This is a genomic window from Flavobacterium weaverense, from assembly GCF_003688495.1.
GTDB lineage: Bacteria > Bacteroidota > Bacteroidia > Flavobacteriales > Flavobacteriaceae > Flavobacterium > Flavobacterium weaverense.
Window position 1 is genome coordinate 634385 of record NZ_REFH01000009.1, and the last position, 57671, is coordinate 692055.

The 57671-nt window shown below is 32.7% G+C and carries 48 protein-coding genes (2 of these 48 running past the window's edge); 24 read left to right on the forward strand and 24 right to left on the reverse strand.

The window, feature by feature from the left end; translation table 11 throughout:
- The 3 genes from BC961_RS09480 to BC961_RS09490 form a co-directional block, all read left to right on the forward strand.
- Nucleotides 1-1204: the 3' portion of a dihydroorotase gene (locus BC961_RS09480; protein ID WP_121925598.1), read on the forward strand. Its footprint begins 50 nt before the window's first position; only the last 1204 of its 1254 coding nucleotides appear in the window; the start codon falls outside the window, past its left edge; the stop codon is at nt 1202-1204.
- A 3-nt stretch (nt 1205-1207) separates the two neighbouring features.
- A complete protein-coding gene (locus BC961_RS09485; protein ID WP_121925599.1) occupies nt 1208-1534 on the forward strand; it encodes a hypothetical protein in 327 nt (108 codons plus the stop codon).
- 70 nt (nt 1535-1604) lie between these two features.
- On the forward strand, nt 1605-2255 hold the full coding sequence (locus BC961_RS09490) for an alpha/beta hydrolase (protein ID WP_121925600.1): 651 nt from the start codon (nt 1605-1607) through the stop codon (nt 2253-2255).
- Between the two features lie 61 nt (nt 2256-2316).
- Here the strand turns inward: BC961_RS09490 and BC961_RS09495 are convergent, their stop codons facing one another.
- On the reverse strand, nt 2317-2823 hold the full coding sequence (locus tag BC961_RS09495; RefSeq protein WP_121925601.1) for a hypothetical protein: 507 nt from the start codon (nt 2821-2823) through the stop codon (nt 2317-2319).
- 13 nt (nt 2824-2836) lie between these two features.
- The gene (locus tag BC961_RS09500) at nt 2837-3601 is read right to left on the reverse strand and encodes an MBL fold metallo-hydrolase (RefSeq protein WP_121925602.1); all 765 of its coding nucleotides are present in this window, start codon (nt 3599-3601) and stop codon (nt 2837-2839) included.
- Between the two features lie 94 nt (nt 3602-3695).
- Between BC961_RS09500 and BC961_RS09505 the strand changes: the two genes are divergently transcribed.
- The 3 genes from BC961_RS09505 to BC961_RS09515 all read left to right on the forward strand — a co-directional run bounded on the left by BC961_RS09505 (nt 3696) and on the right by BC961_RS09515 (nt 6994).
- Nucleotides 3696-5156, forward strand: coding sequence for a TonB-dependent receptor (locus BC961_RS09505; RefSeq protein ID WP_121925603.1), 1461 nt, complete (start codon nt 3696-3698; stop codon nt 5154-5156).
- 869 nt (nt 5157-6025) lie between these two features.
- A complete protein-coding gene (locus BC961_RS09510; protein ID WP_121925604.1) occupies nt 6026-6634 on the forward strand; it encodes an OmpA family protein in 609 nt (202 codons plus the stop codon).
- Nucleotides 6635-6790: 156 nt separating this feature from the next.
- Complete coding sequence (locus BC961_RS09515) at nt 6791-6994, forward strand: hypothetical protein (RefSeq protein WP_121925605.1); 204 nt, start codon at nt 6791-6793, stop codon at nt 6992-6994.
- A gap of 277 nt (nt 6995-7271) precedes the next feature.
- Here BC961_RS09515 and bcp read toward each other — a convergent pair whose 3' ends face one another.
- Nucleotides 7272-7724: a thioredoxin-dependent thiol peroxidase gene (gene bcp, locus BC961_RS09520; protein ID WP_121925708.1), complete on the reverse strand. Its 453-nt coding sequence runs from the start codon at nt 7722-7724 to the stop codon at nt 7272-7274.
- 250 nt (nt 7725-7974) lie between these two features.
- Here bcp and BC961_RS09525 point away from each other — a divergent pair, with 250 nt between their 5' ends.
- Nucleotides 7975-8634, forward strand: coding sequence for an endonuclease III domain-containing protein (locus tag BC961_RS09525; RefSeq protein WP_121925606.1), 660 nt, complete (start codon nt 7975-7977; stop codon nt 8632-8634).
- A 92-nt stretch (nt 8635-8726) separates the two neighbouring features.
- Here the strand turns inward: BC961_RS09525 and BC961_RS14730 are convergent, their stop codons facing one another.
- On the reverse strand, nt 8727-8870 hold the full coding sequence (locus tag BC961_RS14730) for a hypothetical protein (protein WP_170151304.1): 144 nt from the start codon (nt 8868-8870) through the stop codon (nt 8727-8729).
- Between the two features lie 52 nt (nt 8871-8922).
- Nucleotides 8923-9507, reverse strand: a complete 585-nt coding sequence (locus tag BC961_RS09530; RefSeq protein WP_121925607.1) for an RNA polymerase sigma factor — start codon at nt 9505-9507, stop codon at nt 8923-8925.
- Nucleotides 9508-10088: 581 nt separating this feature from the next.
- Here BC961_RS09530 and uvrA point away from each other — a divergent pair.
- The gene (uvrA, locus tag BC961_RS09535) at nt 10089-12878 is read left to right on the forward strand and encodes an excinuclease ABC subunit UvrA (RefSeq protein WP_121925608.1); all 2790 of its coding nucleotides are present in this window, start codon (nt 10089-10091) and stop codon (nt 12876-12878) included.
- A 52-nt stretch (nt 12879-12930) separates the two neighbouring features.
- Here the strand turns inward: uvrA and BC961_RS09540 are convergent, their stop codons facing one another.
- The 6 genes from BC961_RS09540 to BC961_RS09565 all read right to left on the reverse strand — a co-directional run bounded on the left by BC961_RS09540 (nt 12931) and on the right by BC961_RS09565 (nt 19762).
- Entirely contained in the window at nt 12931-13722 is a 792-nt protein-coding gene (locus tag BC961_RS09540) for a DUF3575 domain-containing protein (RefSeq protein ID WP_121925609.1), read from the reverse strand.
- Nucleotides 13723-13762: 40 nt separating this feature from the next.
- Nucleotides 13763-14056 carry a hypothetical protein gene (locus BC961_RS09545; protein WP_121925709.1) on the reverse strand — a complete coding sequence of 98 codons (294 nt, stop codon included), beginning with the start codon at nt 14054-14056 and terminating at the stop codon, nt 13763-13765.
- Nucleotides 14057-14182: 126 nt separating this feature from the next.
- A complete protein-coding gene (locus tag BC961_RS09550) occupies nt 14183-15652 on the reverse strand; it encodes a lipopolysaccharide biosynthesis protein (RefSeq protein ID WP_121925610.1) in 1470 nt (489 codons plus the stop codon).
- Between the two features lie 27 nt (nt 15653-15679).
- The gene (locus BC961_RS09555) at nt 15680-17017 is read right to left on the reverse strand and encodes a glycosyltransferase (RefSeq protein WP_121925611.1); all 1338 of its coding nucleotides are present in this window, start codon (nt 17015-17017) and stop codon (nt 15680-15682) included.
- The gene (locus BC961_RS09560; protein WP_121925612.1) at nt 17018-19444 is read right to left on the reverse strand and encodes a YfhO family protein; all 2427 of its coding nucleotides are present in this window, start codon (nt 19442-19444) and stop codon (nt 17018-17020) included.
- A gap of 48 nt (nt 19445-19492) precedes the next feature.
- A complete protein-coding gene (locus tag BC961_RS09565; protein ID WP_121925613.1) occupies nt 19493-19762 on the reverse strand; it encodes a DUF4834 family protein in 270 nt (89 codons plus the stop codon).
- Nucleotides 19763-19884: 122 nt separating this feature from the next.
- On the opposite strand from BC961_RS09565, the gene BC961_RS09570 reads away from it, so the two are divergent.
- Nucleotides 19885-20820: a transporter gene (locus BC961_RS09570; protein ID WP_121925614.1), complete on the forward strand. Its 936-nt coding sequence runs from the start codon at nt 19885-19887 to the stop codon at nt 20818-20820.
- Between the two features lie 21 nt (nt 20821-20841).
- Nucleotides 20842-21960, forward strand: a complete 1119-nt coding sequence (locus BC961_RS09575; protein ID WP_121925615.1) for a GTP cyclohydrolase — start codon at nt 20842-20844, stop codon at nt 21958-21960.
- A 314-nt stretch (nt 21961-22274) separates the two neighbouring features.
- Here BC961_RS09575 and BC961_RS09580 read toward each other — a convergent pair whose 3' ends face one another.
- Nucleotides 22275-23537 (reverse strand): aminotransferase class I/II-fold pyridoxal phosphate-dependent enzyme, encoded by a 1263-nt coding sequence (locus tag BC961_RS09580; protein WP_121925616.1) that lies wholly within the window; start codon nt 23535-23537, stop codon nt 22275-22277.
- Between the two features lie 546 nt (nt 23538-24083).
- Here BC961_RS09580 and BC961_RS09585 point away from each other — a divergent pair.
- Nucleotides 24084-24872: an NYN domain-containing protein gene (locus tag BC961_RS09585; RefSeq protein WP_121925617.1), complete on the forward strand. Its 789-nt coding sequence runs from the start codon at nt 24084-24086 to the stop codon at nt 24870-24872.
- On the opposite strand, the gene BC961_RS09590 is transcribed toward BC961_RS09585, so the two are convergent.
- Nucleotides 24869-27250 (reverse strand): hybrid sensor histidine kinase/response regulator, encoded by a 2382-nt coding sequence (locus BC961_RS09590; protein WP_121925618.1) that lies wholly within the window; start codon nt 27248-27250, stop codon nt 24869-24871. The genes BC961_RS09585 and BC961_RS09590 overlap by 4 nt on opposite strands.
- Nucleotides 27251-27424: 174 nt before the next feature.
- Between BC961_RS09590 and BC961_RS09595 the strand changes: the two genes are divergently transcribed.
- The 4 genes from BC961_RS09595 (at nt 27425) to BC961_RS09610 (ending at nt 32585) form a co-directional block, all read left to right on the forward strand.
- Entirely contained in the window at nt 27425-28933 is a 1509-nt protein-coding gene (locus tag BC961_RS09595; RefSeq protein ID WP_121925619.1) for an FMN-binding glutamate synthase family protein, read from the forward strand.
- Nucleotides 28934-29035: 102 nt separating this feature from the next.
- The gene (locus BC961_RS09600) at nt 29036-29614 is read left to right on the forward strand and encodes a non-canonical purine NTP diphosphatase (protein WP_121925620.1); all 579 of its coding nucleotides are present in this window, start codon (nt 29036-29038) and stop codon (nt 29612-29614) included.
- A gap of 204 nt (nt 29615-29818) precedes the next feature.
- Nucleotides 29819-31729, forward strand: coding sequence for a DEAD/DEAH box helicase (locus tag BC961_RS09605; RefSeq protein WP_121925621.1), 1911 nt, complete (start codon nt 29819-29821; stop codon nt 31727-31729).
- Between the two features lie 88 nt (nt 31730-31817).
- Nucleotides 31818-32585, forward strand: coding sequence for a carboxypeptidase-like regulatory domain-containing protein (locus BC961_RS09610; protein ID WP_121925622.1), 768 nt, complete (start codon nt 31818-31820; stop codon nt 32583-32585).
- Nucleotides 32586-32922: 337 nt separating this feature from the next.
- Here BC961_RS09610 and guaB read toward each other — a convergent pair whose 3' ends face one another.
- Complete coding sequence (gene guaB, locus BC961_RS09620; RefSeq protein WP_121925624.1) at nt 32923-34395, reverse strand: IMP dehydrogenase; 1473 nt, start codon at nt 34393-34395, stop codon at nt 32923-32925.
- A gap of 159 nt (nt 34396-34554) precedes the next feature.
- Between guaB and BC961_RS09625 the strand changes: the two genes are divergently transcribed.
- Nucleotides 34555-37059 carry a cation-translocating P-type ATPase gene (locus BC961_RS09625; protein WP_121925625.1) on the forward strand — a complete coding sequence of 835 codons (2505 nt, stop codon included), beginning with the start codon at nt 34555-34557 and terminating at the stop codon, nt 37057-37059.
- A 3-nt stretch (nt 37060-37062) separates the two neighbouring features.
- Here BC961_RS09625 and BC961_RS09630 read toward each other — a convergent pair whose 3' ends face one another.
- The 3 genes from BC961_RS09630 to BC961_RS09640 all read right to left on the reverse strand — a co-directional run bounded on the left by BC961_RS09630 (nt 37063) and on the right by BC961_RS09640 (nt 39968).
- Nucleotides 37063-38457, reverse strand: coding sequence for a DUF5723 family protein (locus tag BC961_RS09630; protein WP_121925626.1), 1395 nt, complete (start codon nt 38455-38457; stop codon nt 37063-37065).
- Nucleotides 38454-39002, reverse strand: a complete 549-nt coding sequence (locus BC961_RS09635) for a hypothetical protein (RefSeq protein ID WP_121925627.1) — start codon at nt 39000-39002, stop codon at nt 38454-38456. Before BC961_RS09635 ends, BC961_RS09630 begins: the two co-directional genes overlap by 4 nt.
- A gap of 102 nt (nt 39003-39104) precedes the next feature.
- Nucleotides 39105-39968, reverse strand: coding sequence for a hydroxymethylglutaryl-CoA lyase (locus tag BC961_RS09640; protein WP_121925628.1), 864 nt, complete (start codon nt 39966-39968; stop codon nt 39105-39107).
- A gap of 180 nt (nt 39969-40148) precedes the next feature.
- On the opposite strand from BC961_RS09640, the gene BC961_RS09645 reads away from it, so the two are divergent.
- Both BC961_RS09645 and BC961_RS09650 read left to right on the forward strand, forming a co-directional pair.
- Nucleotides 40149-40760, forward strand: coding sequence for a SatD family protein (locus BC961_RS09645; protein ID WP_121925629.1), 612 nt, complete (start codon nt 40149-40151; stop codon nt 40758-40760).
- Complete coding sequence (locus BC961_RS09650) at nt 40757-41464, forward strand: DUF3307 domain-containing protein (protein ID WP_121925630.1); 708 nt, start codon at nt 40757-40759, stop codon at nt 41462-41464. Before BC961_RS09645 ends, BC961_RS09650 begins: the two co-directional genes overlap by 4 nt.
- Here the strand turns inward: BC961_RS09650 and BC961_RS09655 are convergent.
- Nucleotides 41447-42469 (reverse strand): quinone-dependent dihydroorotate dehydrogenase, encoded by a 1023-nt coding sequence (locus BC961_RS09655; protein ID WP_121925631.1) that lies wholly within the window; start codon nt 42467-42469, stop codon nt 41447-41449. The genes BC961_RS09650 and BC961_RS09655 overlap by 18 nt on opposite strands.
- A 138-nt stretch (nt 42470-42607) precedes the next feature.
- Here BC961_RS09655 and pepT point away from each other — a divergent pair, with 138 nt between their 5' ends.
- On the forward strand, nt 42608-43855 hold the full coding sequence (gene pepT, locus BC961_RS09660) for a peptidase T (protein ID WP_121925632.1): 1248 nt from the start codon (nt 42608-42610) through the stop codon (nt 43853-43855).
- A 61-nt stretch (nt 43856-43916) separates the two neighbouring features.
- Here pepT and yajC read toward each other — a convergent pair whose 3' ends face one another.
- From yajC to BC961_RS09675, 3 genes are all read right to left on the reverse strand, one after another.
- Nucleotides 43917-44189 (reverse strand): preprotein translocase subunit YajC, encoded by a 273-nt coding sequence (yajC, locus tag BC961_RS09665; RefSeq protein ID WP_121925633.1) that lies wholly within the window; start codon nt 44187-44189, stop codon nt 43917-43919.
- A 30-nt stretch (nt 44190-44219) separates the two neighbouring features.
- On the reverse strand, nt 44220-45131 hold the full coding sequence (gene nusB, locus BC961_RS09670) for a transcription antitermination factor NusB (protein ID WP_121925710.1): 912 nt from the start codon (nt 45129-45131) through the stop codon (nt 44220-44222).
- A 184-nt stretch (nt 45132-45315) separates the two neighbouring features.
- Nucleotides 45316-46422, reverse strand: a complete 1107-nt coding sequence (locus BC961_RS09675) for a Glu/Leu/Phe/Val family dehydrogenase (protein ID WP_121925634.1) — start codon at nt 46420-46422, stop codon at nt 45316-45318.
- 203 nt (nt 46423-46625) lie between these two features.
- Here BC961_RS09675 and BC961_RS09680 point away from each other — a divergent pair, with 203 nt between their 5' ends.
- Nucleotides 46626-48386 (forward strand): ABC transporter ATP-binding protein, encoded by a 1761-nt coding sequence (locus BC961_RS09680; RefSeq protein ID WP_121925635.1) that lies wholly within the window; start codon nt 46626-46628, stop codon nt 48384-48386.
- A 71-nt stretch (nt 48387-48457) separates the two neighbouring features.
- Nucleotides 48458-48838 carry a PUR family DNA/RNA-binding protein gene (locus BC961_RS09685; protein ID WP_121925636.1) on the forward strand — a complete coding sequence of 127 codons (381 nt, stop codon included), beginning with the start codon at nt 48458-48460 and terminating at the stop codon, nt 48836-48838.
- Between the two features lie 121 nt (nt 48839-48959).
- On the opposite strand, the gene BC961_RS09690 is transcribed toward BC961_RS09685, so the two are convergent.
- Complete coding sequence (locus tag BC961_RS09690; protein WP_121925637.1) at nt 48960-49316, reverse strand: tRNA-binding protein; 357 nt, start codon at nt 49314-49316, stop codon at nt 48960-48962.
- 391 nt (nt 49317-49707) lie between these two features.
- On the opposite strand from BC961_RS09690, the gene BC961_RS09695 reads away from it, so the two are divergent.
- Both BC961_RS09695 and BC961_RS09700 read left to right on the forward strand, forming a co-directional pair.
- Entirely contained in the window at nt 49708-51261 is a 1554-nt protein-coding gene (locus BC961_RS09695; RefSeq protein WP_121925638.1) for an FMN-binding glutamate synthase family protein, read from the forward strand.
- A gap of 6 nt (nt 51262-51267) precedes the next feature.
- A complete protein-coding gene (locus BC961_RS09700) occupies nt 51268-51648 on the forward strand; it encodes a GreA/GreB family elongation factor (RefSeq protein ID WP_121925639.1) in 381 nt (126 codons plus the stop codon).
- 249 nt (nt 51649-51897) lie between these two features.
- Here the strand turns inward: BC961_RS09700 and BC961_RS09705 are convergent, their stop codons facing one another.
- Together BC961_RS09705 and BC961_RS09710 are read right to left on the reverse strand one after the other, a co-directional pair.
- Nucleotides 51898-52830, reverse strand: coding sequence for a peptidylprolyl isomerase (locus BC961_RS09705; RefSeq protein WP_121925640.1), 933 nt, complete (start codon nt 52828-52830; stop codon nt 51898-51900).
- A gap of 331 nt (nt 52831-53161) precedes the next feature.
- A complete protein-coding gene (locus BC961_RS09710; protein WP_121925641.1) occupies nt 53162-55282 on the reverse strand; it encodes a M3 family metallopeptidase in 2121 nt (706 codons plus the stop codon).
- 319 nt (nt 55283-55601) lie between these two features.
- Between BC961_RS09710 and BC961_RS09715 the strand changes: the two genes are divergently transcribed.
- On the forward strand, nt 55602-57671 hold the 5' portion of the coding sequence (locus tag BC961_RS09715; protein WP_121925642.1) for a M14 family zinc carboxypeptidase. Its footprint extends 447 nt past the window's final position; 2070 of the gene's 2517 nt are visible here — the first part of the coding sequence; its start codon is at nt 55602-55604; the stop codon falls past the right edge of the window.

The following is a 57671-nucleotide window of genomic DNA, read 5'->3' on the forward strand; positions in this document are numbered from 1 at the left end:
TCACAACAAGACTGTAGATATTTTAATTGTTGATGGTTTGATAGAAAAAATAGGGACATCGCTTCCAAATTCTGAAGCTGTAGAAGAATTGAAATTTGATAATCTACATGTCTCACAAGGTTGGTTTGACAGTAGCGTATCGCTAGGCGAACCAGGTTTTGAAGATCGTGAAACTATTTCAAACGGACTTTCAACGGCAGCAAAAAGTGGTTTTACAGCAATAGCATTACAACCTAATTCCTACCCTATTATTGATAATCAGTCGCAAGTAAATTTTGTTTTAAACAAAGCTTCAGGATTTGCAACTCAACTTTATCCTATCGGTGCCTTGACTAAGGAGAGCGCAGGTAAAGATATGGCGGAATTATATGACATGAAAAAGGCAGGTGCAATTGCTTTTGGAGATTATAATAAAAGTTTAGACAATGCTAATCTTCTTAAAATCGCTTTACAATACGTTCAAGATTTTGATGGACTGACTATCGCTTTTTCGCAGGATGAAAATATTAAAGGAAATGGCGTAGCTAACGAAGGAATTGTTTCTACAAGATTAGGACTAAAAGGAAATCCAAATTTAGCAGAAGAACTACAAATTGCAAGAAATTTATTTTTACTCGAATATACGGGAGGAAAACTACATATTCCAACGGTCTCTACAAAAAAATCAGTGCAACTTATTAAAGACGCTAAATCCAATGGATTGAACATAAGTTGTAGTGTTGCGGTACATCATCTTGTCCTGACAGATGAAAAATTAGAGGGTTTTGATACACGATTTAAAGTTTCACCACCTCTGCGAACAGACTCGGATAGAAAAGCGTTGCTGAAAGGTATAAAAGATGGCACAATAGACATGATTACTTCAGATCATAATCCTATCGATATCGAGCATAAAAAAATGGAGTTTGACGGTGCTAAAAATGGGACAATTGGTCTTGAAAGCGCTTTTGGTGCATTAATGACTGTTTTACCACTAGAATTAGTGATTGATAAATTAACTTCCGGAAAAGCAAGGTTTGGAATCGAAATTCAAACGATTAATGAAGGGTCAAAAGCAAATATCACTTTATTTAATCCAAAATCAAAAAGTATTTTTACAAAAGCGAATATACTTTCAAAATCGAAAAATTCAGCTTTTCTGGGAACAGAAATACAAGGAAAAGTTCATGGTATTTTAAACCAAGGACAATTAATTTTAGCATAAAAAATGAACGAAACTATAGAAACAGGAAAAACGGCAGCTATTACTAGTTACATTTTAGGAATAGGTGTGTTTATTGCCATGTCAATGAATTCAGAAGACAAGAATGCATTTGCTTCATTTCATATCAGACAAGGTCTAGGAATCACTTTAACCTTCATATCATTAGGACTAGTTATCAGTAATTTTGATAGCATGATGATTTCTGCACCAATGTGGATTTTCGTACTTGTGCTATGGTCTTACGGAATTACAAGCGCAATAAAAGGGGAAACAAAACCAGTTCCATTATTAGGGAAATATTTTCAAAAGTGGCTTTCAAGCATATCTTAAATTTTAACTTCAAAGTCTCTTATCTTTCTCAACTCTAAAATATTGCTTGAGATTATAAAAAAATACAAAAATGAAATTATCTTTAGAATACAAAATTCGTGAACCAAAAGTAAAATTAGATAAAAATCCACTTCTATTACTTTTACACGGTTACGGCAGCAATGAAGCTGATTTATTCTCGTTTGCAGAAGAATTACCAGAAGAATATTATATTATTTCAGCGCGCGCGCCTTATGATATGCAATATGGAAGTTATGCTTGGTACGCAATAAACTTTGATGCAGATCAAAATAAATTTTCAGATAACGAACAAGCTAAAACTTCAAGAGATTTGATTGCTAAATTCATTGATGAATTAGTTCATAATTATCCTATTGATGCTAGTAATGTATCATTAATTGGCTTTAGCCAAGGATCAATATTAAGTTATGCAGTGGCATTATCCTATCCAGAAAAAGTACAGCAAGTTGTTGCGATGAGTGGATACTTAAATCTAGACATCGTTGCGGATGACTACCTAAAAAATACCTTATCAAATTTAAGAATATTTGCTTCGCACGGAACAGTAGATCAAGTAATTCCAGTAGAGTGGGCACGAAAAACGCCTGCTATTTTAGAAAACCTCGGCGTGGCTGTTACTTACAAGGAGTATCCAATAGGTCACGGAGTTGCACCGCAAAATTTTTACGATTTTAAAAATTGGTTAGTGAACCAAAAGTAGAAGAATCAATCGCAGTTTTCAGATCTCAATTTCTGATTACTGCGATTGAACTTTATAAAATCTAATTATGCTTTTGATATAGTAAAGACTGATTCACTTCAAAAGCTATCGTTTTGTCTTCATTGACAAAATATTTCAACAAAACTTCTCCCCAAATTTCTCCATCGCTATAATCAGCGATAATCCATCTGTGATTCAATATTTTCACTTTATTAATAATGAATTTATTCGCACCTATTTGGTCTTGACCCGTGTACGGATTGCCCTTTGGATTTGAGTTGTAATCTAAAAGCTTTTCAGTAACGACAGGAATTAGTTCTTGATATTTTACTGATTTAGAATCATTAGAAGAATCAAAATAATTTTGTGCGTTGTCATTATTTTCTAAAGAAAAATAATTAGCATCGGCTAATTTAGTGGTAACAAGATCGATACTATCTCTCAACTTAGTCGTAGTTCGCTTATATCGTTCTTCTTGAAATTTAACTTCTTTACTTAAAAACATATAAGTGAAAAGCGTTGTCAGTACGGCAAGAATAGTAAGATAAAGGAATAAAGATTTTTTCATTTTTTTAATGGAATTATATAATAATTTCTAAATTATCATATGCAAGGAATACGTTACTAGGAAGCTTTTTTTGAACCTCTTCATGAAATCCCATTATATGACTGATGTGTGTGAGATAAGCCTTCTCTGGCTGGACCAAAGTTATGAAATCTAGCGCTTCTTGCAAATTAAAATGCATGTCATGAGCTTCTTCTCGCAAAGCATTTATAACAAGAACTTTTAAATTTTTAAGTTTCAAAACCTCACTTTCTTCAATAGTTTTTACATCAGTCAAATAAGCAAAATCATCAATTCTATAACCAAAAACTTGTAGAGTACCATGCATAACATTTATTGGAATGGCCGTTTTATTTCCAATGAAAAATGGCAAATTGTTTTTGACTTCTATGGTGGCAATAGAAGGTGCTCCCGGATATTTATTAACTGTTGCAAAAACGTATTCAAAACGTCGTCGAAGATTATCAATTACGCGCTGGTGACCAAAGATAGGAATCTCACCTTGCTTAAAATTGAAAGGTCTGATATCGTCAATTCCTGCAGTGTGATCTGAATGTTCGTGTGTAAACAAAATTCCATCTACTTTGGGACAATTAGAGATCAACATTTGTTGTCTAAAATCTGGTCCACAGTCAATAATAAAGGAATGGTTTTCCCAAGAAATCCATATTGAGACTCTCAGCCTTTTATCTTTTAGGTCGCTACTTTTACATACTGGATGATTACTCCCTATAACGGGAATACCTTGTGACGTACCAGTTCCTAAAAAATATACCTTCAACGCTCTTGTTTTTATTTACAAAAATAGGGTTAATTCTCTTTCTTTAGAAGCCTATTTCATTAACTTTGCAACATATTAGCCATATTAAATAAAAATGGACACAGAAATAAAATTAAAAGGGGATCGAATCATCGAACAAATCCCTTCGGTAAACGATAAAGCACTCCGTATCAATCTGAATGAGAACATTTATGGAACTTTTGCAGAAATTGGAGCAGGACAAGAAACTGTAAGGCATTTTTTTAGAGCTGGAGGTTCTTCTAATACAATTGCAAAGGCAATGTCAGCTTATGACAAGGATTTTAGTGATGCTGTTTACGGAATAGAGGAAGATGGACGTTACGTGACCGAAAGCCGATTAAAAAAAATGCTGTCTCATGAAGTAAATTTAATTGAGCAACGTTTAAGCAGAGAAAAACATCCTAATAAAATGTTTTTTAGTTATGCAAATACTGTCGCTACGATAGATTTTGCTAAACAGTTTAAAGGTCACGGATGGGTTGGTATCAGTTACCAAATAGAGCCAGACGAGGATTACAATGAAATCATGCTTCACATACGTTTTAAGGAAACAGACGTTCGTTTGCAACAAGAAACTCTTGGTATTCTTGGTGTAAATTTAATATATGGAGCATTCTATAAATACAATGATCCTAAACGTTTATTGCGTTACTTATACGATCACTTAGATAAAGACCAACTAGAAATTGATACCATAAACTTCTCAGGACCAAGATTTGCTGATGTCGACAATCGTTTAATGAGTTTACAACTTGTTAAAAACGGAATGACTGATGCAGTTATGTTTAATCCTGATGGAAAAAACATTTTGCCTGCGGCGATTTTATATAAAAAGAACATCCTTGCTTTTAGAGGAAGTTTCCGTCCAGTAACTAAGGTGAACATGGATATGTATGAGAAGTCGTTAAAGATGTTCCTGAATGAAAATAAAGTTGAGAAAGAAAACACCTTAGTTGTTTTCGAAATTACACTTTCAAACCTTCGTTCAGATGGCGAAATTGACGAAAGAGATTTCATGGATCGCGCGGAGCTTCTGTGCTCGTTGGGACAAACCGTAATGATTTCTAATTTCCAAGAATATTATAAAGTTGTGGAATACTTCTCTAATTATACTAAGGCGAGAATGGGATTAGCCATGGGCGTAAACAATTTAGTAGACATATTTGATGAGAAATATTACCGTCATTTAAGTGGTGGTATTCTGGAAGCTTTTGGAAAATTATTCTACCGTGATATGAAAGTATTTTTATATCCAATGATAGGAGAAGACGGAGAAATAATAACTTCTGAAAATTTAAAAGTTCATCCTAGGATGAAAGAATTATATAAATTCTTCAAGTTTAATGGAAAAGTGGTCGACATTGATGACTACGACGCAGCTATTCTAGATGTGTTTTCTCGTGAAGTATTGAATATGATTAACAATGGTAAACCGGGTTGGGAAATAATGCTTCCCGCAGGTATTGCAGAAATCATAAAAGAGCACCAACTCTTTGGATTTGAACCAAATAAAGTTCTGAAAGAAGTAAACTAAAATAAAAGCTATCATTGCTAATTTCAAAATAGAGAAGCCAAGAAGTACATTTTACTTTCTTGGCTTTTTTCATTTCTAAGGCCTATTCCAGCATTACGCTATATCCTTCACTCATAACCTTGTTTTACGAGGTCGCAGCAAGAGCTTCCTTTGGTCGCTTTACTACTTCCGTAACAACATGGCTATTCAATCAGGGCTGCCGCTGCTGTCTGGGGCAAGACACGTATAGAAATTTATTCTAAAACGAATGAGTAATCGATACCAACACAAAAAAGCATTGCCACTTTCTTTGAGAATTTTGAAATGAATTAATCAATAACAGCAAACCTATATTTTGCTAACGGAAATGATTCTATTTTAATACCTTACATAGAAGAGAAAGAATTTCCCAGAAATAGGAATCGAGGTTACATCAATTTGAATGAAATTAATAGAAATTAAATGAAGAAAACGTTTTTAACTATAGCAATTACTTTACTTGTTTTATCTTGTAATAAATAGGCAGATAAAGAAAACGCAGAGCAAAATTCCACAAAGCAATCACAAACTACAGACACATTATCCAATTCAACGGGAACAACTGCAATTCAGGATTTTGAATTAATTGCATTCAAGAATCAACTGCTGATATTGGCTTTTTCCCCTATTTAAATCCGCCAGAAACATACACTTATGGATATGAGAAACAGACAAGTCCAAACGATATTCGGGATTTTGATAAAGAATATTTTGCAGTTAATGGCAAGCTAATTCAAGTTAAAGGAAAAAGCTTTAAAGTAAATATAGAAAAAGACCGAAGCGACGGAAAACGATTCAATAGTCTTATCGTTGGTACAAGCTACGAAGAAGCGATTTCAGCATTAGGAGGAGTGAAAGTAAATGATGTTACGATACCGAAATCTGAAATTGAAAGAATTGGAAATAAGGAATTAATTGAAAAACATTACGGATATTCTTTTGATTTTAATATGCTAGATGACATAAAAAGGTATATAATAAAAACGAAAGATAGGGAAGTATGGGTTCAGTATTATGTAATGAACGATGAGAGCGGCAGAATAACAATACTTGAAAAAGCCAACTTAAAAACACTAGCAGTCACTAAAATCAATGCAAATCAGATGAAAACTGATCTTGATTTAAATGGTAAATCTATTTTAAACATCAATTTTGACACCGACAAAGCATCACTTAAATCCGATGGTAAAACAATAGTAGAAGAAATCATCCTACTGTTAAAATCAAATCAAAAACTTAAATTATCAATTGAAGGTCAAACAGGTAACTCTGGAATTGCAACTAAAAATAAGCAACTATCTTTAGATCGTGCTAATACAGTTTTAAACGAATTAGTTAAAAATGGAATTGACAAAATAAGATTAAAAGCCATAGGTTATGGAGCTAAGAAACCATTAGTTAATAATGAAAGTGAAGCAAACAAAGCAATAAATAGAAGAGTAGAATTGGTTAAGTTTTAATAAAATTCAACTTGTAAATTAGTGTTAACTATAAAAATATTATAGATACTAGCGTGTAAATAGATTTGAATTACAAAAGTCGGAATTGCAGGAGCAGTTAAAGATTTTACAATATTTTGAAAATCTCAACTATCATCTTTATAAACAGTAAGTCTTATGAAAACTAGAATACTATCAATAATTAAATATATACTAACTTTAGGTTTAGGATTTAGCGTTCTCAGCGCAGCTTTTGATTTCTACGATGGCAAAGATTTTCAATTAATAAAGTTTATATCTTCTGCTGTTTTTTTTGGTTTACTGATGTCTTTTCAATTGAGAAGAAATGTTAAAAATGAATTGACCTCAATTACTAAATAGAATCTTTAAAACCTGGCACATTGAAAAATAAGAAAAATAATATTTAGTTGGCCAGCTTATACCCTAGAAATAACAGAGCAATTTAGTTTAGACGCTTGCAAGGTCACTAATGACTGCTGATGAAATAAAACATAAGATTATCAAGTGATAATAATCAACAATTAGTTTATTACTTAACTAAATATCAAATTAAAACCTATGCGGTTTTAAAAACCACATAGGTTAAAACGCTTGAATAATTAGTATAACTTTTAGCAATTAATTTAAATAAATAGTTTTATTTTAAGATCTGATTTGCATGCTCTTTAGTTTTTACTTTTTCAATAACTTCATCAATGATTCCGTTTTCATCAATTACGAAAGTAGTTCTGTGAATTCCATCATATTCTTTTCCCATGAACTTTTTTGGGCCCCAAACTCCAAAAGCTTCAATAACTGATTTATCTTCATCCGCTAATAAAGGGAAAGGAAATTCATATTTCTCCTTAAATTTTAGTTGCGCTTTAGCCGAGTCGGCACTTACACCTATTAATTCATAATTATTAGCTTGAAAACGCTCAAAATTATCTCTCAAATCACAAGCTTCGGCTGTACATCCTGGTGTACTAGCTTTTGGATAAAAGAAAACCACTAATTTTTTACCAGTATAATCTGCTAACGAATGTGAATTTCCGTCTTGATCAAATCCTGAAAAATTAGGTGCTTTATCCCCTTTTTTTAATGTTGTCATATCTCTTATTAATTGGTTGAAAAGTATTGTTATTGCTATTGAGTTTTGGTTAAATTTATACATTCTGCCCCAGATAGAAGGCAAAAGCCCGGACTTAAAAAAATTATTTTTTCTTGTTTAAAAAGAGCGACCGCTAGGAAGCTCCTTTATAAACGTAGAAAAAAAGTTTTTTAAGGAGGACTTGTAACGAATAGCTGGATTAGGCACTAAATAAAAATTAAACTATTTTTACATTTATAAAAATACAAAAATGAACAAACAGGAACGGGTTACTTTTGTTATAAATACGTTAAAAGAATTATATCCCACTATACCGGTGCCGCTGGATCACAAAGATCCTTACACTTTGCTAATTGCTGTTTTATTGTCAGCTCAGTGCACTGATGTTCGCGTTAATCAAATTACACCATTATTATTTGCTAAGGCTGACAATCCATATGATATGATAAAAATGTCTGTGGAGGAAATTAAAGAAATTATTCGACCATGCGGTTTATCACCAATGAAGTCAAAGGGTATTCACGGATTATCACATATTTTAATTGATAAGCACGATGGAAAAGTTCCTCAAAGTTTTGAATTTTTAGAAGAATTACCAGCTGTGGGACACAAAACTGCTAGTGTTGTAATGTCACAAGCTTTTGGAGTTCCTGCTTTTCCTGTTGACACTCATATTCACCGCTTGATGTATCGCTGGAATTTAACAAATGGTAAAAATGTAGTTCAGACTGAAAAAGATGCCAAAAGAATTTTTCCAGAGGAAATATGGAATGATTTACATCTACAAATTATATGGTACGGTAGGGAATATTCACCAGCTCGAGGTTGGGATTTAGAGAAGGATATTATAACAAAAACGGTGGGTAGAAAAACTGTCCTTGATAGCTATTACAATAAAATAAAGAAGTAATTAAATCAAAAAATCCCATTGTGCATTAAGCGAACATTGGGATTTTTTTTGGAATATCCAGAAAAATTAAAAAGCATACCTCTAAATTTTCTTTAGTTAGAGATAATTTCGATATCTACATTTTTAATTCTCACAATGCTAAGCGCTTTAGAGTAATTTAATAAAAATGAAAGAGTTTCTTCACTTGGTTTCATTGTCTGAGAAACCAATGATTTTTTAGAGTAAATTTTTGCCATATCGTTGTAGTATTTGTTTTTATATTACAACGTAGCAAGATTGAGTATATTGTTAATTGGTCAAAATAATTTGGTGCTTATCAATGACTTTTCTCAAATTCATTAAAGCATATCGCATTCTTCCTAGGGCTGTGTTGATACTTACTCCCGTACATTCAGAAATTTCTTTAAAACTCATATCTTGATACATTCGCATCACTAAAACTTCCCTTTGATCTGCGGGAAGTTCCTCTATTAGCTTTTTAAGGTCTAACTCTACTTGGTCGGCAATAATTCGATTTTCAATGGTCATTGAATCATCTGACATGATTGAGAAAATAGAAAACTCTTCAGTTTCCCTGAACAAAGGCATTTTTTTTGACTTTCGATAATGATCAACAACTAAGTTATGCGAAATACGCATTACCCAAGGTAGAAACTTACCTTCTTCATTATAAGAATTTGATTTTAAAGTTTTTATAACTTTAATAAAAGTATCTTGAAAAATATCGTTAGTTATATCGCGATCTGGAATTTTAGAATAGATGAAGCCGTAAATCTTAGATTCATGCCTTTTTATTAGTTTAGCTAAGGCATCTTCATTACCAGCGACATATTCCTTAACTAATGACGCGTCTGGAAGTTGTATATTAACCATATTGATACTTTTTAGTTTTTAATTAAAATTGGTAGATTGCTCTAAAAAGTAGTTTTATAATATAGGCTAATAGCTGTTTAGGTTAATAAGTGGTCAAATTTAACTAAATATAGTTTGTAAACACAAATAAAAATATGAAAAATTAACATATGAAGTTTAAAATTTGTTAAAATTTCTATTCTAATATCATATTTATTTTAATGTACAACTATTGACTCACTTAATAACAATCAAATACCTGACCACATTCTAAGTAATACTGAACTAACTTCTTATAATTATCTACGAATACAGGTCTCTCTTAATACAAGCCAAATTATTCCTTCAATATTACAAGGCTTCTAATATACTCTAATTCAAGAATCAATAAATTTCAATTTGTAGCATTTACAATAAAAGCTAAAAATCAATTGTTTACATCATAATTACCATAATGAAGCAAGAGTGGCTTAAGATTTAAAGTTCGAAAAAAAAGCTACTTCATCTACAGGATCGCAATACGTTTTTAAACATTATTTGTGAGTTGTTCAGTTCTACTTGTCTGTTAGAAATTGATTACTTTTGTAAAAATTAATATTTTTATGCAAGTTGACCTTTCAAAATTAGATCCAAAGAAAAATATAATCATAAAAGGAGCGCAAGTACACAACTTAAAGAACGTAGATGTTGCTATTCCTAGAAATAAATTAGTAGTTATTACGGGTCTCTCCGGTTCAGGAAAATCAAGTTTAGCTTTCGATACTTTGTATGCTGAAGGACAACGTCGTTATGTTGAAAGTTTATCTTCTTATGCGAGACAGTTCCTTGGCAGATTAGATAAACCAAAAGTAGAATATATAAAAGGAATTGCTCCAGCGATCGCTATTGAACAAAAGGTGAATACTACCAACGCTCGCTCTACTGTAGGAACTTCTACAGAAATATACGATTACATCAAATTACTTTTTGCTAGAATTGGACGCACTTATTCGCCAATTTCTGGTCGGGAGGTTAAAAAAAATACTGTAACAGATGTTGTCAATGAGGTGAAATCTTTACCACTAGATAGTAAGTGGTTGCTCCTCGCTCCTATTCATTTAGAAGAAGGTCGAAAGTTAGAAGATAAATTAAAAGTACTCTTGCAGCAAGGTTTTGCTAGAATATTAGTCAATAACGAAATGATTCGTTTAGACGATTTACCTGCTTCATTAAGCAAAAAAGAAATTTTACTAATTGTAGACCGTATTGTCGTCAAGAAGGAAGAAGAATTTTATAATCGTCTTGCGGATGCAGTTCAAACAGCTTTTTTTGAAGGAAAAGGAATTTGTTATTTAAAAGAATTAGACTCTGATGAAAAGTTCACTTACTCTAATAACTTTGAGTTAGACGGAATGACTTTCCTAGAGCCTAACGTTCATTTATTTAGCTTCAATAATCCTTATGGAGCATGTCCTGTTTGTGAAGGATACGGAAATATAATAGGAATAGATGCTGAATTAGTAGTTCCAAATACTACACTATCCGTTTTTGAAAATGCTATTTTCCCATGGCGAGGCGAAAGCATGAGTTGGTTTAGAGACGAATTAGTGAATAAAGCATACAAGTTCGATTTCCCAATACACAAACCTTTTTTTCAATTATCAGAAGATCAAAAAGAATTGATTTGGACTGGAAATGAATATTTCCAAGGTTTAAATGCTTTTTTTAAAGAATTAGAGGAGAAAAACTATAAAATACAAAATCGAGTAATGCTTTCTCGATATCGAGGAAAAACGAAATGCTACTCTTGTAAAGGCAAGCGTTTACGAGTAGAAGCTTCTTATGTGAAAATCAATTCGAAAACAGTTTCTGACTTAGTTGATTTACCTATTAAGCATTTAGTTCGGTTTTTTGATGGTATAGAATTGGACGCTTACGAGAAACAAATTGCGAAACGTCTATTATTAGAAATCAATAATAGATTATCTTTTTTAACTGAAGTTGGTTTAGATTATCTCACCTTAAATAGAAATTCAGCAACACTTTCTGGAGGAGAGTCACAAAGAATTAATTTAGCAACTTCACTTGGAAGTAGCTTAGTTGGATCGATGTATATCTTGGATGAACCAAGTATTGGTTTACACCCAAAAGATACAGAGCGCCTAATAAAAGTACTGATTTCTTTACGAGATTTGGGGAACACTGTAATTGTTGTTGAACACGATGAAGATATCATGAAAGCCGCTGACATGATTATAGATATCGGACCTGAAGCAGGAACTCTAGGAGGGAATTTAGTTGCACAAGGAACTTACGCTGAAATTTTAAAATCAACTTCTCTTACAGCCAAATATTTAAATGGAGATTTAGAAATTTCAGTTCCTAAGAAAAGAAGAGCATTCAAAAATTATATTGAGATAAAAGGAGCACGAGAAAATAATCTTCAAAATATTGATGTTACTTTTCCGCTAGACGTTTTAACAGTTATTACTGGTGTTTCAGGAAGTGGAAAAAGTACGCTTGTTAAGAAGATATTATTTCCAGCGATGCAGAAAAAGCTTGAAAATATAGGAGAAAAAGCAGGACAATTTACCGAAATGACAGGTTCATTTTCACAAATAAAGCATATTGAATACGTTGATCAGAATCCTATTGGTCGCAGTTCAAGGTCTAATCCAGTAACTTATATTAAAGCCTACGATGATATTAGAGAATTGTATGCAAGAGAGAAACTTTCGAAAATAAGAGGCTATCAAGCAAAACACTTTTCCTTTAACGTGGATGGTGGTCGATGCGAAACATGCAAAGGAGAAGGATCCATAAATGTAGAAATGGTCTTTATGGCTGATGTTCAACTACCTTGTGAAACTTGTAATGGAAAACGATTTAAAAAAGAAGTTCTTGAAGTAGCATTTGAAGGTAAAAACATTCACGATATTTTAACGATGACCGTTGATGATGCGATCGCATTTTTTAATGCTCATAAACAAGCCAAAATAATTCAGAAGTTGCAGCCGCTACAAGATGTAGGACTAGGATATGTACAATTAGGACAATCTTCATCTACACTTTCTGGTGGGGAAGCACAACGAATTAAGCTTGCTTCTTTTCTGGTAAAAGGCGCTACTAAGGATAAGGCACTTTTCGTTTTTGACGAACCAACAACGGGATTACATTTTCATGATATAAAGAAACTGCTAACTTCTTTTGATGCTTTAATAGAAAAAGGTCACTCCATAATCGTTATCGAACATAATCTTGATCTTATAAAATGTGCCGACTGGTTAATAGATTTAGGCCCAGAAGGTGGAGAAAATGGCGGGAAATTGCTTGCTGTTGGAACGCCAGAGGACGTTATGAAAAATAAGAAGTCCGTAACTGGAGCCTATTTAAAAAATGTTTTGAAGAAATAAAAAAAGGGCCGATAATTAATTTATCGGCCCTTTTTACTTACTTAGTTATTTTTTAGAATCTATATCCTAAGCTGACACCACTACGAATTCCTCCCCATGGTCCACTTATATTTATTTTTGCACCAGTTGCATTAACCTCAACTTTAACATCTGATAAAGGAAGTTCGACGTCATCTAACTCTCTTTGAAGCGCTGCTTGCTCATTGGGAGTAAGTAATCTGCTTGTAGTTCCTACTAAATCTCCTTTAGAAGTTCCGTAATGCGGACCTACAATCCACCAGTCTAATATTAAATTTTTACCTAAATTAAATTGAGCTCCAAATTGTACACCAAAAGTATTAGCTAAAATTTTACCACCCAAATCAATATCTTCTTTAGCTCCGAAGTCGCTATTATAAGTAAAATTTACATTAGATATGTCATATTTAATATGTCTGTAAAACGGTGCAATATAAAAACCTTTACCATAGCCTTTCCCTAAATAAAAACGAACCTCAGGCGTGAAAGCAGTATAACCTAATTCGGCATTTGTAAACATATCTTTCGATTCAGAATCGCCAGACGTTAAATCTTCAATTTGGCTTTGGAACGGCAAACCACCTTTTGGAATAAAACTATAACCCATTACAACTCCAATTCTTTTGGTTAAACTTCTTTCATACTGTAATTGAAAGTTTTTAAAAACTAAACTTGTCAAACTAAGTTTTACATTATTTTTTTTAGGTAAACCAAAATCGTTGTTTACAGCGATCGAGCCGTTACCTGATTCTGTAGCAGTCGACTGCGAAAAAGTAGCAACAGAACTCAATAAAATTATTGAAAGTGAGAGTAAAATTTTTTTCATAATTGATGGTTGAAGTTGTTTTTAATTTTGCAAATGTAAATTAAAAACACTTTTCTTCAAAGGCATTTCCATCTTCATCTATTGCAATAAGTATTTTCTTAGCTTTAGAAGAAACTTGAGAGATGTAAATCCAAGCGATAGACCATAATCCAAGAGTCGCGCAGAATATAAAAAAGTTAGAAATGTGATCTACTTTCTTCTTACTTTTCATCAAAATAGCATAAGGTAATTTATCATTTCGTTCTAAAACTACAAAACCATTGTTCGTTTTTTTATTTAGAATAGATGAAAACTTTGCTAAATCTGCATCAATTTTACTTTTGTTGCTATTCATTTTATTCAAGATAATTAATATGTATTATTTGGGATTACTGCTTGAAAAAAGCAATAGCAAAATTAATAGCAAATTTAGAATCTTACAATACCCACTTTTAGTGATATTTAGCTCAATTACTTAAGACTAAAAGAATTTCTTCACTTTAGCTAAAACCAAATCAATAGCATTATTAATCTCTGTAGAAATAACGAACTTGTAATTGACGTAAGTGTATACAACAGTTATTAGTATAGATTTACATGTTATCGCAATTATCGGAGAAAAAGGAAACTCCCAGAAATAAAAAGATATGAATAAAATAAATGTAATAACTAAAGAGTGAATTGTTTCCCGTGTAAAAGGATATAAATGAAGTCGCTTAACAACAAATAGCAACTTTGCTAAGCTGTACAGAGTAATCGACAAAAGCGTGGCAAAAGCGCAACCCATTATGCCATACATAGGAATAAATACCATATTTAAACCAATAGCAACTGCAACTAAAAGTACTCCAAGAAAAAGCACTGCGCGATAGTACTTTGTATTAAATATAATAGCATTATTATTTCCTAAAATTAGGTCAAAGTATTTTGAAATCCCAATCATGAATACAACTAATATTCCGCCGCTATACTCTTTCGGAACCATTTCGTAAAGCTGATTGATATTTACAAAGATGCCAAGCATCACGTATCCACCTACAACTTGTAGATTAATAGATGTCTTTTTGTACAGCACATTTAACTCTTCAAATTTGTTATCGTGCATCAGTTTAGCGGTGATAGGATAGACAATTTGATGCATTGCCCTACTTGGAACTGATATTACTAATGCTATAAATGTTGCAATAGAATAGAAAGCAATATTATCAATAATCATATACTGATTCAACATTATTTTATCACCATCTAACAATAAATTAGCCACACTACCTGACAAAATAATGTAGAAAGTGTAGGTTAATATTTCTTTAGTATTCTTAGGCATTGAAAATTGAAAAGTTGGTTTTTCAATATGAAAAGCATAAAACATAGTAACTAAAAATGCTAGAAGATATAAAGCTGCTGTCGCGTAAACAAATCCTTCTACGCTCAGATATTCAAAATAAACAGCTATTAAAAGTAGTAGTGAAAATAATCGAAGTCCAACTTCCTTGATAAAATTACCAAAAACAGAATGCATGTGAACTCTTGCCCAAGCGTAAAAAATTTCGAAATATGCCATACAAAGTCCTATGAAAGGAATCAACCATACATAGTTTTTTACGATTTCATTTTTTTTCGAAAGAAAGAATAAAATCTCATCATAAAAATATAGTGAAACTAACAACATGGGAACGATTACCACTAATGGAAAAAGCACTGTAAATGATAGAAATCTAGACTTTTCCTCTTGCGTTTCGTATTGTGAATAAAACTTAACTAATGTGTTTTGCATACCGATAGCAAACAAGGGCATAATAACATTTGCACACGAAGTAATGTAATTTGTTAAACCGTAAAAGGTAGCCCCAAGAAGAACTGGATAAAGATAAAGTGTGTTTATGGCTCCAATCCCAAAGCCTAAATAAGTTATTATTGTATTCTTTAAAGATTGATTTAATACTATTCCCATGAAAACGTAAAAGTTATATATTAAAGTTTATACTTTCGGATTGATCAATTGTGCCAATTCTCTTGTCAAACTTTTTCTGGAATATTTCTGTAAACCAATTCCATTTGATTGTAATTTTCCTTCCAAAAATTGATTATAAAAGTCCAAAATTACACTTTTTAATTTCATTTTCTCTGAATACTTAACGAACTGTCCCGTATTAGTATTTGCAATAATTTCAGCAAAATCTGAATCCTCTGGCCCGATCGCAATGATAGGCCGATTAGAAACCAAATATTCAAACAACTTTCCAGGAATAATGCTTTTTGTATCTTGGGAATCAATTTCGATTAGCAATAAAACCTGAGACTTTCTTTGATGTACAATTGCTTCATGATGTGAAACGTATCCTAAATTGTTTACGTAAGGATCTAAATTGAATCTCGTGATTGTTTCCAAAACTTCCTGACTCACAGCTCCTATTAATTTGATTTCCAAATGAAATTTAAAATCAGGAATCTCTTGAATTAATTCCGTAAAGCTCTCCCATAAAATAATGGGATTTCTTTCAGATAAAAAAGATCCAATATGAGCTAAGCTAAATTTAGTATCTAAAGTTTGTTTTCCAACTTGCTCCGTGTCATAACCATTCGTAATTACAGCAATAGGTTTGCTTGTAATCGCTTCAAATTCAATTTTAGTAGTTTTGCTTGTAACAATAATACAATCGGCTGAATTTAAAACCTGATGTTCTAAAAATTTATGCTTTTTAGCTGCAAAACTGGACAATCGTAATGATTTGTGATATCCTATCGTCGTCCAAGGATCCCGAAAATCAGCAAACCATTCTACATTTAATTTATTTTTTAATTCTAGTCCAATGAGATGCAAACTATGAGGCGGTCCAGATGTAATTATCGTCTCGATATTGTGATCTACAATATACTTCTCTAAATAAGATACCGATGGCTTAACCCAATAAACACGAGCATCAGGAATAAAAAGATTTCCCCGAATCCAGAGGAAAGTCTTATCTAATAAAGACTGCTTCTTTTGATTTGGAATTATTCCAGAACTGATTTTCTTAGTTTTGTTTTTCGAAAAAACCGACGCTAATTGATACGGTTCAAAAATTTTCTGTTTCAGAATGATTGCCTTCTCTGAAACTTCTTGTACTAGATTTTCATCAAGAATTGGGTACGTCGGATTTTCAGGAATGTAGACAATTGGTTGAATTCCGAAATCTGGAAGATATTTAACGAACTTCAACCACCGCTGTACACCAGGTCCGCCGGCAGGTGGCCAATAGTAAGTGATAATAAGAACTTTTTTATTTTCCTTATGCACTAAAGTGCTACTGCTTTCAATTACAGAATCTTTTTCCATTTATATCGCAGTTCCTTCGCCTTTATCAAAACGTTTATTTTCGAAGTAAATACCTCCAACTAATAATAACAAGATTCCAAAACCACTAACTAAAGTTATTGTACTTCCAGTTTTTATTACCTGCGGTTCAAATTTGAATTCTACAGTATGCTTACCTGCTGGAATTTGCAATCCTCTTAAAACATAATCAATTCTAATATGATCTACATTTTTACCATCGATGTAAGCATTCCATCCCTTTCCGTAATACATTTCAGAAAAAACTGCTAAACCTTCGTTGCTGTTATTTGAATTGTATATTAGATGATTTGGTTTGTAAGAAGATAAATTAATTGTTGCCAAATCATCTTTGGCGAAAGCCTTTTTACTAACCTTAAATTCTCTTTCATTTACAATAGCTACATTTTTAGAATCTAAGCTATCTAACGCTTTCATCTCGCCATCTGCTGAAGTAACAAATTTAACTTGACTAATAAACCAAGCGTTTCCATTAGCATCTGGGTTAGCGGTTGGGAATTCATTTCCTTCTTTATCTCTTTGAATAACATATTTCACATTAAGCATGCTCAATACCTCAATATTATTTTTAGCGATTTGGTAATCGACTAATTGCTGCATCCTTCTTGGTCTAACTGCACTGTAACCACCTATAGATTTATGGAAATAGGAAGCACGAGCTCCTAATACATCTGCGACTTCAAAAACTCTATAATTTGATGTGTCTTTCAAAATTTGTGCGTCCGTTGGCGTTTCAGTGAAAGGCATTGTCACTTCGCTTCCTCTAACAAAATCTTTTGCTGAGACATAATTTTTAGCGACAAAAAATAAATCTGCAACCATTACTAGACCTACAATTATAATTGCTGATTTTTGAGCCAATCTATCTTTCATTGCAAACCACAAAATTCCAGCAGTCACAAGCATAAAGAATCCAGAGCGCAATAAATCTGCACTATATAAACTCATTCGATCAAGCTTCAAAGCATTTACAAATTCAGGACCGTAACTTTGCTCGTAAGCACCGTCATTAGCACCCGAAAAGCTAAACATACTTTTACTTAAAAATAGTATTACCATGATTCCTAATCCTAAAATCGCTGTTTCATAAATTCCTTTCCACTGTGCTTTTTTATCTAGCTGAAAGAACGATTGTAATCCCATCATGGCAAGAACTGGAAAGCAAAGTTCAAGAACAACTTGTATCGAAGAAACTGCTCTAAACTTGTCGTACAAAGGAATGTAATCAATAAAAAAATCAGTAATTAATGAGAAATTTTTTCCCCACGAAAGAATCAATGCCACTATTGCACCAGAAAGAAATACATATTTAATTTTACGTTTGTCAGTAAAAAGAGCCAATACCGCAAGAAAGAAAACCACTGCACCAATGTAAGCTGGCGCGGCAACAATGGGCTGATCACCCCAGTAAGTTGGCATTCCTGAAACAAAATCCGTTGCTTGTGCTTCTGGAACTCCTTGACCAATCATAAATTCATACATATGACTGTCTCTTCCCACTGCTTCATTATTTGAACCACCAAATAATCTTGGCACGACCAAATTTAAACTCTCAACAATTCCGTAACTATATTCAGTAATATAGTCTTTACTCATCGAACTAGTCGTTTCGTTCTTTGAACCATTTGGATTAAAAGTTAATTCACTTTTACCACGGATACTAAAATCAGTATATTCTGTGGTTGCTAATAAATTTGTCGCATTTGCACCTATTGCGAAAATACCCGCAACTAGTAATGTCCCAAAAGAATAAAGCATCGCTTTATAATCCTTCTCTTTTACTTGCTGATAAATAAAATAACAGGAAAGGATTAATAAGAAAATCAATAAATAATAAGTCATTTGGAAGTGATTAGCACTTATTTCTAGCGCTGTCGCAAAAAGCGTAATCAATCCACCGAGAATGTATTTTTTTTGGAAAACCAAAATAAAACCTGCGATAACCAATGGCATATAAGCTATAGCATGCGCTTTAGCATTGTGACCCACACCTAAAATAATAATCATGTAAGTTGATAATCCAAAAGCTAATGCTCCAAAAAATGCTTTTAGCGGATCTATCTTTAGAACCAACATCAAGCCATAAAACCCTAAAAAGTATAAAAATAAATAATCTGCAGGACGTGGTAAAAAACGTAAAGCGTCATCTATCGCACCTATGTAATCGTGAGGATATTTAGCTCCCAACTGGTATGTGGGCATTCCACCAAAAGCGGAATTCGTCCAGAAAGGCTCAATATTATCTGTAGCTCTAAAGTCATTTTGCTCCTTAGCCATTCCAGTATATTGAACAATATCTGATTGTGAGATTTGCTTTCCTTGTAAAACAGGATAAAAATAAATTAAAGAAATAAGAATAAAACCAAGTATGGCTAGAGCGTGTGGATAGAACTTATTTATTATTTTCAATTTAAAAAAAGTTTGGATTAAAGTAAAAAGCTTATTAAAACGGCAAACTTAATCTATTTCTTCGTAATCAACATAATCACCAACTTTTTTGGTCTCACGGGGATTTTTAGCATTTGTTGGATTAAAAATAACTTCTTCTTTATTTTGAGTTTTCTGCCAATTATTCTGCTGTTGCTGCTGCATATTCTGCCCAGCTTTTTCAACTACTTTTTTCACGATCAAAGGCAAAAACAATTTCGCTAAAAAACGGAACACGTAGTAGAAAGCGATCATATAAAAAATTGCTTTTATAAAACCAGTAAATGAAGCTGTTTGCATAAATGTATTTTTTTTTCAAAATTAATAAATCAAAAGGTCAAAATTAAGATATCATTCTTAAATAAATAATAAAATATAGTACATTTGAAATACCTTGCCGCTTTTTAACTCAATAATTAATTATGTCAAAAGTAAAAATCATACTTATCGTTGCCGTTCTCCTACTTCCGTTGGTAAATTTCGGCCAACATACAGACCAAATTAATTCCAATAGACCTGGAGAAACAATGTCAGCTTTTGCAGTGGGAAAATCTGTTTTTCAAATGGAAACTGGAATCTACGGAATTAAAGAAAAGCATGATTTACTTAATTATGAGAATAACGGTTTTGGGGTGGACATGATGTTGCGTTGGGGATTGTTTTTTGAACCCTTAGAACTAATTGCAGATTTTCAATATCAAAGTCAACAGCATATTGAAAATTTCAGAAGTGAACAACAATCTGCCTTAAAGAAAACTGTTTTCGGAGCTAAATACTTAGTTTACGATCCTTTCAAGAATTATGAAAAGAAAATAAATTTGTACAGTTGGAAAGCAAATCGTGCTTTTAATTGGCATCAATTACTTCCAGCAGTCTCAGTATTTGCTGGTGCAAATTTAAATTTTTCTAACAATCCTTATGCTTTTTCACCTGCAGCTGAAATTTCACCAAAAGTGATGTTAATTACACAAAATCATCTTGGAGATGGCAGATGGGTTTTTGTGACTAACATTATAGCTGATTATATAGGCACAGATTTTCCGAGTTATGGATACGTCTTGACATTAACTAGAGGATTTAGTGAGAAATGGTCTGGCTTTGTCGAAAATCAAGGTTATAAGAGTGATTTCTACAGCGACGCAATCATAAGAGGTGGCGCCGCTTATTTATTAAATAAAGACATGCAAATAGATGCTTCGATTAGTAATAGTTTAAAAACAACTCCTTCTATTCTATACGGAGGGATTGGTTTTTCATGGCGATATGACGCCAACTATAAAGAAGTAAGAATGAAAGTAGACTCAGGCGATGCCGAAAAGAAGGGAAGAAGAAGAGCAGCAAAAACAAAAAAAGGATAAACACCGAATTTTACAAAAACGATGATTACAATACACGAAGCTAAAAGTAAAAGTGAATTAAAAGAATATATAAAGTTTCCTTTTTCTCTTTACAAAAACAATAAAAACTGGGTTGCTCCGCTAATTTCAGATGAATTAGAGGGTTTTGATAAAGAAAAAAATCCTGCATTTGAAACAGCAGAAGCTTATTTTTATATCGCCAAAAAAAACAATGAAATTGTTGGAAGAATAACGGCAATTATAAACTGGAGCGAAGTAAATGATCAGCACAAAAAGAAAGTTCGTTTTGGCTGGTTTGATGTCATTGATGATGTAGAAGTTACGAAAGCACTTTTAGAAAAAGTTTATGAACTAGGGCGTAAAAATAATTTAGAATACGTAGAAGGACCAATAGGTTTTTCTAACCTAGATAAAGTAGGTGTTTTGACTGAAGGTTTTGATGAAATAGGAAACATGATTACTTGGTACAACAATCCGTATTATGCAACTCACTTTGAACAATTAGGTTACGTAAAGGAGAAAGAATATATTGAGAGCAAATTCCCATTTGAAAACGTAAAACCAGAGTTTTTTGAAAAAGCGAATGATTTGGTAAAGAGAAGATACCAATTGACAGCGCTAAATTTTAAGACTACTAAAGAGGTTATGCCTCATATAGATAAAATGTTTGATTTATTTAATAAATCTTACGCTTCCTTATCCTCTTTCGTAGCTATTTCCGACACACAAAAGGAATATTTCAAAAAGAAATATATTAGTTTCATCAATCCAGAATACATTAAATTTGTTGAGGACAAAGATAAAAATCTTGTCGCTTTTAGCATCGTAATGCCTTCATTCACCGAGGCATTACAAAAAGCAAACGGAAAGTTATTTCCTTTTGGATTTATACATTTACTTAAGGCAAAAAAACAAAGTAAAGACGTTCTTTTTTACCTTATTGGTGTAGCACCAGAATATCAAAACAAAGCGGTAACAGCAGTTATTTTTAAAGAATATTACGAAACTTTTAAAGAAAGAGGAATTCTAAATTGTTTTAGAACACCTGAGTTAGCTGATAATGCGGCAAGTATTAATTTATGGAAACATTTTAATACGGTTGTGCATAAAAGAAGATGTACTTACACTAAACTTTTATAAACATAATAGCAATATAATCTCATTTTCTTAAAACCAAATGAGATTTTTTATTTTTGAGAGTACTATTTGGGTTATAGCCAAGAATTAAGTTTTAATGATCTTTTATAATACAAAATTAGCAGAAAGCGAATTACCATATTAAAGTCTTAATAATTTTTTAATTCCTAAAAATATAGCAGAGCAATAAAATATTGAGTCCAAAAAAAAATCCATTCGCAATTGCAAATGGATTTCTTCTTTTGTCAAACTTTAGTTCTTTAAAACTAAAGTGAGTATTTATAAAGGCAATTTAGAAAACCCTTTTATATATTTTACTAAGCATCTAAATCAACTGTCGTACGAGAAGCAATTTCTTTATACGTACCATTTAGTAATTTCTCACGAATAGCTTCAAAAGCAACTAATGTTTCATTAATATCATCAATTGTGTGAGGTGCTGTAGGAATAACTCTTAACAATATCATCCCTTTAGGAATTACAGGATAGATTACGATAGACAAGAAAATACCATAGTTTTCTCTTAAATCATTAACCATAACCATAGCTTCTGGAACACTACCTTCAAGATATACCGGAGTTACACATGTATTCGTATCACCTATATTAAATCCTTTACTACGAAGTCCGCTTTGTAATGCATTTACGTTTTCCCATAATTTATCTTTCAAGCCAGGATTGTCACGTAATAATTGTAAACGTTTCAACGATCCAATCGTTTGAATCATAGGTAAAGATTTAGCAAACATTTGAGAACGCATATTGTATTTCAAATAATCGATAATATCTTTATCCGCTGCTACGAAAGCACCAATGTTAGCCATTGATTTCGCAAAAGTAGAGAAGTATACATCAATATCATCTTGAACTCCTTGTTCCTCACCTGCTCCAGCTCCAGTTTTACCAAGTGTACCAAAACCGTGTGCATCATCAACTAGCAAACGAAAGTTGTATTTTTTCTTCATTTCAACAACTTCTCTCAGCTTTCCTTGTTGTCCACGCATTCCGAAAACACCTTCTGTAATGAATAATATTCCACCACCATTTTCTTCTGCTAACTTAGTAGCACGTTGAAGATTTTTCTCCATACTTTCTACGTCGTTATGGCGATACGTAAAACGTTTCCCCATGTGCAAACGAACACCATCTATAATACAAGCATGTGCATCAACGTCGTAAACAATAACATCATTTTTAGTTACCAAAGCATCAATAATAGATACCATTCCTTGATAACCAAAATTTAATAAATAAGCAGATTCTTTCATAACAAAAGCAGCCAATTCATTTTCTAATTGTTCATGATATTTAGTTTGACCACTCATCATACGAGCTCCCATAGGATATGCAGCACCAAACTGTGCAGCTGCGTCCGTATCTGCTTGACGCACCTCTGGGTGATTTGCAAGTCCTAAGTAATCATTCAAACTCCAGTTCAAAATATTCTTTCCACCAAACTGCATTCTTGGACCTAGTTCACCCTCTAATTTTGGAAAAACAAAATAACCTTCAGCTTGTGAAGCCCATTTCCCTAATGGTCCTTTATTGTTTTGAATCCTTTCGAATAAATCTTTTACCATAATATATCAAGTAATAATTTTAATTTTAAGAAGTTGCAAAAATAATTATTTAAATTTTATAAAGGACTTGAATCGAGATATATTTTTTTTGTTTATTTTAACGCGAAGAACGCGCTAAATTTCACCTAAAGACATATTAATTATTCTAGCCCACATTAACCTTTGACACTATATATAGCGACATAAAACGTTTTTACTCCAATCTTTTAAATATCTATTTTTATTATTAAACTTTGTATATTTGAAACTAAGAAAGCTTAATCTAAGCATTTCAATGTTAAAATTCAAAAAACAAAGCGGTTAATAAAGCACTTAATCAATCCAAAAAGGATCTGATAATCAAGTATTTTTTAATTTTATAGTAATGTTAAGTACTTTTCGAACATCAGAAAAATTGCAGTCGATATAATTTCAATTAATATAAAAGTCAATTTACAAAAATCGGTTTAAAAAAGCTTCTTTTTACTTTAACATTAGTTAAAATAAAAAAATAATTTATAAAAATTCAGTTCTACTTAAACAAAAGAACAATTAATACACAAGAAAATGTCACAAGATATTAAAGAATTAAAGCTGGCAGTGCTAATTGATGCCGACAACGTTCCATACAGTAACGTAAAGGGAATGATGGAAGAAATAGCCAAATTTGGAACTCCAACTACTAAACGTATTTATGCCGACTGGACCAAACCTAATGCTGGCGGTTGGAAAAGTGTTTTATTAGAACACGCTATTACTCCAATCCAACAATACAGCTATACTGTTGGGAAAAACTCTTCCGATTCTGCAATGATTATCGATGCAATGGATTTACTTTATTCTGATAAGGTAGATGGTTTCTGCATTGTTTCCAGCGATTCTGATTTTACACGTTTAGCCATCCGATTACGAGAATCAGGGATGAAAGTAATTGGAATTGGAGAACAAAAAACACCTAATTCATTCATCGTAGCATGTGATCGATTTATCTATATCGAAGTTTTAGATGGTGCTATTAAGAAGAAAGCTAAAAAGAAACTAACAACAGACACGAAGAAACCAGTAGAAAAACCAGTGGAGAAACCAGTAGAAAAATCGCTCAATAAAATAGATACTAGCACTATAGAGTTGCTGGAAACTACTATCGAAGACATTTGTGACGATGACGGTTGGGCATTTCTAGGAGACGTTGGGAATTTTATTGTAAAAAGAAAACCAGAATTTGATCCTAGAAATTATGGCTTTACAAAATTAACTCCTATGTTAAAATCGCTAACTGACATCTTGGAAATAGACGAACGTGATTCTGATAAGAAAGGAATAAAACACGTCTATGTCCGTTTACGTTACAGTTAAACTAATTTTAAAATAGATTCGTATAAGATCTCTTTTTTAACTGGTTTTGAAAGATAGTCATTCATCCCTATTTCACTCACACGTTGTTTTGTACCTTCCATTACATCGGCTGTAATTGCGATAATAGGGATGTTTGTATTTTTAACTCCAGCTTGCCCATTTCTTATAGCAATTGTAGCTTCGTAACCGTCCATCACAGGCATTTGAAGATCCATTAATATAATATCAAAATGACTCTTTTTCAATAAATCAATTGCTTCCTCGCCGTTATTAGCATAAGCTACTTCAGTATTTAACCATTTTTTTGTAATCATTTTAATTACCATCTGATTGATAGGATTATCTTCAACAACTAAAATGCTTTTGCCTTTCAGATCGCAGGCGATTGGCACCTGCTCTACAATCACAACCTCCTCCTTTACTTCTACATCAAAATCTAACATTATTTCAAATGTTGTTCCTTTATTGATTTCGCTGGTCATTTTTATTGTTCCATTTTGCATATCGACCAATGTCTTTACAATATAAAGGCCTAATCCTAATCCGCCAAATTTCCTTTTGTTATCAATATTGTTTTGCGAAAAAGAATCAAAAATACTATCAATTTTATTTTTTGGTATACCAATTCCAGAGTCGACAACTGTAAATTTCAAACTTGCTCTATTTTGCGACTTAATTGCACTATCAACAGTGAATTTCACTCCACCTTCTGATGTAAACTTAATAGCATTGTTTAAAACGTTATTGATAATTTGCGTCAATCGCGCTTCATCTCCAATAAGAAAATTTGGAACAGAATTCGACTTACTAAATTCGAAACTAAGACCTTTCTCAGCAGCAATATTACTTGCATTAAAATTCAGATTTTCCAAAACTTTCGAAAAATCGAATGGCATCACTTCTAACTTTAATTCATCCTTTTCAATTTTTGAGAAATCTAAAATATCATTTACAGAACTCAGCAAACTATTAGATGAATATTTAATAATCTGACATTTTTTATGAATTTTTTCATCTTCGACTTCAGTACTTATTGAATCAATTAAATTCATAATGGCATTGAGTGGTGTTCTCAATTCGTGACTGATATTAGACAAAAAGTATGATTTTAAATCATTCATTTCTTCAGATCGAATTAATGCCAAGCGATTCAATTCATTTTTCTCGTTTTTTAGATTTCTAATTAAATTAGACATCGAAAGAGATAAGAAAATCACTTCTAATCCCGTACCTATTTTAGCGCTATACTTCGTGAAAAAATTATCAGGCAGAATTCCGAAATTGTATAATATAAAAACTGCAAAACCAATTATTAAGAATGAAATTCCAGTGGTAAAAAAAGGATCAATCGATTTTTTAGTATAATAAAGATGACCAATCGAGAATATTATTAAAAGTAGAAATATTAAAGTTAGAACATTTACAAATATGTAAGATGCTAGAAGAAGCGATGGAAATAGAATGGTTATCAATAAAAGAGTGAACAATAATACGTAAGCAACATTAAATAAAGTATAGATTTTTTTACTATTATCCTTAATTTTCAAAAACAATTCACTGTACTTCCCTGATAGAAAAACTGCCACTATCGCAATAAATAGTACGGCATGGTTTGAAAGCCATCCGCCATTTGGTGTAACAAATTTAAAGAAAAATCCATCTAGCGCAAATTGTAGCAAACCCATGAAAAAGACATATAAACTATAATACAGGAATACTTTCTCACTCAATGCTAAAAAGAAGAAGAAATAGACAATTGCAGCTAGAAGCAAAATCCCATAAAATACTCCAAAGAATAATTGTTCGTTTGCGATCATTTTTATAAAACTTTCTGATGAATATAGAATCATCGGAATTTTTATTGCTTCACCATCACTTCTAAGGTGTATAAACAGCTGCTGACTCGATTGCGGAGCAATTTCAATCTTAAAAATAATTTTTCGATTGTCAAAACTACGTTTGGAATACGGGATTAAGTCGCCACTTATTCTTTTTGTAATAATAACAGTAGTTTCATCAATAGTGTACAATTCTACAAGATCTGTCAAAGGCCTAGCTGTCTCTAAATAGTATGATAACTTATTGTTGGTGTTGTTTCTTAAAACTGTTTTTAACCAGAAATTATTTTGCGTAAAGCCTAAATCATCATTTTCAGTTTTAAGCTTCGAAGGATTTAAGGAGTTAAAATTTGAAATTACGTAATTAATATTCAAATCGCGATTAGCGACATTGACCATAGTTGTATGGTTGTGTAACGAAATCCTATCAGGAACTGCATCGCTATTAAATACGTATTGGGAGTACGTATTGGAGTAGAACAAAATAAAAAACAGCAATTTTAAAACTGAAGAAATCTGTTTGCGTCTTTTTTGATTCATTGGGGCGAATTATAATTAGGCAAAATTTAATAGGTATTCTTATAAACTGCTGTTTGCGTTAGGTAATACAAACTTTAATATTTGTTAAATAAAAGCTATTATTTTTAAATAAACAGCGCAAAGACTTGAAATAATTAATATTCTTTCTATTTTAGAGGTTAAACAATTTTAGAAATGAGAAAAAACTTTTTTATATTCGGGATAGCTTTACTAATTATCACTTTCGCGATTTATCTTTTATTTGATATAGGTCTTATATTTATGGCGGTTTTGGTAGTTTTATTGCTGGTTGGTTATGCGAATAGCGTTCAACATAAACACGCAATTTTAAGAAACTTCCCGGTCCTGGGTTACTTTAGATATCTGTTCGAAATGATCGCTCCAGAAATTCAGCAATATTTTATTGAGCGTAACACTGATGGTAAGCCATTCTCTCGCAGTCAACGTAGTTTAGCGTATCAGCGTTCCAAAAATATTGATGCTACAACTCCTTTTGGAACCCAGCTCGATATTAATCAATCATGTTATGAAGGAATCAAGCATTCCATATTTCCTGCAACAGTAAATGAAGAACTTCCGCGCGTTTTAGTTGGTGGACCTGATTGTAAACAACCCTACTCCGCTTCTTTATTAAATATTTCAGCGATGAGTTTCGGTTCATTAAGTGAAAATGCGATTGTAGCCTTAAATAAAGGAGCACAAAAAGGAAATTTTTACCACAACACAGGTGAAGGAGGTTTAACGCAATTTCATCAACAAGGCGGTGACGTAACATGGCAAATAGGTACTGGTTATTTTGGTTGTCGTAACGCAGAAGGAGGATTTGATGCTGAAAAATTTGAACAAAAAGCAAATCTTCCCGAAGTAAAAATGATAGAAATCAAATTATCTCAAGGTGCTAAACCTGGGCATGGAGGTGTTTTACCTGCCACAAAAAATACTGAAGAAATTGCAAAAATAAGAGGTGTGGAACCACACACAACTATTCTATCACCTCCGGGACATTCTGCTTTTTCAGATACTCAAGGTTTAATAACATTCATTGCTGAACTTCGCAGACTTTCTAACGGAAAGCCAATTGGTTTTAAATTGTGTATTGGTAAAACAACCGAATTTGAAGCTATTTGTGAAGCGATGGTCGCACAGAATTGCTACCCAGATTTTATAACAGTTGACGGTGCCGAAGGTGGAACTGGCGCTGCTCCATTAGAATTTAGTGATGGAGTTGGTATGCCATATGAACCTGCACTTATATTTGTAAATAAAACTCTAGTGTTTTATGGTATTAGAGATAAAATACGTGTTATATGTAGCGGTAAAATAATTTCTGGATATTCTATTTTAAAAGCAGTAGCATTAGGTGCAGATATGTGTAATAGTGCTCGTGGATTTATGTTTTCTTTAGGCTGTATACAAGCGCTACGTTGCAATACTAATACTTGTCCAACGGGAGTTGCAACACAAGATAAGATGTTAATGAAAGGTTTAGTAGTAAGTGATAAATCAGAACGTGTTTTTCATTTTCATCGCAATACTTTACATGCGGCAAACGAACTCTTAGCTGCAGCAGGAAAGAGTAGTTTTGCTGACGTGGATATCAATATATTCATGCGTGGTGATGAGTTCACACATTTAGCAGACCTTTATTTCCCAGATAATTTAAAAAGTGTGACGAGGTATTAAAATCATGATTGTAGAATATCTCATCATTCTGCTATTACTGCCTTACTTCTATCATTTATTTAAAAAATGTATATTTGAAAAGTCAATCCTAAAAAACATATCATGCAACTGGTTTTCGCATCAAATAACAAAAATAAAATAAGAGAAGTTCAAAGTATGCTTCCTGAAACCATAAAAATTCTAAGTTTAGAGGACATTGGATGTTTTGAAGAAATTCCAGAAACAGCTGATACTATAGAAGGAAACGCAATTTTAAAAGCAGATTATGTGACTAAAAATTACGGTCATGACTGCTTTGCTGATGATACCGGTCTCGAAGTAAATAGTTTAGACGGAGCTCCAGGTGTTTTTTCAGCGCGATATGCTGGACTGCAATGCAATCCCGATGACAACATGAATAAACTATTACAAGCATTATCTCATAAAAATGATAGAACTGCACGATTTAAAACTGTCGTTGCCTTAAATTTAGGAGGGAAACAAAAACTTTTTACTGGTATTGCCGATGGCGAAATCACTTTAGAAAAGACCGGAACTGGAGGTTTTGGATATGATCCAATTTTCAAACCTACTGGTTACAATGAGACTTTTGCTGAAATTAGCGCTGAAATTAAAAATAATATCAGTCATAGAGGAAAAGCAACTCACAAATTAATTAAATTTTTACAGGCTACGCACTAAAAACACCAAAACAGTAGTTTTTAGATTTATATTTTAGTCTAAAAATGAATATTTAGCATTTTTCAATCTAAATAAAATTCGGTAATTCATAAATAGAAAGATAACAATCTGATAATCAAATCACAATAAATTAATAATTCTTAAAATAGCATTAGCATATATGAATAATTAACAGTACTTTTGCACCCTATTTTAAAAATACATATGAATAAATTTGAACAATTAGGATTGAGTGAATCGTTACTGAAGGCGATTTTAGATCTAGGATTTGAAAGTCCGACCGAAGTACAGGAGAAAGCGATTCCCCTATTATTGGAAAAAGATACAGATATGGTTGCGTTGGCTCAGACAGGGACAGGGAAAACGGCAGCATTTGGTTTTCCAGTTATCCAAAAAATTGATGCTAACAACAGAAACACACAAGCATTAATTTTATCTCCAACACGCGAACTTTGTTTGCAGATTACCAACGAAATTAAAAACTACTCTAAATACGAAAAAGGTATTAATGTGGTAGCAGTTTACGGTGGAGCTAGCATTACAGATCAAGCGAGAGACATAAAGAGAGGTGCACAAATTATTGTGGCAACTCCAGGAAGAATGCAAGATATGATTAATAGAGGATTGGTTAACATTTCTCAAATCAACTATTGTATTCTTGACGAAGCTGACGAAATGTTGAACATGGGTTTCTACGAAGATATCGTAAACATCCTTTCTACTACGCCAGACGACAAAAACACATGGTTATTCTCTGCAACAATGCCTGCTGAAGTAGCACGTATTGGAAAACAATTCATGAAAGATCCAATTGAAATTACAGTTGGAGCTAAAAATTCAGGTTCAGCTACAGTTTCTCACGAGTATTACTTAGTGAATGCGCGTGATCGTTACGAAGCGTTGAAACGTTTAGCTGATGCTAATCCAGACATTTTCTCAGTAGTTTTTTGTAGAACAAAACGTGATACACAAGCTGTTGCTGAAAAATTAGTAGAAGACGGATATAGTGCTGCTGCATTGCACGGAGATTTATCTCAAGCGCAACGTGACGGTGTAATGAAATCTTTTAGAGGTCACCAAATCCAAATGCTTGTAGCTACTGACGTTGCTGCACGTGGAATTGACGTTGATAGCATTACTCACGTTGTAAACTACCAATTACCTGACGAAATCGAAACTTACAATCACCGCTCAGGTCGTACTGGTCGTGCTGGTAAATTAGGAACTTCTATTGTAATCGTTACTAAAAGTGAATTGCGCAAGATTTCTTCTATTGAAAGAATCATCAAGCAAAAATTCGAAGAAAAAACAATTCCTTCTGGAATTGAAATCTGCGAAATTCAATTATTGCACTTAGCTACTAAAATTAAAGATACAGAAGTTGATCACGAAATCGACAACTACTTACCTGCTATTAATAGCGTTCTTGAAGACTTGTCAAAAGAAGAATTGATTAAGAAAATGGTTTCAGTTGAATTTAACCGTTTTATCAATTATTATAAGAAAACAAGAGATATTTCTACTCAATCTGGCGAAAGACGCGAGCGTGATGATAGAGATGGTGCTCCAAGAGAAAATAATGGTGGTGGTGCAACAAGATATTTCGTGAACATAGGTTCTAGAGATAACTTCGACTGGATGTCATTAAAAGATTACTTGAAAGAAACATTAGACTTAGGTCGTGATGACGTTTTCAAAGTAGATGTAAAAGAAGGTTTCTCTTTCTTTAACACAGATCCAGAACATACTGATAAAGTAATGGAAGTATTGAATAACGTTCAATTAGAAGGACGTAGAATCAATGTTGAAATTTCTAAAAATGATGGTGGTGGAAGACGTGACCATAATGGAAGAAGCTCAGGTGGAAGTTTTGGTGGTGGAAGAAGTTCTGCTCCAAGAAGAGAAGGTAGTTTTGCTCCAAGAAGAGAAGGTTCTTCAGGTGGCGGATTTAGAAGCGATAGAAATTCAGCTCCAAGAGAAGGTGGTTTCGGTCCTAGAAGAGAAGGTGGATTTACATCTGACAGACCTAGAACTGAAGGTTCATCTGATAGAGCACCTAGACGCTCTGAAAGCTTTGGTGATTCACCAAGACCAAGAAGACCAAGAAGAGACTAACATTCATTGTTAATCTTCTTATAATTATATAAGGAAACTACAAAATATTCAATCTTGATTTATTACTTTTAAAGTTTTAAATTAGCATATGAAATATTTTGTAGTTTTCTTTTTTTTAGTCCTATCTATAACTGCAATTGCGCAAGTTAAAGAGCCTTCACAGAAAGTTAATGGTATAATTATTAGTAATACTACCCGGGAACCCTTAGTCGGCGTTAATATAATTAATGTCAACAAAGTAAGAGGTGCCACTACTGATTTAGGAGGATACTTTGAACTAGATGTTCAAGTAAATGACACCCTTCATATAACTAGCTTAGGATTCCAATCGTTACGCGTACGCGTTACTAACGACTGGATAAAAAACAAAAGCACAAAAATCCAACTAACAGAAAAAGCAATTGCACTTGAAGAAGTTGTAATTCGACCATTCAATTTAACTGGTTATCTAGAAGTTGACACTAAAATCATTCCTATCAAAGAAAACTTTAGATATAGTATTTCTGGACTTACTCAAGGTTATGAAGCTGGTGAATATTCTCCTAACGCATTTGGAAGAGTCCTCGGATCAATTTTTAATCCTGCAGACGTTCTCTACAATTTCTTTGGTAAAAACCCTAAAGAATTGAAAAAATTAAAGGAGATGAAAAAGGATGACACCGTTAGAAATCTTTTAGAATCTAAATTTGATAGAGAGATGATTGCTGTGTTATTAGGAGTTGAAAAAAATGAAATAGCTGAAATTTTACAACGTTGTAACTATTCTGAATCATTTATTCAAACGGCAAATGACTTACAAATAATGGACGCCATAAGCGGATGTTACGAAGAATACAAAATTCTAAAGAAGAAATAAAAGTAAATAAAATTTAAAACTATCTTATTCGAAATTTTAAATATAAATCCTCAATTACTAAAGTAGTTGGGGATTTTTTTAAACTTTTTATTGACTCAAAATCAAAAAAAATTACATATATTTACTTACAATAATTAAACCTAATTTTAAATATCTAGATCATGGCAAAAAGTCAAGACGCAAAGAAAGTTGCGAAAAAAGAGCCTTTAAAAACAGCAAAGGAAAAGAAAGAAGAAAAAAGAGATAAGAAAAACGCACCAAAAAGAGATTAGGTACGAATAAAAAAAAGGCTATTAAAATTATTTTAATAGCCTTTTTTTAGATTTCAAAAAGAAATTTATCTTGAATAATTTGGAGCTTCTTTTGTAATAGTCACATTATGAGGATGACTTTCATTAATTCCACTGGCAGTAATTCTAACAAAACGTCCAGTCTCTTGCAAAGTTGGAATGTCTTTTGAACCACAATAACCCATTCCTGCACGAAGACCACCAATAAACTGTTGCATACTCTCGTTTAATTCGCCTTTATATGGCACACGACCTACAATTCCTTCTGGAACTAATTTCTTAACATCATCTTCAACATCTTGAAAATAGCGATCTTTTGAACCTTCTTGCATTGCTTCAACAGAACCCATTCCTCTATAAGACTTGAATTTTCTTCCTTCGAATATAATAGTCTCTCCAGGAGATTCCATTGTACCTGCAAGCAATGAACCTAGCATAACACAGTCAGCACCCGCTGCAATTGCTTTAGGAATATCACCTGTGTAACGTATTCCACCATCAGCAATTACGGGAACACCTGTTCCTCTTATAGCCGCAGCTACTTCAAGTACTGCAGAGAATTGTGGAAATCCTACACCAGCGACAATACGAGTTGTACATATTGAGCCTGGACCAATACCTACTTTTACACCGTCAGCACCATTTTCAACTAAATATTTAGCTGCTTCTGGAGTAGCAATATTACCTACTATAACATCTAATTCTGGAAATTTAGCTTTTACCGCTTTTAATACATCTACAACACCTTTTGTATGTCCGTGAGCTGTATCAATGATCACAGCGTCAACTCCAGCGTTTACTAAAGCAGTTGCTCTTTCTACCGCATCAGCAGTAACACCTAAAGCAGCAGCTACTCTTAAACGTCCAAATTTATCTTTGTTAGCGTTTGGTTTTTGAGTTAATTTAGTAATATCTCTGAATGTAATTAAACCAACCAATTCATATTTGTCATTTACAACCGGTAATTTTTCAATTTTATGTCCTTGTAAAACAATTTCAGCTTGTTCTAGAGAAGTACCTTCTGGAACGGTCACTAAATTTTCAGTAGTCATAACCTCAACAATAGCTCTTGCGCCATTTTTTTCAAAACGCAAATCTCTATTAGTTACAATACCTTTTAGAATTTTATTTTCATCTACAATTGGAATACCGCCAATACCATATTCCTTCATAGCATTTTTAGCATCTGCAACTGTCGAAGTCAACGGTAAAGTTACAGGATCAATAATCATCCCTGACTCAGCACGTTTTACTTTTCTAACTTTAGCAGCCTGCTGCTCAATAGTCATATTTTTATGCAAAACACCAATTCCTCCCTCTTGCGCCATAGCTATTGCCATAGAACTTTGAGTCACTGTATCCATAGCAGCGGATACAATAGGAACATTAAGCGTTATATTTCTTGAAAATTTTGATTTGATACTCACTTCGCGTGGAAGCACATTTGAGTAATTTGGAACTAATAAAACATCATCGTAAGTTAATCCTTCACCGATAATTTTAGAGTTGTGTGCGATCATTGCAATTGTAGTTGGAGTTTAATTGCGTGCAAATATACATAATCTTAAGTAAAAAAACAGAGTTCTTGCAGAATAAATAATTAAATTGCGGTTCAAACTCAATTCTTTGAGTTAAAAGCATTAATTAGTTTCCTTTAAATAATCCATAATTATTTCCGTATGATAGAATCTGAAACTGATTTGAAAGGACTTTCTACTGAAGATGTATTACAATCTAGAACATCATTTGGTGCCAATAGTATAGATCATGCGAAAAAAAACATCTTTCTAAATTCAGTTAAAGAAATGGTAGTGGAACCTATGTTCTTGCTACTATTAACAGCGACAAGTATATACTTTATAACTGGTGATTATGGAAATGGTATTTTCATGGCTGCCGCAATTCTATTAGTCTCTGCGATATCACTTTACCAAGAGTCAAAAAGTAGATCAGCTGTCAACGCTTTAAAAAAGCTATCGCAACCTAAAAGTAAAGTGATTCGTAACGGCGAGACAATTGAAATAGCAAGCGAAGAAATAGTAGTTGGAGATTTACTACAATGTGAAGAAGGAACCTTTATTCCTGCTGATGGAATAATTGTCAAATCCAACGACTTTGCTGTAAATGAATCCGTATTAACGGGAGAATCAATGGCGGTACTTAAAAGTGAGTCGTCAACTATAAAAACTGTTTTTCTTGGAACTATTGTAACAAGTGGCTTAGCAATCTGTAAAGTAACCACTGTTGGAAATAAAACAGAGCTAGGAAAAATAGGAAAAAGCTTAGAAAACATTGTAGAGGAAAAAACTCCTTTACAAGTACAAATGGGGAACTTCGTAAAAAAAATGTCATTAGTTGGTTTAGTGATTTTTGCTTTTGTGTGGGCAATAAATTATTACAATTCAAATGAAGTTTTAGACAGTCTGCTAAAAGCACTGACTCTTGCCATGAGTATTATTCCAGAAGAAATCCCCGTGGCTTTTACCACTTTTATGGCTCTTGGTTCTTGGAGACTATTGAAAATGGGGATTATCGTAAAGCAAACAAAGACTGTTGAAACTTTAGGTAGTGCCACGGTTATTTGCACAGACAAAACAGGAACTATTACTGAGAACAAAATGAGTTTAGCGCAATGTTACACTTTATCTGACAACAGTGTAAATGATAATTTTTCTGAGAATAGTACTATTGAACTATTGACAATCGCAATGTGGGCAAGTGAGCCAATTCCTTTCGACCCTATGGAAATTGCTTTACATGATGCCTATTCAAAATTGAATATTGCAGATGAACGTCCTAACTTTAAATTAGTTCATGAATACCCATTATCAGGAAAACCTCCGATGATGACTCACGTTTTCGAAAATAAAAATGGAAAACGAATTATAGCTGCTAAAGGTGCAACCGAAGCATTGATAGCGACTTCAAATTTATCCTCAGAAGAGAAAGAGCAAGTTTTATCTGCAATGAAAAAAATGGCCTTACAAGGTTATCGCGTTCTAGGTGTTGGACTTACTCCATTTTCAAGCACTACTTATCCTGTAAAACAGCAAGACTTTTCATTTGAATTTAAAGGATTAGTCGCTTTTTACGATCCTCCAAAAGCGAATATAAAAGCTACTTTTGAAACCTTGTACGATGCTGGAATTCAATTAAAAATCGTAACCGGTGATAATGCCGAAACAACCGCTACAATTGCGAAGCAAATAGGTTTTAGAAACGCAGACAAAACATTGAATGGAGATGAATTAATGGCAATGGATGAGGAAACTCTTAAAGCACGCGTCATGGAAACTGCCATTTTTACAAGAATGTTTCCTGAAGCCAAACTAAAAATTATTAAAGCTTTAAAAGATAATAATCAAATCGTTGCTATGACTGGTGATGGTGTGAATGATGGACCCGCTTTGAAATCAGCACACATAGGAATTGCGATGGGAAAAAAGGGAACTGAAATTGCTAAACAAGCCGCTAATCTTATCCTTGTCGATGATGATTTTTCTAAAATGATCGACGCTATCGCCATGGGAAGAAAAATTTACAGCAACTTAAAAAAAGCGATACAGTATATCATTTCAATACATATTCCCATCATATTGATTGTGTTCATTCCGCTCGCTTTAGGATGGATTTATCCTAATATATTTTCTCCGGTACACGTAATATTTCTTGAGATAATTATGGGGCCAACGTGTTCCATTATTTACGAAAACGAACCTATGGAACGAAATTTAATGCAAGTACAACCACGCCCTTTTACAAATACTTTTTTTAAATTAAAAGAAATTACAATCAGCATAATTCAAGGAATAGTTATTACAATAGGACTACTATTTGTCTATCAATATTGCCTTTACAGCAACTGTTCTGAAAGCACTACTAGAACTTTAGTTTTCGTAACATTGATTTCTTCAAATATCTTTCTAACGTTGACAAATCGTTCCTTCTACTATTCTGTACTGACTACTTTAAAATATAAAAACAATTTAGTATTCATTATTATAAGCGCAACAGTTTTACTTACCGCAGCTTTATTGTTCATCCCATTATTTGCAAGCTTTTTTGAGTTCGAAAGAGTTTCTGCTTCCCAAATAGTTTTGAGCGTTTTAGTTGGTTTTATTTCTGTTTTATGGATAGAAATATATAAAGCATTTAAAAGAAGAAAAGTACATTATAATAAATAATTTTTATTTTTTGGTTTTCCGTATTATGACATTAAGTCCTAATTGAAAGGAAAGACTATTTGCTTTACTTACATCATGATATTCCAAAAGATTATCAGCAAGAACATAGAAATTTACAGGTCCAAAGTGACTTGATAATCCTAATCCAATATTTTTATAAGAATACGAATCTAGAGTGTAAGTTGCTTTCAGTAGTAAAGACTTAAACAATTTTCTTCTATAATAAGTCGTAAAAGCTACTAGAGGAGTTCTTGGTGTTGTCATCATAAACAACTGTGCTCCTACTGCGCTTTTAAAAGTCGTTTCAGAATTATAATCTAGACAATCGCAATCCTCAGGTCTTTCTTCGTTAAACGAAAACTGAACTGAACCATTAAACTTAATAGGACGCCATGTTGTGTAGTTATTATATAATGTATCTAAAGGTATAGCTTCTTTAAATTCTTCATAAGCGTTTTCAATCGATTCGCCAGAACTGAATTTTGGAATCACTCCTTTATAATCGTAAATACCTTTTAAAGATAAACTCTCAACTTCTTTCGAATGTCTTATAAAACCGATGTCCAAAACGCTAGCAGTAAGTTGTATGTTTTTCTTTGGATAATAAGTAAAACCAGCGTCAAACCCCAGTCCTAGATTACCGCTTAAAAAGGCTCTCTTCGTTATGTCCTTGACAACATTAGAATCATCATTTTTATCATCATATTTAGCAATTCCAGAAGTGTTTAATTGTAATTGAGAATATATTACTTGCTCGTAAACTCCTATAGATGATGGAATCGTGTAAATATAACCAGAGTTAGAAGTAGAAGTAGCATTGTAAATACTTGAATAGATCTTTCCCCTGAAACCTGCAATAAATTTTTCATTGATGTTTTTATGAAAGCCAATATGAAACACAGATAACATTTCTGCCTTAACATTTAAATCTTCCAAATTAAAAACTTTACCTAAGTAATCTCTATTTCCATCCAATGCTAAAACAGCAAAGTCTTTTGGGACATAACTCAATAAATCTAGTTCCTGATACATACCAAAGGAAATATAAGAATCATACTTTTCTCCAGCAATTTTAAAACCACCATTAAAAATCTCTAATTGCTGATTTACCGACAGTTTATCATTTCTGCTGGCGGTAAATACTACAGCTTTTAACTTCTTATCAAAGTCGATTCCGTTATCAGCGAATAAATCGTAAGCAGAGAAGCCGCTTGATGCCGCATTAGCAGAAATACCAGAAATTAATGGGATACCAAAATACCAGTCATATTTAAAATCAGATCCTGGGTTAGTGAGTAACGACTGCGGAACAGAAGTGAAATTATATAAGATTTGCTTATTCTGCGAAAAGCAATTAAGAGCGAGTAACAATGCTAAAATTAGTATAGACTTTCTCATTCTACTACTAGATAAGCTGTGAGCCCTGATTTCATTTTAAACTTACCTTGATTGAAAGGAATACTCGTAAATTGAGGGGATTGATTGAGATTAAAAATAATTTTAGTAGTTTCTTTTAACTGTTCAAGTGAAGAGCCAACTATGATATCAGTTTTTGGGATTTTATTTTCTCCAAAGGTATATGCTGGAATCGATAGACTTTGTGAGTAGACAATATCATCATTCTTATTTAAAAAATAAAGACCAACAACATATGCACGATTAATAGTGTTTGAAAGTTCGAAGTAAAGCTCCACTTTTTTTAATCGACGTCTAAAAAAAGAATCATTGAATAATTCAATTTTTGATTCTTCACTAAAACTAGTTTGTTGTATTCCACTGCCTGCGAAATCTTTTGAATCGATTTCAAAAGAGCCTAAGTTTGTAATAATAACAGGTTCTATCTTTAAATCGTTAGCCTGACTGAAATCTAAATCACTAGAGCACGAATAAGCAAAGAAGGAAAGCAATGCTACTAAAAATAGATTTGAACTTCTTACTATCATACTATTCTAATTAAAAGAGGAATTGAAAGCAAAATATTAAATACGCCGATTCTAAATTACGTTTTTAATACTAAAAAACTCTTTTTTTACAATAGAAAAATTTTAATGGTATTCGCCAAATAATTTTGAAGCTTCGTTATAAGCGCTTTCAAAGCTAGTCGGACTTAAATTAATAGTTGCTTTTTCGGCGGTGAAGTAGGACAGTAATTTCTCTGTTGGCATATTACCTGTTAGATTATCTGTTGCCATTGGACAACCACCAAAACCTTGAATAGCACCATCAAAACGACGACAACCAGCTTTGTAAGCAGCGTCAATTTTTTCAAACCATTTATCAGGAGTGGTGTGCAAATGAGCTCCAAATTCCACATTAGGATAGGCAGGAATTAGACTTGAGAATAAATAGGATATAACATCTGGCGCAGAACTTCCCACTGTATCAGAAAGCGACAGAATTTTAACACCCATATCAGCTAGTTTGCTCGTCCATTCACCAACAATTTCTACATTCCAGGGATCACCATAAGGATTACCAAAACCCATAGATAAATAAGCCACTACTTCTTTGTTAGTATGATCTGCAATTTCAAGAATCTCTTGTAAAGTGACTAAAGACTCTGCAATCGTCTTGTGCGTATTTCGCATTTGGAAATTCTCAGATATTGAAAAAGGGAAGCCCAAATATTGTATTTCAGAATGTACCGAAGCTAATTTTGCACCTTGTGTATTAGCAATAATTGCTAATAACTTGCTATTTGTTTGAGACAAATCAAGCTGTGATAAAACTTCAGCAGTGTCTTGCATTTGCGGAATAGCCTTAGGTGAAACAAAACTTCCAAAGTCGATACTATCAAAACCCACTCTTAACAAAGCTTGAATATAAGCTACTTTTTTCTCAGTAGGAATAAAGGGCTTAATGCCTTGCATTGCGTCGCGCGGACATTCTATAATTTTTATTGGCTCCATAGGTAGCCAAAGATACTAAAGAAATTCTTTTTACGAAATCGTTTTCTATATAAAAAAAACAGCAAATATTACGCTTTATCGTAATATAATTAAATATTACGCTTTTATGTAATAAATTAATATATTACACATTATGGTAATATAATTGTTTTTTATCAAATATTAAGTTACTTTTGAAATATGACTGCAATACTCACAGCCGATATAATCAATTCAAGAAAGTTAACATCTTCAAATTGGATGGATGACTTAAAAGCTCTGCTAAACACCTTTGGCAAAACTCCAACTAATTGGGAAATATATCGCGGAGATGAGTTCCAACTCGAAATAAAGAATCCTGAAGATGCCTTATTTGTTGCGTTCCAAATCAAAGCATTTTTCAAATCAATCAAATTAGATGCTAGAATCAGCATCGGATTTGGTGAAAAAACATTTAAAACGCGGAAAATAGCGGAAAGTAATGGAACGGCATTTATTCGTTCAGGAGAAACATTTGAGACTCTAAAAAAGCAAAAACTAAACTTAGCTATACACTCTTCTAATCAAGAATTTGATCAAGAAATAAATTTGATGCTAAAATTAAGTTTATCTTTCATGGATAATTGGCTACAACAGTCGGCTGAATTTATTCTAATTGCATTACAAAACCCAACACTTTCACAAGAAGAAATTGGTTTAAAAATAGGTATAAATCAAGCTGCTGTGAGTAGAAGACAAAAACGTTCAAACTATGAACTAATAATTGAACTGGAACGTCATTTTAGAAAAAAAATTAAAACAATAGTAGAATGATTCTTTTTGTAAAACTTATTTTAGCCTACTTACTAAGTGATTTTTTATTGCAACCTGCATCATGGGTAAGAGATAAAGAAAGTAAAAAATATAAAAGCATCTATTTCTATAGCAACGCAATAGTATATTTTGCCTTAATATTAATTTTGATTGGTGATATAAATTTTATTAGGATGGCAGCACTTTTAATGCTATCACATGGAATAATTGATTTATTACAATTGAACTTTCAAACAACAAGAACTAAGCGAAATTGGTTTTCTGTAAAACATATTTTTAACTTATTAGTTATTATTGCGACTACTATATCATACAACAATACAACGCTTGACTTAAGTGCGATAGGAAATCAATTCTGGATTGTAGTAACGGCTTTTATTTTTCTTACCAAGCCTAGCTCGATCATTATTAAGAATATAATTTCAATTTGGACACCAGAGAAAAACAAAACAAAATCACTTCAAAATGCTGGGAATTACATTGGAATATTAGAGAGACTCTTTGTATTCTGTTTTATTGTAACAGGACATTTTGAAGCAATAGGATTTTTATTAGCAGCAAAATCAATCTTTCGATTTGGTGATTTAAAAGAAGCAAAAGACAGAATGCTAACTGAATATGTACTAATAGGAACTTTAATAAGTTTTGGAATTGCTATGGTAATTGGATTTTTAGTTCAAATTAGCTTAGGATTTTCTTTTTAAAATTTCCTTATTAATCGATTTAATTAAAGCAGGTCCTTCATAAATAAAACCAGTGTACAATTGTACTAAACTTGCGCCCGCATCTAATTTTTCCAAAGCATCTTTAGCAGTGTGAATTCCACCTACTCCAATTATAGGAAAGGATTTATTACTTTTTTCAGATAAAAAACGAATCACTTCAGTGGAACGACTAGTTAAAGGTTTCCCTGACAGTCCGCCCATTTCGCTTTTATTCTCTGATTGTAATCCTTCACGTGAAAGTGTCGTATTAGTAGCTATCACTCCCGCAATTTTAGTTTCGTTTACAATTTCAATAATATCTAATAACTGAGAATCGGTTAAATCTGGAGCAATTTTTAATAAGATTGGTTTTTGCTTTGGCTTAGCCAAATTCTTGTTTTGAAGCGTATTCAGTAATTGCTTCAATGGTTCTTTTTCTTGTAATTCTCTTAAATTTGGTGTGTTTGGTGAGCTCACATTCACTACAAAATAATCAACATAGTCAAAAAGTGCTTCAAAACATATTTCGTAATCTGAAGTAGCGTCTTCATTTGGCGTTAATTTATTTTTACCAATGTTTCCACCAATTAAAACGCCTTTATTTTTCTTTAATCGTTGCACCGCTTCCTTAACACCGCCGTTATTGAAACCCATTCTGTTGATTATCGCCGAATCTTCTTTTAGTCTAAACAATCGCTTTTTCGGATTTCCCTCTTGTCCAACTGGCGTAAGAGTTCCTATTTCGATAAAACCAAAACCAAAATTTGACAATTCATCATACAACTTAGCATCCTTATCAAAACCAGCTGCTAATCCTACTGGGTTTTTAAATTTAAGTCCAAAAACTTCAGTCTCTAATCGCTTATCATCAACTAAATATAGAGATCTTGAGATTGATGCAAAACCAGGTATTTTAGAAAGCGAACGAATCAATGAAAAAGTAAAATAGTGAACTTTTTCTGGATCAAAACAGAAAAAAAGTGGACGAAGTAGTAGTTTGTACATGAGATAATTGTTGTGTTGTGCAAAAATAGAATTATATAGGTGATAAATAAATATTTACAAAACATTTTACTAAATCATTTTCTTAACCCTAAATAATGCTCCTGAAAAAATGATTATATTTGCATAAAACATAAAAACATGCAACATATTATAGATCGTTTCATCAGTTACGTTATTATAGATACGGAATCTGATGCAAGTTCAGAAACTACTCCAAGCACAAAAAAACAATGGGATTTAGCTAATAAACTGGTCGAGGAATTAAAGACTATTGGAATGCAAGACGTTACAATAGATGAGAAGTCATACATCATGGCTACTTTACCCAGCAATGTAGATCATGAAGTACCAACGATTGGTTTCATTTCTCACTTTGATACTTCGCCTGACTTTTCTGGAGCGAATATCAAACCTCAGATTGTACCTAATTATGATGGAAAAGATATTATTCTAAATGCTGAGAAAAATATTGTCTTATCACCAAGCTACTTTAAAGATTTATTGCTTTATAAAGGACAAACGCTAATTACTACTGACGGAACGACATTATTAGGAGCAGATGACAAAGCAGGTATCACAGAAATTGTTACTGCAATGGAATACCTGATCAATAATCCTGAAATCAAGCACGGAAAAATCAGAATTGGGTTTACTCCTGATGAGGAAATTGGTCGCGGAGCACATCATTTTGATGTAGATAAATTTGGAGCTGATTGGGCTTACACTATGGATGGAAGTCAAGTGGGAGAATTAGAGTATGAAAACTTTAATGCAGCTAGTGCTAAAATCACCTTTAAAGGTAAAAGTGTACATCCGGGTTATGCTAAAGGAAAAATGATCAACTCTATGTTAATCGCTAATACTTTTATCAGCAAATTACCGCCAGAAGAAACACCGGAAACTACAAAAGGATATGAAGGTTTTTTCCACGTTCATCATTTAACAGGAAGTATTGAAGAAACTACTTTAGAATTAATTATTCGAGATCATAGTAAGAAAAAGTTTGGAAAACGCAAGGAGTTGATCGAAAAAATCACTCGCAAAATAAACAAGAAATTTGCTAAGCAATTTGGTGAAGATATAGCGATTGCACAAATCAACGACCAGTATTACAATATGAAGGAAAAAGTACTTCCTGTCAAGCACATTGTAGATATTGCTGAAAAAGCAATGAAAGAAATTGGAATAAAACCATTAATCAAACCTATTAGAGGTGGGACAGATGGTTGCCAATTATCATATAAAGGATTGCCTTGTCCTAATATTTTTGCGGGTGGGCATAATTTCCATGGAAAATATGAATATGTTCCAGCAGAAAGTATGCAAAAAGCAGTAGAAGTAATTGTCAAAATTGCTGAACTAACTGCAATACAACCTTCGAAGTAAAGCAAAAAAAATCCCAAATTCTAATGATAAGAATTTGGGATTTTTAATTTATTCAGTAATACTATTTTTTACTTAATGCAGCACTCATTTCCATTGAAATAGCAGAACGCTCCATCTTTAATTTTCCTGACATTGTTTCTACAACAACTGTTGTATCTGCTAACTCAGAAACCTTACCGTGAAGACCACTTTTAGTAATGATTTTATCACCTACTTTTAAAGCGCTTTCAAATTCTTTTTCATTTTTTGCTCTTTTTTGCTGTGGTCTAATCATGAAGAAATAGATCACCACAAACATTAATATAAAGGGTGCAAATTGAGTTAATTGTTCCATAATTTTAATTCTCTTTTTATTTGTTAATTACTACATTAAACCGCGACCAGCTTTAATGATTCTTTTACTTTTTTCAAGTTCTTTTACTAAATTATCTAAAATTCCGTTGATAAAAATACTACTTTTTGGAGTAGAATATTCCTTTGCAACTTCTAAATATTCATTAAGTGTTACTTTAACCGGAATTGATGGGAATTTCAAAAATTCACAAATTGCCATTTTAAGAATAATAGTATCGATTTCAGCGATTCTATCACTATCCCAGTTTGGAGTCTTGTCTAAATATTCCTTTGCTAATTCTTTTTCGTTTAGGACTGTTTTTCTAAACAAATCTTTAACAAAATCCTTATCCTCATTATCTTTATATAATTTCGGAACTCTGAAATTATCATTCTCACCAGATTTTATTGTTTTCAACTGCTTGATGATGTGCGTATTTACTAATGGAATATCATCAACCCAAGTTAATTTATCATCCTCTAGATACTCATACAGCTTTTCATTAGGAACGATAACTTCCATAAATAAGTCAACAATAAACTGTCGGTCTTCTTCAAACTTATTTACAGTATTACTCATGTAGTCAGCATATATCTTACTTGCTTTAATATCACTTAAAAGCAATAAGATATAATCATCGTTCAAAGACCAATTGTTGATCTTGCGATTTTCAAGTGCGATACTTAATGAGTTATTTTCTGAAAGAATTTGAAAAATTTCGTTTTTGATGAATTTTTCATTTGGATTACGCTCTTCTGGAGTAGCTAGATGCTTAAGACTTGATTTATGTAAAAAGACAGTTTCTGTTTTACAAATTTCAATTAGCGAAGAAAGCATTATAAGGTATAAATCTTGAATATTATCGATACTATAAAAAAGGAACTTTTCTTCTTTCTCTAGATTATCTGAACCGCTTTGATGCATCGCATAAATGGACTGCATAACTTTAACGCGAATGTGTCTTCTATTTACCACCTTGTAAGAACTTTTATTAATTAGCGTGCAAAAATAAGTATTTCCTTTTTCAAAATAAAATATATAATCGCTTATTTTAAAAGTATTCAAAAAACCCTCTCTGTTCCATCATAGTAATGGAAATCAGAAAGGGTTCAATATATAATGAAAACTATTTTTTACTGTTCTCTAATTTTCTCTGATCAATACGATTTTGAGCAATTGTCAAAGCCGCTTTATGAGTGGTCATTTTGTTAGCAATAGCAAAATCAAAAATCTCTAAAGTTGTATTGTAGATGTTTTCTGTTTTACGCATAATTTCTTCTTTACCATAATGTTCTAACTCAGCGTACACATTTATGATTCCACCAGCATTGATCAAGAAATCCGGAGCATAAACGATTCCTCTTTCTTGTAAAATTTTACCATGAACGTTCTCATCAGCTAATTGATTGTTCGCTGCACCTGCTATTACTTTTGCTTTGATCTTATGAACAGTTGCGTCATTTAATGTTGCTCCCATTGCACAAGGCGCATAAATATCAACGTCTGCGCTGTATAAATCATCTCCTCTGTAAATTTCAGCATTATACTTTGCTCCTACCTCAGCTAATCTTTCTTCATTGATATCAGCGATAGTAACTATTGCACCTTCTTTAGTTAAATAATCTACTAGCGTCTCGCCTACGTGACCAATTCCTTGCACTAAAACTTTCTTACCAGATAAAACATCTGAACCATATTGCTGTTTTGCAGCTGCTTTCATTCCTAAATAAACACCATAAGCCGTAATTGGTGACGGGTTTCCAGAACCACCTCTTGATTCAGAGATTCCAGTTACATAAGGAGTTACATCTCTCACGATGTCCATATCGCTGGTTTCCATTCCCATATCTTCAGCAGTAATATATCTTCCGCTTAAAGAATGTACAAATTCACCAAATTTGCGCATTAATTCAGGAGTCTTTTGAGTTTTTGGATCACCAATAATAACTGCTTTTCCGCCACCTAAGTTTAATCCAGTAATCGCTGCTTTATATGTCATTCCACGAGAAAGTCGTAAAACATCATTCAACGCTTCCCACTCTGTTGCATAATTGTACATTCTTGTACCTCCTAAAGCTGGACCCATAACTGAATTATGAATGCCAATAATTGCTTTTAAACCCGTATCTTTGTCGTTGCAAAATACAATTTGCTCATGATCATTAAATGACAATTGACCAAAAACGGGATCCATTTTTTGAAGCTCCTTTCCTGTTGTGAAAGCTGTACTCATAGTGTATATTTTTATATTGATAAAATTACGAATTAGTCAAAAAGACAATTCAAATTTACACAAAAAATTAAAGATGCGTTGCTCTTTTGTCTAAAAATCATTTATTCAATAATTAAATTAATCCTGCGTTAATCATTGAATTTACTAAAATAAAAATTTTATCCTTAAAATAAAATAATTTCAACATAGAATACTTTAAAATAATGAAAGAGTTACGTTATCTAAATAAATACTTCGTTAAATATAAATACAGTTTTTTACTGGGAATCGTTTTTACAATAATTGCTCAGATATTCATGCTTTTTACTCCGAAGCTGATTAGTAAATCCTTTAAAGTTATTGAGGCTTTCGCCAAAGATAAAACAGTAGCTAAAGAAGTTATTTACGACGAATTGATTTCGAACATATTACTGATTATTGCAACGACTATAATTGCCGGTTTTCTTACTTTTTTAATGAGACAGACTTTAATTGTAATGTCAAGACATATTGAATTTGACTTGAAAAATGAAGTTTTTCGTCAATATGAAAATTTATCTCAAAATTTTTATAAGCAAAATCGTACAGGAGATTTAATGAATCGAATAAGCGAGGATGTTTCTAAAGTGAGAATGTATGTTGGTCCCGCCGTTATGTATACCATCAACACCGCAATTCGTTTTACCATCGTTATTGTCTACATGTATAATGTTTCACCGCGATTAACATTATACACTATTTTACCACTACCTATTTTATCATATGCAATATTTAAGTTGAGCTCTGAAATTAATATACGAAGCACTATTTTCCAACAATACTTATCGAAGGTTTCCAGTTTTTCACAAGAAATTTTTTCAGGAATCCGAGTGATAAAGGCGTATTCAATGGAAGAGCAGCATCAAAACAACATGATTAACTTGGCAAACGAAAGCAAAAGTAAAAGTTTAAACCTTGCTAAAGTGCAATCCTTGTTTGGACCATTAATGCTAGCGCTTATAGGAATCAGTAATCTTGTTGTAATTTATTTTGGTGGTTTAATGTATATCGATGGAACGATAAAAAATATTGGAACAATTGCTGAGTTTATTTTATATGTGAATATGTTAACTTGGCCTGTTGCCTCTCTGGGTTGGGTTTCATCAATGGTTCAAGAGGCGGAAGCTTCGCAGAAACGCTTAAATGAATTCTTGAAAATAGAACCAGAGATTAAAAACAAAAACGAAAATAAATCAGTTATCGAAGGTTCTATATCATTCGAAAATGTGAGCTATACTTATGAGGACACAAATATCACGGCATTAAAAAACATTTCTTTTACAGTACAAAAAGGGGAAACTTTAGCAATTTTAGGAAAAACTGGATCTGGTAAATCAACTATTCTATCTTTAATTTCCCGCATGTATGATGTAACCGAAGGCGCTATTAAAATTGATAAAAACGAAATAAGTACTATCAACTTATTCGATCTACGAAATTGTATTGGAATTGTTCCGCAAGATGCGTTCTTATTCTCAGATAGTATTAAGAATAATATAATGTTTGGTAAAGCAGATGCAACTGAAGCACAAGTGATCGCTGCGGCTAAAAGCGCTGTAGTTCACGATAACATCATGACCTTTAACAAGAAATATGAAACGGTTCTAGGCGAACGTGGAATTACACTATCTGGAGGTCAAAAACAAAGAGTATCGATTGCTAGAGCAATTATCAAAAATCCACCAATTTTATTATTTGACGACTGTCTATCTGCTGTAGATACTCAAACCGAAGAAACGATATTAAACAACTTAAATGAGATTTGTAAAGACAAAACAACCATTATAGTAAGCCATCGCGTGTCGTCTGCTAAAAATGCAGATAAAATTATGATTATGGACAATGGAGAAATAATCGAACAAGGTTCTCATAATCAATTGATAAATCAAGGAGGCTATTATGCTGCTCTGTATTTGAAGCAACTTTCAGAAAAAGAAATGCTTTAATTGTTGTGTAATACATATTTTTTATAGATTTTTGGACGCTAGTTAACAACCATAAATTGACAGAAAGGATTATGAGAGAACATGACATGTTAGAAAAAGAGGAGATATTTTCTAAAGTTTTAAGAGCTGGAAGAAGAACGTATTTCTTTGATGTAAGAGCGACAAAGGCAGATGATTATTACATTACAATTACTGAAAGCAAGAAATTTACTGAAGAGGATGGTTCATTCCATTTTAAAAAACATAAAATTTATTTATACAAAGAAGACTTCACTTCATTTGCAGAAATTTTGGGAGAAATGACTTCATATGTTTTAAATCATAAAGGAGAGGAAGTGATTTCAGAAAGACATCAGAAAGATTTTAAAAAAGAATACATCTCTGATAAACCAGATGATGATATCATACCGCAAACATCAAGCTTTACAAATATAGAATTTGATGATATTTAGTTTTTAATTACTTTACTTACAATTAAAAAAGTCCAAAAGCCATGTGTTTTTGGACTTTTTTTATGATACCAAATAGACAATCATCTATTAGGTATATTTTATTTCCATAAAATGCTTTCAATTATCCTACTCTAAGTCCGTTTTCAATCTTACTATCAGGCGTGATAAGTATGACGTCTCCACCATCACCTACTGCGCCAAGAACGAGACATTCACTCATAAACTTGCCTATCTGTTTTTTAGGAAAATTTATTACTGCAATAATCTGTCGACCTAGTAATTCATCGACGCTATACCTTTGTGTAATTTGAGCTGAAGTTTTTCTAATTCCAATTGTTTCACCAAAATCAATTGTCATTCGATACGCTGGCTTTCTAGCAGTTAGAAAATCGTTAGCAGTTAGAATGGTCCCCACGTGCATCGCTACTTTATCGAATTCTGTCCAACTCAAGGTCAATTCTGGTTCTATTGTTTTCATAGTGAAATTATTTCAAAACATTAAATATATAAATTATGACCCCTTTTTTTGAGAACTAAGCAAGAATAGAGGTATAACGAATGCTAAATTTAACATAAATAGAAAAAAAAGTTATTTATAACAAAAAATGAATGTATTTTTGCACTGTGTAATTTAATGTTTATGAAAACTTTTCCTAACGTGCCGTCTACTTGTACCTCTTTCTTCAAAGAGGCTATCATGCTTGTCGCTAAATTCTCACATTCAAAAGCCTTTGTCAATTAGACCTTCGTCTAAATAAAACAATATACTTCCAGACGAAGGTTTTACAATACATCATTTACTTACTTACTTCTCGGTTTTAAAAAACACCATTTTTAAAATCTAAATCTAATTTAAAAAATTTAAAAACATGTTTTTAAAAAAATTAGCAGTACACCAAATAATTTGGGTAGCTACCATTTCGTTTTTAGTTATAAGTTGTGTGTTGGCTTACTTAGGTGATCTCAATTACTTCTTTTTAATTATTCCATTATTTTTAATGCTATTTCTAGTTCAGGATACTTTCCAAGCTAGTCATACTATTAAAAAGAACTATCCTATTGTAGGTAGATTTAGATATTTACTGGAGTCATTCAGACCAGAAATTCGTCAGTACTTTTTTGAAGGAGAATTAGACGGTAAGCCTTTTAATCGCAGACAGCGTTCTATTGTATATCAAAGAGCAAAGAACGTAAAGCAAACAATTTCGTTTGGTATGCAAGATGATCCAAATCGCATTGGATACGAATGGGCAGCACACTCTATTTACCCAAAAAGAGCTGACAAACAATTCTTTAGAACAACCGTTGGTAACGAGCAATGTTTACAACCATACAGCGCAAGTATTTATAATATCAGTGCAATGAGTTATGGTGCTCTAAGTAAAACTGCTATTTCTTCTTTAAACAAAGGAGCTCAAATAGGAGAATTTGCACACAACACTGGTGAAGGAGGAATTAGTGATTTTCACTTAGAAGGTGGTGATTTAATTTGGCAAATTGGAACAGGATATTTTGGCTGTCGAAATGACGACGGATCGTTCTCAGATGAATTATATGCTGAGAAAGCAAATTATCCTCAAGTCAAAATGATAGAATTGAAATTATCTCAAGGAGCCAAGCCCGGACATGGTGGATTATTGCCAGGTGAAAAAAATACTCCTGAAATAGCGAAAATTAGAAATATAAAGCCCCATATTGCAGTGCATTCTCCAGCAGGACATACAGCGTTTACAAATAGCGTTGAATTACTGCAATTTTTGCAAAAAATGAGAACACTTTCTAAAGGGAAACCTGTTGGATTTAAAATTTGTATTGGTAGACAAGATGAGTTTATCGATATAATTAAAGCAATGAAGAACACAGGAATTGTACCCGACTTTATCACCATTGATGGTGCTGAGGGAGGAACAGGAGCTGCACCTTTAGAATTTATTGATTATATGGGAATGGCAATGGCAGATGGAGTTATATTTGCTAGTAAAGTTCTTAAAGAATACGGTCTTAGAGATCAAATTAAAATTATGGCTTCTGGAAAAATCATCACTGGTTTTGATATCGCAAAAGCGATTTCTTTAGGAGCTGATGCATGTTACAGTGCAAGAGGAATGATGTTTGCTTTAGGATGTATACAAGCGTTACAATGTGATAGCGGAAAATGTCCAGTAGGAATTGCAACTCAGGACCAAAAATTATACAAAGGATTAGACATAACTGATAAAAGTGTACGTGTTGCACATTTCCACAACAATACTTTGAAAGCTTTCGCAGAATTCATTGGAGCTTGCGGTTTTGACAGTCCAAAAGCGATTACTCCAAATGTATTTTACAGAAGGATTGATCACAAAACGAATGAAAGTTTTGCGTCATTATTTTTTAACGATGTTGAAAATATAGCAAAAAAAGAAAAAATAAACTTAAATTAAATCATCATGAAACCAACACCTGTTTTAACAAGTACTGATTATAACACTCTGAGAGAATTAACTAAAAGCGCAAAAGATAGCACCAATATTAGAGAAATTGCGTTGCTGACTCAAGAGTTAGATCGTGCAATCATCAATAAAGATGGTGTTGTTGACGATACAATTGTTCGCATGAATTCTCAAGTAACAATTGAGGATGTAAAAACTAAGCAACAAATGAAAGTTCAGATAGTACTGCCTTCACAAGCAAACTTGAAAGAAGGAAAAGTTTCTATACTTGCACCTTTATGCGTAGCCATAATTGGTTTTCAAGAGAATGCTGAAGTAGAATGGCAATTGCCTTCAGGAATTAAAACCTTAAAAATAATTACTGTAACAAACGCTTAAAACCGTTTTTTATAATCTCTATTTAAAGCATCTTCTACATGAAGGTGCTTTTTTTTTGTTTATGGAAATCACAATAATTATATCAAATTTTCACGAACGTAAAAACGATGGTATACTGAAAATACTTTTGTTTTTTTCGAAAAAAAAATGCCTTCATAAAGCAAATCGCTTATTGAAGGCATTTTTAATATAGTAAGACTCTATTTCTTTTTCGAACTTAAAAATTTTAAATTCGACTCAAATAAATCTTTATTTTACTTCCATTAATTCAACGTCAAAAATCAACGTAGCATTTGGTGGAATTGCTCCTCCAGCACCACGAGATCCGTATCCTAAATGCGATGGAATAACGAAACGAGCTTTGTCACCAACTTGTAACAATGCAATACCTTCATCCCATCCTTCGATTACTTGACCTTGACCTAATCTAAATTCGATTGGTTTTTTTCTAGGATATGATGAGTCAAAAACTTTACCGTTCTCTAATGATCCCTCATAGTGAACTGCTACTGTTTTTCCGCTTTCTGCTCTTTTACCTTCACCTCTTTGAATGAATTGGTAGCGCAAACCACTTTCTGTTTTCTCAAAACCTGCAGCTAATTTTTCCATTGCAGCTTCTGCTTCTTCTTTTAAAGCAATATCACGTTTGTTACGCGCCCCTTTAAAAGAAATAAATGCTTCAATTGCATTAAAGTTTTTAGCTTCTTCTCCTTCTCTAATGATTTCAATAGACTCTAAAGTATCACCTTGCTCTACAGCATCAACAATATCTTGACCTTCGATTACATGACCAAAAACAGTATGTTTATTATCTAACCAATCTGTTGGGATATGAGTGATATAAAACTGTGAACCATTAGTTCCAGGTCCAGAATTAGCCATAGCTAAAACTCCTGGACGATTGTGTTTTAAACTCGGGTGAAATTCATCATCAAATTTATAACCTGGATCTCCAGTACCCGTTCCTTGTGGACAACCACCTTGAATCATAAAATCAGGAATAACTCTGTGGAATTTTAATCCATCATAAAAATTAACTCCTTGTGGCTTAACTTTATTTTCTAATTTTCCTTCCGCTAATCCTACGAAGTTACCTACCGTACCTGGAGTTAAATCGTGTGTTAGTTTTACTAAAATAGCACCTTTAGTGGTGTTAAATTTAGCATATATTCCATTTTCCATTTTTGTATAATTTTTATTGAAATGCAAATTTACGAATTTAATTATAGAATTCGCAATAGTTAACTTTTGCGAATATTTTCCAAATTATTTAAAAGCAGTAATATTAATCAGCTTTATTTTTAACCATGAAGAACATGAAGTTAATTAAGCCTTAATGGAACTTAATTTTCTTAATGGTTTTAGAAATTCCACTTAGAACTTATCTTGACTTTTTTATCTTTTTAGATGTCTTGACAAATACAAGATCAAACCTAGTTCAGCATAAAATTTATAACTTAAAAAAAATGGCATCCATTACGAATACCATTTTCTTAATCATTTAATTTTTCTTTTAATTCAGTCCCGCATTTTTCAAATACGATTCCACTTGCATCTCTTTACCGATGAAATCTTTGAATGCTTTGTTAAGATCTACACTATTACCAACAGATAAAATGTATTTTCTAAAACGTTCGCAATTTTCTCTTGTCATTCCACCATTTGCTTCCATCCAGTCATATACTGTATAATCTAAAGTTTTAGACCATGTATACGCATAATATCCTGCTGAGTATCCGCCACCCCAAATGTGAGCAAAATAAGGTGTGTGATATCTGGTTGGAACTTCGTTAACCAAAAGACCGTATTTAGTTAGTGCTTCTTTTTCGAATTCTAATGTTGGTTTAAAATCCGACTCTTTTTCTACACTATGCCAAGCCATATCAAGCGTTGCCGCAGCTAAAAGTTCTGTTACTACATAACCTTTATTAAAAGTGTCTGCTTTCTTAATTTTGTCAATAAGCGCTTGTGGAATTACCTCTTTAGTTTTGTAATGAATCGCATAGTTTTTTAAAACTGTTGGATCTAAGGCAGCATGTTCATTAATTTGTGAAGGGAATTCAACGTAATCTCTTGGCACTGATGTTCCAGAAAGAGATTCATATTGCTGGTTTGCAAACAATCCATGTAAAGTATGACCAAATTCATGGAACATCGTAGTTACATCATCAAAACTAATTAATGATGGATTACCGTCGATAGGTTTAGAAAAGTTATAAACGTTTACAATTACCGGCTTTTGTTTTAAGTAATGAGATTGATTAACAAAAGTATTCATCCATGCTCCACCATTTTTATTATCTCTAGTATAAAAATCTAAATAATAAATCGCGATTGAAGAACCATCATTATCAAATACTTCGTATACTTTTACATCAGGATGATAAACTGGTAAATCATTTCTTTCTTTAAATGTTATGCCATACATCTGCTTTGCAGCAAAAAACACTCCTTTTTCTAAGACAGTTGCTATTTCGAAATAAGGTTTAATCTCACTTTCATCTAAGTCATATTTTGCTTTTCGAACTTGCTCAGAATAAAAGTCCCAATCCCAAGGCTCTAATTTAAAACCGCCTTTTTGAGTATTAATTAAATCTTGAATTTCTTTAGCTTCAATTTTTGATTTTGCCACAGCTGGAGCAGCAATTTTTGCTAGCAGTTCCATTGCTGGAGCAGGTGTTTGCGCCATTTGATCTTGTAATTTCCATTCAGCAAAACTCTTTTTACCCATTAATTTAGCTTTTTGCAATCGCAATTTTGCTATTTTCTCTAGTACTTCGCGAGTATCACCATCGTCATTTTTTTCAGCACGCATCCATGACGATTTAAATATTCTTTCTCTACTGGCACGATTTGTCAAACTTGCTAATACTGGTTGCTGTGTTGTGTTTAGTAATGCAATTAAATACTTACCATCTTGGCCAGCTTCTGTTGCATTTAATTTTGCAGCAGCGATTTCTGCAGCACTCATTCCGTCAAGATCTTTTGCGTTATCAAAAACGACAGCTCCATTTTTTCTAGCAATTAAAAGCTTACTCCCATAAAGAGTGCTGAGACTTGCTAATTCTCCGTTGATCTGTTTCATTTTCTCTTTATTTGCAGGAGATAAATTGGCTCCAGCCAATTCAAATTTCTGTAAATAATATTCCGTTAGTTTTTTATCTTCACCTTTTAATGATTTAAGGTCAATGGCCTTAAAGCGACTATACAATTGACTGTTTAAGTAAATTTTATCATTATGAGCTGAGAATATTGGAGCATATTCCGCTTCCACAGATTGTAAAGTTGGATTCGTATTAGAACCCGTAAGATTATAAAAAGCACTAGTTGCACGATTTAGATCTACTCCACTTGTCTCTAAAGCTACAACAGTATTGGCAAAAGTTGGTTTCGCTTTATTTGTCGCAATTTTTGTAATTTCTTGATCGTGGACTTTCAAAGCATATACAAATGCAGGTTTGAAATGCTCGTCTTTAATAAGATTAAATCGTGGCGCTTGATATTGTAGCGTGCTACGTTGCAAAAGAGGGTTTGTAGTTTTCACTGACTGTTTTTGTGCATAAATTGATGATACTGATAAAGATGCCACAAAAACAGCAGCACTTGTCAGCACTATTTTAGAAATAAATCGCATAAGTTATATTTTAAATTTTGTGCATAAATATAGTGATAAAGAATAGGTTATTTTTTTTATGCATCAGTTAAAAATTACTTAAATACCACTTCCTCACATTTACGAGTAATGTCACATTTTCTTATTTTACAAAAAAAATCTTTATCTAAGTGCTAATATATATTTGGCACTGAGATGCATTATAAATTTCAAAGCAATATTGAAATAAAAAAGCAAATTAAAGTTATAAGCCACTTTAATATAGCTGATATTCCAAAAACTTAAGTAATTTTAGCAGTCGAAATAATGTTACAAAACCAAAATTAAAAACCAAGATTTCATGAAAAATTTTCTGATTTACTTTCTATTTCTTTGCGCTATTGCAAATGCACAGCAGCCTGTTACATTAGACTATTATCTTCCTCAAAACAGTAATTACAATAAAAACATCCCTACACCTAAAAGTATTTTTCATTTTGAATTAGGAGAAATGCACACGGATCATACGCAAGTTGCTTTATACATGAATGAAGTTGCAAAAGCATCCGATAGAATGACAATTGAAACAACAGGATACACTTATGAAAATAGACCACTGCAATTGCTTACTATCTCTAGTCCAAAAAACCTTGCTAATATCGACGCAATTCTTAAAAGACATCAAGCCGTAGCTGATTCTGGAGTAAATAATAATGATGTTTCTGATTTGCCTATCGTTGTTTATTTAGGTTATTCAATTCACGGAAATGAATCTAGCGGAACTGGAGCGGCGATCGCCTTAGCATATTATCTAGCAGCATCAGATAGTCCTGAGCTTGAGAAAACATTAGAAAGCACAATTATTTTATTAGATCCGTGCTTTAATCCTGACGGTTTACAACGCTTTTCTACGTGGGTAAACAGTAGTAAAAGCAAAAGCTTAGTAACTGATCCTAATGATCGTGAGTTTAACGAAATGTGGCCTCGAGGTCGTTTTAATCACTACTGGTTTGACATGAATAGAGACTGGTTGCCTGTGCAGCTTCCAGAAAGCCAAGCGAGAATAAAAACTTTTAGAAAATGGCTTCCCAATCTTTTATGTGATTTTCACGAAATGGGAACTAATTCAACTTACTTTTTTCAACCAGGAGAACCAAGTCGAACGAATCCTTTAACTCCAGCTTTAAATCAAGTTTTAACCCGCAAAATCGCTGGTTATCATGCTAAGGCTTTGGATAAAATTGGAAGCTCCTATTTTATTGAAAAGAATTACGATGATTTTTATTATGGTAAAGGTTCTTCATACCCAGATATTAATGGTTCTATTGGTATTTTATTTGAGCAAGCAAGCTCTAGAGGTCACGCGCAAGAAAGTGCTAATGGAATTTTGACTTTTCCTTTTACGATACGAAATCAATTTACAACTAGCTTGTCATCAATTCAAGCGGCTTATGAAATGAGAAAAGAACTCTTAGAATATCAAAGAGATTTTTATGTAAAAGCAAAAAATGACAGTAAAAAAAGCGCTGTAAAAGCATACATATTTGGTGACGAAAAAGATGCCACTAGAGTAAATGAATTAGCAAAAATTTTACATCAGCATAAAATCGAATTGCTAAAACTGAAAGAAGATGTTACAATCAACAAAAAGAAATTCGATAAAAACTTAAGCTATATAATTCCCGTTGAACAGCAAAACACAAAGTTAATCAACGCTATATTTGATAGACAGACAAAGTTTAAGGACAGTTTGTTTTATGATATTTCTACTTGGAGTTTTGACTTGGCTTTCAATCTAAATTTTGAAACGACAAACTCTCTAGCGCAAGCAGGTTCTAAATACGAACCAGTAACGAAGAATGGTTTAGTTTCTAAAAAAAGTGACATTGGCTATTTAATCGAGTGGACTGACTACGATGCTCCAAAGTTATTAAACCAAATTCTTTCTAAGAACTTACGAGTTAGGACGACTAAGCAACCTTTTACTTCTAATGGAAAAACGTACTCTTATGGAAGTCTTTTTGTTCCTATTCAAAATCAAGAAATGGACGCTGAGGCGATATTCAATTACTTAAACAAAATTATTACAGATTATTCTATTGAAATTACAGGAGTAGAAACTGGTTTTACTGATGGAATTAATTTAGGTAATCCAAGCTTTGTTACCTTAACTCAACCTAAAGTTGCAATGATCGTAGGTCAAGGTGTTGACGCGTCTGATGCAGGTGAGATTTGGCATTTATTAGATCAGAAAGCAGCGATGCCATTGACAAAAATAAATATTGAACAATTACAAAGCGCCGACTTAAATCGATATACCACTCTGATTTTAGCAAATGGAAATTATTCTGGTTTTTCAGCGAAAGCAATTTCGAAAATAGAGCAATGGATACAAAATGGAGGTACTCTTATCGCTTATCAAGATGCTATC

Excerpts from the sequence above, each read along its gene's own strand:
- BC961_RS09485 (WP_121925599.1), top strand. The coding sequence starts at position 1,208 with ATGAACGAAACTATAGAAACAGGAAAAACGGCAGCTATTACTAGTTAC.
- BC961_RS09490 (WP_121925600.1), top strand. The coding sequence starts at position 1,605 with ATGAAATTATCTTTAGAATACAAAATTCGTGAACCAAAAGTAAAATTA.
- BC961_RS09495 (WP_121925601.1), bottom strand. The coding sequence starts at position 2,823 with ATGAAAAAATCTTTATTCCTTTATCTTACTATTCTTGCCGTACTGACA.
- BC961_RS09505 (WP_121925603.1), top strand. The coding sequence starts at position 3,696 with ATGGACACAGAAATAAAATTAAAAGGGGATCGAATCATCGAACAAATC.
- BC961_RS09515 (WP_121925605.1), top strand. The coding sequence starts at position 6,791 with ATGAAAACTAGAATACTATCAATAATTAAATATATACTAACTTTAGGT.
- bcp (WP_121925708.1), bottom strand. The coding sequence starts at position 7,724 with ATGACAACATTAAAAAAAGGGGATAAAGCACCTAATTTTTCAGGATTT.
- BC961_RS09525 (WP_121925606.1), top strand. The coding sequence starts at position 7,975 with ATGAACAAACAGGAACGGGTTACTTTTGTTATAAATACGTTAAAAGAA.
- BC961_RS14730 (WP_170151304.1), bottom strand. The coding sequence starts at position 8,870 with ATGGCAAAAATTTACTCTAAAAAATCATTGGTTTCTCAGACAATGAAA.
- BC961_RS09530 (WP_121925607.1), bottom strand. The coding sequence starts at position 9,507 with ATGGTTAATATACAACTTCCAGACGCGTCATTAGTTAAGGAATATGTC.
- uvrA (WP_121925608.1), top strand. The coding sequence starts at position 10,089 with ATGCAAGTTGACCTTTCAAAATTAGATCCAAAGAAAAATATAATCATA.
- BC961_RS09540 (WP_121925609.1), bottom strand. The coding sequence starts at position 13,722 with ATGAAAAAAATTTTACTCTCACTTTCAATAATTTTATTGAGTTCTGTT.
- BC961_RS09545 (WP_121925709.1), bottom strand. The coding sequence starts at position 14,056 with ATGAATAGCAACAAAAGTAAAATTGATGCAGATTTAGCAAAGTTTTCA.
- BC961_RS09550 (WP_121925610.1), bottom strand. The coding sequence starts at position 15,652 with ATGGGAATAGTATTAAATCAATCTTTAAAGAATACAATAATAACTTAT.
- BC961_RS09555 (WP_121925611.1), bottom strand. The coding sequence starts at position 17,017 with ATGGAAAAAGATTCTGTAATTGAAAGCAGTAGCACTTTAGTGCATAAG.
- BC961_RS09565 (WP_121925613.1), bottom strand. The coding sequence starts at position 19,762 with ATGCAAACAGCTTCATTTACTGGTTTTATAAAAGCAATTTTTTATATG.
- BC961_RS09570 (WP_121925614.1), top strand. The coding sequence starts at position 19,885 with ATGTCAAAAGTAAAAATCATACTTATCGTTGCCGTTCTCCTACTTCCG.
- BC961_RS09575 (WP_121925615.1), top strand. The coding sequence starts at position 20,842 with ATGATTACAATACACGAAGCTAAAAGTAAAAGTGAATTAAAAGAATAT.
- BC961_RS09580 (WP_121925616.1), bottom strand. The coding sequence starts at position 23,537 with ATGGTAAAAGATTTATTCGAAAGGATTCAAAACAATAAAGGACCATTA.
- BC961_RS09585 (WP_121925617.1), top strand. The coding sequence starts at position 24,084 with ATGTCACAAGATATTAAAGAATTAAAGCTGGCAGTGCTAATTGATGCC.
- BC961_RS09590 (WP_121925618.1), bottom strand. The coding sequence starts at position 27,250 with ATGAATCAAAAAAGACGCAAACAGATTTCTTCAGTTTTAAAATTGCTG.
- BC961_RS09595 (WP_121925619.1), top strand. The coding sequence starts at position 27,425 with ATGAGAAAAAACTTTTTTATATTCGGGATAGCTTTACTAATTATCACT.
- BC961_RS09600 (WP_121925620.1), top strand. The coding sequence starts at position 29,036 with ATGCAACTGGTTTTCGCATCAAATAACAAAAATAAAATAAGAGAAGTT.
- BC961_RS09605 (WP_121925621.1), top strand. The coding sequence starts at position 29,819 with ATGAATAAATTTGAACAATTAGGATTGAGTGAATCGTTACTGAAGGCG.
- BC961_RS09610 (WP_121925622.1), top strand. The coding sequence starts at position 31,818 with ATGAAATATTTTGTAGTTTTCTTTTTTTTAGTCCTATCTATAACTGCA.
- guaB (WP_121925624.1), bottom strand. The coding sequence starts at position 34,395 with ATGATCGCACACAACTCTAAAATTATCGGTGAAGGATTAACTTACGAT.
- BC961_RS09625 (WP_121925625.1), top strand. The coding sequence starts at position 34,555 with ATGATAGAATCTGAAACTGATTTGAAAGGACTTTCTACTGAAGATGTA.
- BC961_RS09630 (WP_121925626.1), bottom strand. The coding sequence starts at position 38,457 with ATGAGAAAGTCTATACTAATTTTAGCATTGTTACTCGCTCTTAATTGC.
- BC961_RS09635 (WP_121925627.1), bottom strand. The coding sequence starts at position 39,002 with ATGATAGTAAGAAGTTCAAATCTATTTTTAGTAGCATTGCTTTCCTTC.
- BC961_RS09640 (WP_121925628.1), bottom strand. The coding sequence starts at position 39,968 with ATGGAGCCAATAAAAATTATAGAATGTCCGCGCGACGCAATGCAAGGC.
- BC961_RS09645 (WP_121925629.1), top strand. The coding sequence starts at position 40,149 with ATGACTGCAATACTCACAGCCGATATAATCAATTCAAGAAAGTTAACA.
- BC961_RS09650 (WP_121925630.1), top strand. The coding sequence starts at position 40,757 with ATGATTCTTTTTGTAAAACTTATTTTAGCCTACTTACTAAGTGATTTT.
- BC961_RS09655 (WP_121925631.1), bottom strand. The coding sequence starts at position 42,469 with ATGTACAAACTACTACTTCGTCCACTTTTTTTCTGTTTTGATCCAGAA.
- pepT (WP_121925632.1), top strand. The coding sequence starts at position 42,608 with ATGCAACATATTATAGATCGTTTCATCAGTTACGTTATTATAGATACG.
- yajC (WP_121925633.1), bottom strand. The coding sequence starts at position 44,189 with ATGGAACAATTAACTCAATTTGCACCCTTTATATTAATGTTTGTGGTG.
- nusB (WP_121925710.1), bottom strand. The coding sequence starts at position 45,131 with ATGCAGTCCATTTATGCGATGCATCAAAGCGGTTCAGATAATCTAGAG.
- BC961_RS09675 (WP_121925634.1), bottom strand. The coding sequence starts at position 46,422 with ATGAGTACAGCTTTCACAACAGGAAAGGAGCTTCAAAAAATGGATCCC.
- BC961_RS09680 (WP_121925635.1), top strand. The coding sequence starts at position 46,626 with ATGAAAGAGTTACGTTATCTAAATAAATACTTCGTTAAATATAAATAC.
- BC961_RS09685 (WP_121925636.1), top strand. The coding sequence starts at position 48,458 with ATGAGAGAACATGACATGTTAGAAAAAGAGGAGATATTTTCTAAAGTT.
- BC961_RS09690 (WP_121925637.1), bottom strand. The coding sequence starts at position 49,316 with ATGAAAACAATAGAACCAGAATTGACCTTGAGTTGGACAGAATTCGAT.
- BC961_RS09695 (WP_121925638.1), top strand. The coding sequence starts at position 49,708 with ATGTTTTTAAAAAAATTAGCAGTACACCAAATAATTTGGGTAGCTACC.
- BC961_RS09700 (WP_121925639.1), top strand. The coding sequence starts at position 51,268 with ATGAAACCAACACCTGTTTTAACAAGTACTGATTATAACACTCTGAGA.
- BC961_RS09705 (WP_121925640.1), bottom strand. The coding sequence starts at position 52,830 with ATGGAAAATGGAATATATGCTAAATTTAACACCACTAAAGGTGCTATT.
- BC961_RS09710 (WP_121925641.1), bottom strand. The coding sequence starts at position 55,282 with ATGCGATTTATTTCTAAAATAGTGCTGACAAGTGCTGCTGTTTTTGTG.